Below are 56,411 nucleotides of genomic sequence, written 5' to 3' on the forward strand. Positions count from 1 at the left end.
AGACCACTATCAAGGATTCGTTATCATCGTTGCACTTGACTTGAAAATTGAGGAACAAAAACTCATTGAGCAGCGCCTTGCAAGCGGCTACAATGAAACCAAACCTAAGGAGGCTAACGCCATGACTCTACCGAATTTTGATCAATTGCTCGATAAATACGCCGCTTTGGCGGTCGACACTGGGGTGGGGGTCGGGCCTGGCGACACGGTGTATCTGCAAATCGCGACTGATCAGCTCCCCCTGGCCCACAAGATCATTGCCACTGCCTACGCGCGCGGTGCGGCCGAGGTCCAAGTCTGGTGGCAGGACGACTTTGCCAAGCGCCAGGACATGCTGCACCTGGCCCCAGACCGCCTGAATCACCAGGCGCCGCAAATGAAAGCCATGTTTGACTACTGGCTGGCGCATCAGGCCAAGCGCATCACCGTGACTTCCAGCGACCCCGACAACCTGGCTGGCGTCGATCAGGCCCGCGTTGCCGCCTATCAAACGGCCTTCCAGCGCAGCTACGCCGACCTGAGCACGGCCATTTCCAGCAACCAGATCGCCTGGACGATCATCGGCGCCGCATCGCCGAAATGGGCGGCCAAGGTCTTTCCAGGCGACACGCCTGAAGCGGCCACCGACAAGCTCTGGGACGCCATTTTCAAGACGGTGCGCATCTATGAAGCGGACCCCGAAGCCGCCTGGGCCAAGCACGAGGCTAAGCTGCGGGATAAAGCGGCCTGGCTGAACAGCGAGCAGTTCGATGCGCTGCATTACCGCGCGCCTGGCACCGACCTCACCGTGGGCCTGCCGGAAGATCACATCTGGAACGGCGGCAGCGGTGAAAACGCCCAGGGTGAAACCTTCACCGCCAACATGCCGACCGAGGAGGTCTTCACGGCGCCGGACAACCGCCGCATCGACGGCATGGTGGCCTCGACCAAGCCGCTTTCCTACTCCGGCAGCATTTTGCAGGACATGCATTTCACCTTTAAAAACGGCCGCGTCGTTGAAGCGCACGCCGGCCAGGGCAACGAGGTCCTGCAGCACCTGCTGGCCATTCCTGGGGCGCGCTCTTTGGGTGAGGTGTCACTGGTGCCGGACCCTTCGCCCATCAGCCAGTCCGGCCTGATTTTCTTCAGCACCCTGTACGACGAGAACGCCTCCGATCACATGGCCCTTGGCATGGCCTACCCGTTCTCCATTGAAGGCGGCACCAAGCTGACGCCTGAGGGCCTGACCGCCCGCGGCCTCAACGTGGCCGACACGCACGTCGACTTCATGATGGGCTCGGCCCAGATGGACATCGATGGCATCAAACAAGACGGCACCATCATCCCGATTTTCCGCGGTGGTGACTGGGCCTGACCTGCAGCCGTCCAAGCCAAAACCAGCGCGGTCCTCGAAAACGAGGGCTGCGCTGGTTTTTTTGGCCTCAGTTCTTGAAGCTGTGAATCGGCGCCGGGATCTGGCCGCCGCGGTTGATGAACACGCTAGGATCACCATCGTTCACTGCCATGATCGGCGCGCGGCCGAACAGCCCGCCGAACTCGATTGACTCCCCGACGTCCTTGCCGGGCACCGGGATCACCCGGACCGCTGTGGTCTTGTTGTTGACAATGCCGATGGCTGCCTCGTCCGCAATCATGCCGCTGATGGTGGCAGCGGTGGTTTTGCCCGGGATGGCAATCATGTCCAGGCCCACGGAGCAGACGGCGGTCATCGCCTCGAGCTTTTCGATGCTGATCTGCCCGGCTTCGGCCGCCGCGATCATGTTGGCGTCCTCCGAGACGGGAATGAACGCACCGGAAAGACCGCCCACTTTTTCCGCCGCCATGATGCCGCCTTTTTTGACCGCATCGTTCAGCAGTGCCAACGCCGCCGTGGTCCCCGGCGTACCAACATGGCTTAGCCCCAGCGTTTCCAGAATCTGGGCCACCGAATCGTTGCGGGCCGGCGTCGGCGCCAGCGACAGGTCGACAATGTTGAACGGTACCCCCAGCCGCTCGGCCGCGACTTTGCCCACGAACTGACCCATGCGCGAAACCTTGAACGCGGTCTGCTTGATTTTTTCACAGACTTGTTCGAACGACGCGTTCGGCGCATCCGCAATCGCGCGCTGCACCACCCCGGGGCCGGAAACGCCGGTGTTGATGGCCACGTCGCCTTCCGACACGCCCCAGAACGCACCGGCCATGAAGGGATTGTCCTCCACCGCGTTGGCGAAAATCACCAGCTTCATCGCGTTCACCGGGTCGATTGCGGCCACGTCCTTAACCACCTGGCCCATCAGCTTGACGGCGTCCATGTTCAGCCCACTGCGGGTCGCCCCCACGTTGACCGAGGCGCAAACCCGGTCGGTCGCGGCCAGCGCCTCGGGAATACTCTTCATCAGCGCCAGGTCGGCTGGCGTGCACCCTGCCTGCACGGTGGCAGAATAGCCCCCGATCAGATCGATGTTCACCGCCTTCGCCGCCCGGTCCATGGCCTGCGCGATGACCGGAAAAGCGGGCTGCGGATCGCTGCCGGCAAGCAGCGCAACGGGCGTCACGCTGATGCGCTTGTTGACAATGGGAATGCCGAACTCGTTCTCGATTGCATCGGCCACCGCGACCAGGTCGGCCGCCTTCTTGGTGATTTTGCCATAAATGCGCTTGGCCGTTTCGCGCGTGTCGCCGGCAATGCAGTCCAACAGCGAGATGCCCATAGTGATGGTGCGGATATCGAGATTTTCCTCGCTGATCATCTCGATGGTTTCTTTGATCTGATTGGTTTCCATCGTGGTCCTCCTTGACCGTTAAAGCTTGTGCATCGCGTCGAAAATCTCCTGCCGTGCGATTTTGACGTCAACACCGACGTCGGCCCCTAGCGCCTGCATCTGGTTCTTGACCGCGGTGAAATCAGCGGTTTCGGGCAGCTGGGCCAGCAGCATCATGGTAAAGGCGCCGCGCATGATGGTTTGGGACACGTCCAAAATATTCACGTCCAGCGCCGCCAACTTAGTCGTCACCGCCGCGATGATGCCCACTTTATCCGTTCCGATCACTGTGATGATCACTTGCATGAAACCGCCTCCGCAAAGTTATTTGTTCTCAGTTTAGCATACCGAAACTTTTTCGGGCTGATTTTTCGCAAGGCGCAAAAATGGCCCGCACCATGCGCGGGCCACTGTTGACCTAACCTCTGGCAATAAACTGGGACGTGATTTCGATCGTGCCGACTTTTTCGCCGGTCGCCAGGGCCAGCGCGGCTTGGCCGACAGACGCGAGGTGATGGTCGATGGTGGAAATGCCCATCAAGCGCCCGGTCGTCTGATTCTCCTGGCCCATCATCGCCGGCGGCTGCAGCCCGTGCTGAATGTAGTACTCCAGGACGCCGGCGGCAATGTCATCGCCGTTGGTGAAGATGAAATCCGGCTGCACCTTGGCGAAAAAAGCGCCGGCCGCCTTGCCGTCCTCGTTCGTCATCGACCCGATCCAGTTGGCCTTGGGGTCCGGCGCCGCCCCGAACGCGGCGGTGTAGGCCTCGACCATGGTCCGCGAGGTTGCAGACAGCTTGGGCTCGCGGGGCAGCATCAAGCTGATGCGCCGATAGCCGCGGGCTTTGATCCACTCAAAGGCCGCCCGGTAGCTATCCTTGCGGTCGGTGAACGCAGCGGCGATTTTAACGTCGCCGGGGTCTTCGCAGACCACCACCGGCCCGAACTGCTGGTACTTGGCCACTGCCGCCAGCGGCATTTCGTGCGAGGTGAAAATCAGCCCGTCAAACGAGCGCCGACGAAACTGCTCCAGAAACTGTTTTTCCAGCTTGGGCTGGTAGTTCGACGGCAGCAAGGTCACCTGATACCCGTGCGCAAACGCGGACTCGGTGATGCTCTGCATCAGCGCCGTGTAGTACGGGTGCACAAACACCGGCAGCACGACCCCAATTTTCATGGTCTTGCCGCGGCTCAGGTCGCGCGCGACTTCGCTGGGCGCGTAGTCCAGGTCGTCGATCACGGCCTGGACGCGCCGGCGCACGTCGTCGGAAACGTACTTCCGGTGGTTCAACACCCGAGACACGGTTGAAACCGAGTAACCGCTGATGCGCGCAATATCGTGAATATTTGTCATGATGACCCCTCCACCCCTTAGTCTACCAGAAGCGGTGGCCAAGCGCCGGCTCAGTCAGTCAACAAGGTGCGGGCAAACTTCTCGGCGTCCCGCGCCTGACTGGGCACACCACCGCTGAGTTTGCGCCGGATGGTCGCGATGACGGCCTGCTTTTCCTCATCGCTGTGGTCGCCGGGCATCGCCAGCACGACCAGCTGGCTCACCTGCCGGCCGCTGACCCCAGACCCCCAGGCCACCGGGTCGGCCAGCGTGAGCAGCAAGGCCTTCGGGGCGGTCAGCTCATCGCTGGAGGCGTAGACGATTGCCGCGTGGTCACCGGCAAATTGCGCACCCTGGGCCTCGCTGGCCAGCATGCTGGCGTGCAGTGCGGTTTCATTCAGCTTGAAAGCCTTGGCCGCCTCCTTGGCAGCCTCGTCAAGCGCGCCGAGCTCCGAGTGATCCGCCAGGTCCAGATTCAAAAGCGCTGTCTTGTGAAATAATGTGTCAAACATGATGATGACCTCCTGTAATTGCCATGCGCTTCGCCGCGGATCGAATCGCTGTTCCTATCAACAAGGTCACTGTAATTTGTGGGACGGGTTTCAGGTCAAGCGCTTTCAGCAAAAAAATTGAAAAAAGTTTGGGCAACACAAAAACCGCCCGCAAGTTGCGGACGGTTTCGATTGCTGAAGCGATGACTTTACTCGGACCGCAGCGCGATCGCCGCATCCTTCTTCGCCGCCATCCGGGCTGGCACATGACCACCCAGCAGCGTGAGCACCGTCGAGATGATCACCAGGATGACCGCGTGGACCGGATTGAGGACGGCCACACCGGCCAAGCCGGTCACATTCTCCAGCACGACGTTGATTGGGAAGGTCAGCGCCCAGGCGACCACGATGCCGAACAGGCCGGCCCCGATTCCCAGGATGAAGGTCTCCGCGTCAAACACGCGGGTAATGTCCTTCTTCCGGGCCCCCAGCGCCTTGAGCACCCCAATTTCCTTGGTGCGTTCAATGACCGAGGTGTAGGTCAAAATCGCAATCATGATCATCGAGGTAACCAGCGAGATCGCGGCAAAGGCAACCAGCACGTAGGTGATCGCATCCATCAGGCCGCCGGTCATGTCGGACACAGTGCCGGCCAAGTCGGTGTAAATCACCTTGTCGGCCTGCTTGTGGTCCTTGTTCCACTTGTCGAGGTAGCTGAGGACCTTGTCCTTAAGCTTGAACGTGGTCGGGTAGATCTGGATGGAAATCGGCGTGCTGGTGCCGCCCAGCGTGGTCAGCATGGCCGACCGCGTCGCCTGGTCCATCGGCTGACCGGTCATAACGTTGGTTTGACTGGCCTTTTGCGCGGCCACGATTGCGGAGTCCTTGTTGTCATTCAACACCTGCTTGGTCAGCGCCGAACTGTACGCGATCCCAGACGCCAGTAAGCCATCAGAGTTCTTCGACTTCACGCGGACGATGCCGGCAACGGTGAGGGTCTTAGTCGAAGGCGCCGCGGCGGCGCTGCTCAGGTCCTGGTTGGGGAGATAGGTCCCTGTCGGCAGCTTCATGTAATAGTTGTCGTTGGTGACCAGCTTCACCGTCGTGCCGATCAGGTCGTTGTAGTTAAACTTCTGGCCTTCCTTGACCGTGATGCCGAGGTTCTTCAGCGCGTTGATGTTGACGGTGTTCTTCTTGTCGACTACCAGCACAATGTCGGTACTCTTTTGCGGGTAGCGGCCAGCCAAAACCTTGTAGTAGGTCTGCAAGAAGGTCTTGCCCGAGCTGGTGCGGCGCACGGGGTAAACCGCGCCGCCAACGCCGGTGGACGCGGCCATCATCGAGCCATAATCGGCGCTGCCGCTGTCCGGATTGGCCGTGGAAAAGCTGACGGCCTTGTACTTGCCATTGACCTGGCGGATCAGGTTCATGCCCGTGCCGTAAGAAACCGCGATGTTGCGCGCATCCCCGGTCGGCATTTTGTCCAGGTAATCCAGGTAAGCCCGGCTCAGCTTGTTTGTGTGCTGCGCCTTGTCCGCGGCACTTTTTTCCGCGGTCACGTGATCAGCCTTCGAAAACGTCTTGGTGTCCGTCCCGGTCATCAGCGAGTTGGTATCCGTGCCGGTTTGCGAAATCGTCACCGGCATGGAGGCCATCGCCTCACTTTGCGTCTTGTCGATCTGCTTCTGGAAGCCGTTGGACAGCGCCAGGACCACCGCGATGCCGATAATCCCGATACTGGAGGCGAAAACCGTGAGGAACGTGCGCCCTTTTTTGGTGCGGATGTTGGTCCAGGACAGCTTCAGCGCAGTCAGGTAGCTCATCTTGGTGCGCTTCAGCTCAAAGGCCTCGGCCTTTGCCGCCTCAACATGCGGGTGCGAGTCGTGCATGATTTTGCCGTCAGCGAAGTTAATCACGCGGTCCGCGTACTTCTTGGCCAGATCCGGATTGTGCGTGACCATGATGACGAGGCGCTCGCGCGACAGGTCCTGGATCAGCTGCATGATTTCCTCGGAGGTCTCGGAATCCAGCGCCCCAGTCGGCTCATCGGCCAGCAGGATCTCGGGGTCATTGGCGATGGCGCGGGCAATCGCGACGCGCTGCATCTGGCCGCCGGACAGCTGGCTCGGCTGCTTGTGCATGTGGTCCTTGAGACCGACGCGGATCAAGGCGTCTTCGGCCCGCTTCTTCTTCTCCGCCGCGGGCACCCCGGACAGGGTCATCCCCATTTCGACGTTTTCCATGATGGACAGGTGAGTGATCAGGTTGTAAGACTGGAAAATAAAGCCGACCGAGTTGTTCCGGTAAGCGTCCCAGTCCGCGTCCTTGAAGTCCTTGGTCGAGCGTCCCTTGATCAAAAGGTCGCCTGAATCGTACCGGTCGAGCCCGCCGATGATGTTGAGCATGGTCGTTTTCCCCGAGCCGCTGGGGCCGAGAATGGCGACGAACTCCTGCTTGCGAAACGCGACGGAAACGTCATCCTGGGCCTTGGTCAGGGTGTCACCGACGTGGTAATACTTCTTAATGTGTTTGAGTTCCAGCACGATGTAGCCTCCTCGTTCTTGTTGATTCTAAGCATACGCGTTTACCGGGCGAGTCGTCACCTTTTTTCACCGCTTAGAATGCCAGAAGGTTATTATGACAGCCTGTCATGCCGAATGCCTCCGCCGCAAGACTGATTAATCGCCAAAAGAGTCGCGCAGGGGGCTGCACGACTCTTCGGGAGTGATTCAGAAAGGCTTAGGCCGGCTGCATGTCGCGGTCGTCGTCCTTCGTCATTGCGTCTTTGTTCTGCTTAGCTTTTTCCGCTTCGATCTCATCGTCGGTCAGCATGTCCTTGACCGTCATTTTCACTTCGGTCACGTCCATGCCGGTCATCTGCTTTACGTTCTTCACGATTTCGTCGGTCGCCTGTGCGAACACTTTGGGCGCTTCTTCGCCGTAGCGCATTGTCGCGTCCAGTTCGATCTTGACCTTCTGGTTGTCGTCCACGTTCACCGAAACACCCGCCTTCGGATCGTCATCCTTGCGCAGGAAGTCGGTCATGTCGTGGAACATGCCACCTTCAAGCCGCAGCAGCCCATCCACGTCGCTGGCGGTGATGCCGGCGATTTTTTCGATCACCGCGTCGTCAAAGCGCAGTTCCTTTTTCAGATCGTGAGGCGCGGTTGCGTCTTTCGGTTCTGCAGACGCAGCGTGCTCGTACGGATGATCATTAGCATACAGTTCGGTGGTGTCTTTGTCTAACCGGTTCAAGTTGTGCTTCATTTCTTCGTTAGTCATCGTGGCCTCCTTAGGCAGCGGCCGAACCAGTCGGCCAGCGTCACTGAGAGTACTTCCGGTGGCTTAGCTCTGGCGCTTCTGCCACTCGCTTCTGGTCAGCACATCCGACACGTGCAGGTTCAGCTCGACCAGCTGCAGGCCGGTCATGCGCATCACCGCTGTATCAACGTCCTGGATCAAGGCGTCGTGGATCTCGCGGGCATCGGCATCGAACGCCAGCAGCGCCGTCATGTCGATCGCGACTTGGTGCTCGCCGACCTCGGCCTTGATGCCCTTGGTGATTTTTTCGTCGCGGCCCAGACTTTCGGCCATCTTGTCGACCACGTTGCCGTCCATTGCCAGGATGCCTGGGATCTTCTGGGCGCAAACGCCCGCAATTTTTTCCAGGACATACGGGTCAAACGTCAATTTAGAGTTGGTTTTCAGAGTGGCAACACCGGGATCAGTCATGGTTTGCATCGGCAAATTACCTCACCTCCCGCCGGCGATTTTCAGCGCCGTTTTGGAAAAAGGCCATCAGGGCAGCACGGCGCGGCCATAAGTAGCGCTCGATCGCGTAACCTCCGGCCGCCGCCAGAATCACAAACAGCATGCCGAGAAAGCCGAAGCGCATCCAGGCCAGGGCTAACCCTGCGCCGATCAATGCGCCGATCATGTTGTTGGGCATGACGCCTCCTTTCTCGCTACAGCACCCGGGCGGCATTGCCCGGCGCCTTCGCGCCAGGGTGAAGGTTGACCTTGATCTTCTTCACCGGAACGCCAAGCAAGTGCTCAAGCTTGGTTTGGGCCGTTTTCTCGATACCCGCTGCCTGGGCTTTCAAGTCAGTCGGATCAAGACTGTAGGCATCGATGGTGGCCTGCTTCACGTGGCTCTTGTGCATCGTGGCCGCAACCGCCACCCCTTTGACCGGATGTTCAGCTGCAACCGCCTTGGCAACGGTGTTTTCAACCGCCCGCTTGGACACGGACAGGTCGCCTTGGTCGCTTGCCAGCGTCAACTTCGTGGTGGTAGCTGGCCGAAGCACCGCCACCAGCAGCATGATCAGGAACGTGATGCCGACAAACGCCGCCAGGCCGAACAGGACCCAGTGCGCAGGCTGCCAGTACACCAGCAGCCAGGCGCGAACGCCGGCCAGCGGCCAGGTCAGCGCCATGACCGCTAAGGCTTGGACGATGCCGATCACGGCGACCAGCCCGAGTAGTGCTTTGGTCAGTGGGCGCATCGTTTTCCCTCCTTTAGGAAATGGCGGTTAGGCGCGGTCACGCTTTTTCCCGGTCATTCCAATCAGCAGTGAAACGACGAACACCACGACCATCGCGCCGATAATGGCCGGAATGATCGCCATACCGGCAACGTTCGGGCCCCAGTTGCCGAGCAGACTACCGCCCACCCAGGCGCCAACCAGACCACCAACGATATTGCCGATCCAGCCACCAGGCATGTCGCGGCCAACGATCAGCGAACCGATCGCGCCAATCACGGCCCCAATAATGAGGACCCAGATCAGATGTAACATAGTTCCCACTCCCTTCAGTGGATTGTCGAGACGGCGCCGGCTTGGCACTGCCATACCGGGGCCATCCGTTGTCAACAATCGAGCGCAGCGCCGAGTGACCTAGGATACTCGGTGCCGCATAAGCTGGCAGCGTGCGCTTCCAGCGCCTCGGGGATACTGTGGCAGGACTCTCCTGCCTAATATCATCGTAACTAAATATTGCGATGATTAGCAATTAAAATGCTTATTGAAATGATTAACTAATAATAATAAAAAACGACTGTCCGAAGCAGCCGTCAGCGCCAAAGCAAATGGCTGATCAAATTCATCGCCAGTGCGATCACGATGAGCAGCCCACCAATCCAGGCCATCAGGACATTCAGCGCCGACCAGCTGGTCAAAGCGCTCGGCGCGACCAGCGTCAGCACGCCTGAAACTGCCAGCAGCATGACGGCAAACGCTGGCATGCCGCGCAGCGTCGTGTGCAGATCGGCGGCAGACAGACTGGCCCCAAAGCTCAGCGTCAGCGTGATCACCAACCACGCCAAGGCCCACGGCCAAGCCGGTAAAATGGTCCCCCAGCCGACTAGCGCCAGCGGCTGGCCAGGCCAAAACGCCCGCTTGCCGATCATCAAGACCACCGCGCCGAACACCCAAACAGGAGCCCCGCCGGCAAAAAACAGGCCCAGCCGCTGCCACAGCGAATGCTTCTTAAACCTGAACGTCACGTGCCCTGCCGAGCGGCGATCGGCGCTTTGGGAAACCGAGAACTCCTGGATGCGCAGCCCAAACAAGCGCCCGACCAGCGCATGCGCCGTTTCGTGGACCCACAGGCCGGGCTTCATCAGAGGCAGCTGTGCGTTTGACTTACCGGTGACGTTCACGATGTGCTGAATCGTTCGGCCGTTGATCCAGGATAGAATAATGGCCATCGCGAGCAAATTCCCCAGCGTGCCGCCGACCGTTTGAAGATAGATCACTGACTCTTTGCCCCCTTCTAGTACACACGTGGCCATTTTACCATGAAGCGCCTGCCGGCCGGGCCCGGTCATGGCTTAAATGCCGGCATTTCGGCTTTTTGGCTGTCAGTGAGTTGACAGCAATTCGGGTTTAGCGCAGAATTAAATTATTCGCGCTCTTAGCTCAGCAGGATAGAGCAACTGCCTCCTAAGCAGAAGATCATCGGTTCGATTCCGATAGAGCGCAGTGATCAACTACTATCCGTCCGGCAGTCCATGGCGACTACCGGGCTTTTTTCATGGCCAAACAGCCAAAATCATCCAGGCGCGTGCCATCAGCGCCGCCTGAGCACACAAACGCCTCTGCACCGCGATCCTAAAACCGAACCGCAATGCAGAGGCGCTGATGTTTTTGGCTAAAACCGGGTGATGTCTCAGTCGCCGACGCTACTCGCCGTCTTGGTAAGAGGCAGCCACGCTGTCCCACATTTTTTTCATGCGGCGCTTCTTACTCCAGCCGATCAGGACCATCATGATCATGTTATTGGTTTTCTTGATATCGTCGGCGTAATCCGCGTTTTCGTGGTAAACCACGTCGGTCTTATTGTCCTCCGTGCCGGTCAAATCGTAACGCGTGTGGTAAGTGTCACCACCGGCAATGGTATCGAACGCGTAGGTCTGGTTTTGCACCAGCTGCGCAATCTTAATGCGAATCGTGCCGCGGGCGCCCATGGACTTCTTGTATTCAAACCCAGACAACTGCGTAAAAGTCAGATCTTGGCCGGTTTCATGCTTAATGTCGTAAAGAACCGAATCGATCAGTTTTTGATAGAAAAAGTCGACTGGTGCATCGACCGTACTTGTTACTTTCATCTAAAAAGGCCTCCGAATATCTGCGCGCTTGGCGTAGTCTATACCACCCATTATCAGCTAATGCGCAGGCTGACGCAAGGGGGGGCTATTTTGGCCGCCGCTTGCCCTTGTTCTTCTGGTCCCGCAACCGCTTCTTGTGGTGTTTCTTCCTGAGCGGCGGCACCGCCTTGGCCGCCGGTTTCAGCACACTCGCTTGCGGCACTGCCGGTTGCTTGGCTGCTGCCGACTGCTCAGCTTGGGCGGGCTTAAGTGGCGCAACCGGCGCCTCCTTTGACGCTTCGGTGGTCATTTTGCCATCGGTCAAATAGCCGCGCACGATCTGGTACTGCGGCACCAGCTTGCGCAAGTCCCGCAGGTCGTGGTCGTCGCCCAGCGTCAGGACCATGCCCTTGGCGCCCATTCGCCCGGTGCGCCCGGCCCGGTGGATGTAAGCCTCGGCCCGCGTTGGCGTCTGGTAGTTGATGACCGCCGGCAGGTGCGGAATGTCCAGCCCGCGCCCAGCCAAGTCGGTGACCAAAAGCAGTGTCACCTTGTGCTTGCGAAAGGCGTTCAACGCGTTGGCGCGCGTTGTCGAACGATCGGTGCGATTCAGCACTGCAAACTTCACGCTCTGGTGGCTGAGGGTCCGCGCAACCTTCATCATCACGGCGTTTTGGTTAAAGAACACCAAGGCCTGGAACTTATCCAGGTGAGCCAGGTGCCGCAACCAGACCTCGCGGTGCGCATTATCGGTTTGGACAAAGTAGTGCACGACCGCCCCTTGCGTGTGGTCGAAGGCGCGCACGTCAATGATTTCTACGTCCTGGCCAAACTGCGCGGCCAGCTCCTTGAACATCGGACTGTCAGTCGCGCTGAAAAAGGCCAACTGCACTTCGGCCGGCGCCGCTTCCGCCAGTTCGCGGACCTGACCCAGCCCTGGGTCGCGCAGCATCTCATCTGCCTCATCGATCACCAAAGTCCGCAAACTGGCCAGCTTCAGGCGGCGCGATTGCACCAGCTCCAGCAGCCGGCCGGCCGTGGCGATGATCACCTCGGGTTTTTCCTTGAGCTGCTCCAGCTGGCGCTTCACGTTGGCGGAACCGGTCACGCCAACCAGGTGCAGCCCGGCGGCTTTGGCATAAGGCCGCAGCACGTCACGGGTCTGAATCGCCAGCTCCTGCGACGGGCTGACGACCAACAGCTGCAAGCCCGCGCCAACCGCCGTTTGCTCCAGCAGCGGCAGCGCAAAGGCCAGGGTCTTGCCCGACCCAGTAGGGGCCAGGCCGACCAGTGATTGGCCATCCTTCAGCGGCTGATAAACTTTTTCCTGAATGGGCGTTTCGGCCTTGAAGCCGGCCGCGTCCCACAGGGGTTTAAACATTGATGCAATTGGCATGTTGTCTCCTATTCCGGGTCTGTCCCGAAGTGAATGTCCGTGGTCGCGCGCAGCTGGCCCATCACCGTGTGCACCTGCTTGGCCAAGTTAAACGCTTTGGCAAACGCCGCGTGGTCGCCGGTCTCGATGGCGCGGCCAAAGTAGTCGGCCTCGTAAGCCAGGGGATTTTCGACTTGCGGCTTGGCCAAGTCTTGCGCATCGACGCCAAAGGTGTGCGCATGATCAAGCACGCCGGTCGCGCCGAAACTCAGCGTCGTTTTGCCAAAGTAGATTTCGCTTGGGGCCTGCGTGATGTAATTTTTCCCGATCAGCAAAGTCACGTTGCCAAAGTCGTAAGACAGGCTGGCCACCCCGCTGCCGTCGACCCCGCTGGACAGCACGTTGGGCAGGTAAACCACCTCGCTGGGCAGGCCAAACCAGCCGATGGCTGTGTACACGGAGTAAACGCCAAGGTCCATCAGGGCGCCGCCGCCAAAGCGTGGCGAAAAGATGTTGGGATCATCCCCGGCCAGATACGCATCATAACGCGAGGAGTACTTGGCATTCACCAGCGTTGCACCGCACAGCGCACCCTTGTGATTCTTCACGTAATCGGCGATCACTTGGTAATTCGGGTCATAAACGTGGCGCGCCGCCTCAAAGACTAGCTGGTCCGGATGGGCGGCCTGCGCCTCTTCAAGCGCCGCCAGCTGACTGCGGTCGGTCACCATCGGTTTTTCCACGATGACGTGCTTGCCCGCGTTCAGCGCCTGGATGGCCTGGCCCGCGTGCAAGCCGTTGGGACTGGCAATGTACACCACGTCGATTGGGCTGGCGAAAAACGCCGCCAAATCGGTGTAGATGGCCGCATCGTGGGTCTCGACGATAAACTGACGCGCCGTCTCCTCGTGGCGCGAGTACACCGCCGTGAGCTGAAAATGCCCGGTTCCTTCTGCCGCCTCCACAAACTGGACCGTAATGCCATTCGTGCCGATAATTCCTAATTTCAAAGTGGTCCCACCTTTCTCATTTTTCAAAGATGCTTTTAAAGATATTGTAACAGACCGATTTGATTCTGATACCTCAGCGTAACAACTGCATGCTATGATGAGGGTATCATAAATAGGGGGTCAAGGGATGCCATCATTCGTGCACAATCTCATTAAAGGCTTAAAAAACAGTGTGCCGCACCGGCATCACCGCCACGGCAACCCGGCGCCAACGCCGATGGAAACACTGGCCCAGCAGTACACGGGCCGTTATGCCTTTTTAGACGAGCTGACCAATAAAACCCACCAAATCGTGGTGTCAAAGGATCTGGCCATCAAAATTGACGGTCGGGTCCTGCCGGGCACAGTGACCGGCATTTCGACCGACCGCCTCACGTTCCTTGACCACTACGGCTACCAGCTCATCATCACCAACGGCGAAAGCGGCCCAACTAAGGTTTACGATGAGGCTGAAGACACCACTTACAACATTATCGCCCCGACGACCCCCACTGATGAGTCGTGACCATTCTGCGGGCGCACGCAAAAGCCGATCACTTCAATTGCGAAGTGGTCGGCTTTTTCTCATCTTCTAATTAATCCGGCTTAAGGCGCGCTGCGGGACGTCGACGCTGTCCACGGCTTCCCAGCGCGTAACGCCTTTTTTAGTGTTGTACACCAGCTTCAGGTAGGCGCCTTGCTTCAGCGGCCGAGCCTTGTTGGCGTTGAAGTCAAGCATTCGGCTATGCCCCTTTTCATCGTACCCAGTCAGGTGGTAGCGATAATCGGTGTAGTGGCGGCCTTTGTCGTCTTGCGGGGAAATCCGCTCGCCGCCGGTCGTGACCTTGGTATAGTAAGTCGTGCCGCCGTACGAAAGCACGGCCACTAATTGGTAGCCGCCAAACGCCAGCGCCAGCAGCAGGACCAGCCCGACCAATACTTTTTTCATCATCATCACCTCACCTGTTAGTATCGGCGCCAGTCAGTCTTTCCGCCATCGATTGACCTAACAGTTGGGTGACAATTTTGTTATTCGCCGGCCGCCTTCAGCGCCTGCTTACTGCCCATAAAGGCGACGGCGGTGTAGGCCGTACCGGCAGCGGTCAGCGTGCCGTCTTGCCAGAAAGCTGCGCCGTCAAACCGCGGCCTGCCGCCACTGATCACCCAGCGTTTGGCCGACCGGTCGAGGCCTTTCAACTCGCCCAGCGCGGTCGGGCTGCCCATCAGAACCAGCGGCCGCGTGGTGTAGCGGCGCAGCTCAACAATGAACGCCTGCACCTTGGCCTTCAGCACCGCAGGCTTGGGCGGGTGATCGGCGTAGCCACCGTAAAAAACCACGCGCAGCCCAATGGGCAGTGTGCCAATATTTTTGCCCACTTTCTCGGCAAAATAATCCGCCTGCGCGCCCGGGTCGCTGTCAAACGAGAAGTAGTGATACACCCCGACCTCAAGGCCGCTGCCGCTGGCCTGCTGATAGTTCGTGGCGAAACTGTCGTCAAAGAAGCTTGCGCCTTGCGTGCTTTTCAGGTAGACAAAGGCCACCCCGGAGCTTTGCAGCGCCTGAAAATCGGCGCTTCCATCGCTTTGCGACAGCACCACACCGCGCACGGGGTACTTGGCCACCCCGGTTTTGCGCTGAGTCCACAGCCAGCCACCAAGCGCTACCAAGGTGACGGCCAGCAGCACCCCAACGACCATCCAGATGCGGCGCCGCTTGATGTAAGTATTCGAGTAAATGGGCCGCTTGCGTCTGCGCCGCGCCATCCCTGTCGCCCCTTTCAGCAAATTACCACTATTATACCGATTTGCTGGCACGCCGTCAGAATTACTGTAGAATGAAGGTAGTTGATCGTTGTGACATCGCGTTCGCCGCCAACAAAATCAGCCCCAAGACCGATTTTGTCACCGGCAAACGGTCTATGATGTGGTCAGTTGCAAGGAGGCAGCACATGCTAGATGAACGCTTGATCGGCACGACATTCACCTTGACCCACCCGGGCAATGGCGAAGTGATCCTGTTTGGCATTCATTATCATTACCGGCTGCTCGACAGCGCGACCACTGGCGATCTTGTGGTCGTGGCTGAGGCTTCAGCACTCGGATTGGGGGTCCGGCTGGCCAAGCGGCAACTACAGTATTAGCACAGCTGAGCGCCGCGCTTGCGACAATCAAAGGAGGAGTTAACATGTTCGGAATTATCATTTGGGCAATCGTGATCATCGTTGCCATTTTTCTACTGATTATCTTGTTCTCCAGTATGGCCATTATTCATACCGGGGAAGTCGGCATCGTGGAACGGCTGGGGAAGTATGTCCAGACCCTGCAGCCCGGCTTCCATGTGGTCCCACCGTTTATCTACCGCATCACCGAGATCGTCAACATGAAGCAGATCCCGCTGAAGGTCGACGAGCAGGAAGTCATCACGAAGGATAACGTTGTGGTCCGCATTTCCGAAACGCTGAAGTACCACATCACCGACGTCAACGCCTACGTTTACCAAAACAAGGACTCCGTGCTGTCCATGGTCCAAGATACCCGCGCTAACCTGCGTGGCATCATCGGCAACATGGACCTGAACGACGTCCTGAACGGCACCGAAACCATCAACCAGACCCTGTTCCAGCAGATCGCCACCACCACTGCCGGCTACGGCCTGAACGTGGACCGCGTTAACATCGACTCGATCCAAGTGGACAAGACCATTCAGGAATCCATGAACAAGCTGCTTCGGGCTTCGCGTGAAAAGGAAGCCAACATCATGGAGGCGGAAGGCCTGAAGCAGGCCGCCATCGCCAAAGCCGAAGGGGAAAAGCAGTCTGACATTCTGCAAGCGGAAGCCAACAAGCAGACGCAGATCCTGGAAGCTCAAGGTAAGGCTGAGTCACAGCGCCTGATTGCCGAAGCCGTCCGCGACCAGATCAACTCGATCAACGAGGGACTCAAAAACAACGGCGACCTGTACCTGACCTACAAGAACGTTGAGGCCTTGGAAGCCCTGGCCAACGGCTCGTCCAACACCGTGGTCATGCCAAGTACCGCCATCGATTCACTGGGCCAGATTCCAGCCGTTGGCAAGGTCCTGGCCAGCGCCAAGCACGTCGAAAACTAACTGACCGTCCCGCAAACCGCCGGTATCCTCAGATGCCGGCGGTTTTTGATACCCAAGCCAATTATTTGTTTTCAGCCCTGCCCCGCGGATAATTACCTGTGGAGGTGAGTAACATGGCTGAATCATTGACGATCGTGATCCCGACATACCAGCTCGGCGCCTATTTTGAGCCGCTGCTGGCAGACCTGACGAACCAAACCGCCGACTTTATCCTGTGGCTCGTTGACGACGGCTCCACCGACGGCACCGCCGTCCGCGGCAGCGCCTTTGTTCGCGGCATCCCCAACTTTCACCACGAGGCGTTTGCCCACCACCGCGGCGTCTCCGCGGCCCGCAATTTTGGCCTGGCGCGGGTGACGACCGGCGCGGTGGCCTTCGTAGACGGCGACGACCGCATCGCCCCCACGTTTGCCGCCACGTTGCAGCAAGGCATGAGCACTGACGTCGCCGCAGTCACAATCGGCTACCGCTGGTTTCGGGCTGCACCGCAAAGACGCGAGCGCGAACTTCGCCTGGACCAGCGGGCCATGTTTGACCAGGTCGCTCATCACGGCACTGAAATTGGCGGCTATGTCTGGAACAAAGCCTTTCGCACCGCCGCGATTCGCCGCGCTGATCTACGCTTTGACGAACGCCTCCCCATCGCGGAGGACTACCTCTTTACCGCGAGCTTTGTCGCGGCCACGCCGGGCCCTTACGTCTATCGGCCCGCCATTTTGTACACGAAGCAAAACCGCCCCAACAGCACGATCCACACCGCCAACTGGGAAGCGCGACAGACCGAGGACCAAGTGTTTGACCGGATCCGCCAACTCGCTTGCCAGCTGCATTAAAAAAGGCGCCAGCCCACGGCCAGCGTCCTCTTAACGGCGTCTCATTAAGGCAAATCATTGCCTGCTGCAAAGTAGACATCGTACCACTCCTGGCGCGTCAGCTGCACGTCGGAGCCGGCTGCGGAATCCTTGATGTGCGCCGGATTCATCGTGCCAAGGATGACCTGGAACGGCACCGGCATACGCAAGATCCACGCCACCGCGATGCCATTTTTCGAGACGTGATACTTCTCGGCCAGCTCAGCGAGCTTGGCGTTCAGCTTGGGGAACTGATCATTGTCAATGTAGACACCGGCAAACGTCCCGTACTGGAACGGCGACCACGCCTGCAGCGTGACGTGCTTGCGCCGCGAAAAGGCCAGGACGCCGCCGTCGTGATCGACCGACCGCGTATCTTCCATGTTCACGTGCATGCCGACGTTGACCATGCCTGTGTGCATCACAGAGAACTGGACCTGATTAATGAGCAGCGGCTGGCGCACATTTTCCTGCAGGAATTCAAACTGCTGCGGATCAAAGTTGGACACGCCAAAGTGGCGCACCTTGCCGGCCTGCTGCAGCTCGTCAAACGCGGCAGCGACCTCTTCTGGCTCCATCAAGGGATCCGGGCGGTGCAGCAGGAAGGAATCCAGGTAGTCCACCCCCATGCGTGAAAGCTCGCCGTCCACGGCGTCGATCAGGTGCTGCTTGGAAAAGTCGTAGCGCTTGCCGAACACTAGACTGCCATGCGAGCGCGCCGGGTCGACGACGATGCCGCCCTTCGACTGAATGAACAGCTGGTCGCGGCGAATGCCGGACTGTTTCAGCGCAGCGCCAAAGACTTTCTCCGAGTCGCCTTGGCCGTAAATGTCTGCCGAGTCAATGAAGTTAATGCCGGCTGCCACCGCGGCGTTCAGGCTGGCCGCCGCCTCGTCTGTGGATAAGGCGTTCATGCGCATGATGCCCAGGGCCACGTTGGATGCTTCCCAGTTTGTGTTGCCAATTTTTACTGTTTTCATAATTTCACCTCACTTCGGTTTAACCACAGGCAAGTGCCGCCGTCAAGCCGGCTTCTGGTACAATAGCCTTATCGAGGTGTCGTGATGCCAAAAATTCAGCTCGCCAGCGGGATGCACATTGACGCCCGCAGTGCCAACTCCCAAGTTAAAATGCTCACTGCTTTGCAGCGCCTGCACGCTGAGGGCATCGCTTTTGAGTCCCTTAAGATCGGCAAATTTTGCCAGTATGCCGGCGTGTCCCGGGCCACCTTTTACCGGCATCACCAGGACCTGCAGGACATCCTGGCCGTTGAACTCCTGAAACAAATCGGCGCGTTTGAGCACCGCGTCGATCAGCGCACCATCATGGACTTTCAAAACGGCTCCGCGCTGATTGTCTCTGCGCTGCTGGACGCGCGGCGGCTGTGGCAGCTGATTGTCTGGGCCCACGCAGAGGACCGCGCCCGGTCACTCATGATCGGCGCCGTGCAGCGGGTGCTGATCACCCGCGATTACCCCAGCGCCGACCGCACGTTCATCAGCGAATGGCTGGGCACTGCCCTGCTCACGTTTGCGCTGCAAACTGCCCAGGTCGAGCCGGCCATGCCACCAGCCAAGGCGCTAAGCCTGTACCGCACGCTGATCCCGGATCTGCCGCCGATCGTCAATTAACCCCTACTCGCCGCGCGCCACGGTGCGTTTTTTGGCGAACGCAAAACGCCTTCACCCAGTTAGTCAATAACCGGGTGAAGGCGTGCTTTCGTTCAGTTCAGGCGAACTCAATGACCTTGTCGACTGGATAACGAGCAGACTTCATTTCGTCTTTCCCGTCCTTGGCCGGCTTGCCCAGCGCAATGGCCATGACCGGCACATAACGCTCCGGGTCCAACCCGAAGACCTTAGCTGCCTTGGTCGTGTCGTAGCCGCCGATTGGGTTGGATTCATACCCGTGCGCCCGCGCAATCAGCATCAGCTGAGTGGCCGCAATCGTACTGTCGACCGTGGAATCGTTCACGAGCATGGACTTTGGGGCCTTTTCGTACAGCGGCAGGAAGGTGTTCAGGACTTCGTCGCGCTTGGCCGGTGTGATGCGGCCATCCTCGCAAGCCTTGTTCCACAAGTCACGGTAGGACTTGAAGGCCAATGTGTCACCGAAAATCTGGATCATCGCGCTGCAGGTGTCCAGCTGCGGCTTGTTGAACTTCATGAAGTAAGAACGCAGCTTGTCCTTGCCTGCCTCGTCATCGACGATCACAAAGTGCCAAGCCTACAAATTGCAGGCAGATGGCGCGGTAATTGCCTCTGAGATCATCTGCTGAAGCTCTTCACGAGGGATCTTAACACTCGGATCAAAGTCCCGGACTGATTCACGGTGCAGCAATACGTCACCAAAATCGTTATTCACAAAAGCCATAAACGCTCATCCTTTCTGTTCATGAATTCGCTTACATGATTATTGTAAGCAACCCAATCGCAATAGAGAATGGTCAATTAGGACGGTTTGTCAGACATCTGACAAATCAGCCGCTTTGTTTGCTTTTTCCAGCACCTGCACGATGATCTGATCCATCGTGTCATGCAGCTGCTGCCGAATCGCTTCCGGCTTTTCCGGTAGCCCGGCGCGAAGCCAACGCACCAAAACGCTGACGAACCCACCGACAAAGAACTCGGCGACAAACTGCTGCGTCGCTTCGTCGACAGTCAGACGCCGCCCCTTGATCACGGCTTGAATGTACCCGTTCAGAATCTGCCGCATGGGGGTACAAAAAATCGCCTGGACCTCTTCCAGCGTGATATTCGCGTAAAAATTGGCGTACAGGTCGGCGTTGTCAGCCAGATAGCAGAGCAGCTGGTAAAGGTCCTCTTCCCAGTGGGTGTAGTCCGGATCTTTTGTTAGTAGGCTCAACGCCTCGTCGGCAAACGTCCACTGCAGCAGGCCAAAGAGATCATCAAAGTGGTAATAAAAGGTCGGCCGCGCCATGCCAGTGACCGCAAGCAAATCCTGAACCGTGATGTCTTCAAACGGCTTAGTCCGCAATACGGTTTTTAACGCCGCGGAAAAACGCCGCTTCGTTGCTAATGAAATCTCTGAATTCTTCATGGTTGCCTCCCCAGGCCAACGCTTGGCCCACTTGCCGGACTCCCGATGGCGTCATAGCAGCTGCACCATGTCATACCACACCTCACCGGCATGGACGGAAGCCGATTGGCCGTCGCTGACAAACCCATTGCGCTGATAAAATGGCACCAAGGCGGCCAAACAGGTCAAAGTCACGCCCACTCGGTGCTGCCGGCGACCAACTGCCGCCAGCTGCGCTAACAAAGCGGAACCGATCCCCTGCCCGCGAACAGTCGGCGCCACGGCCAAGCTCAGAATCGCCAGGTACGGCGCACTCGGTGAGTTGGGGTGGGCGGTCTCAAACAAATCATCCGTTAAGTGGCGCTGAGTGATGGCCGGACCGACAACATAGCCAACCAACCGGCCGCCTTGCCAGCCAGTGATAAAAGTCTCAGGATAGGCCGCGATTCGTGCCGCCATGCTGGTCTCTGTGGCGGCCTCAGCCGGGGTGAAACCGGCGTGTTCAATGCGCATAATGCCTGGCAGATCGGCAGGGCGCGCCAGTTGAAAAATCAGGCTCATCGCTGGGCCCCCAGAACATATTTTTCGACCGCGGCCGCCACACCGTCGTGGTCATTGTCCAGCGTGACATGCGTTGCGACCTGCTTCACGGCATCGATGCCGTTGGCCATCCCGATTGCGCACCCGGCCCACTTCAGCATCGGCAGGTCATTCGCTTCGTCGCCGCATGTCATGACCTCTTCAGCGGTCAGGCCCAGCTTGGTCGCCAGCGCCTGAAGCCCTTCGCCCTTGTTGGCCTTTGGATTCATGACCTCAAGGAAAAACGGGGTGGACCGCACGACGTAATACGCATCGCCAAACGCCTCCCGGGCGCTGGGCTCAATGGCATCCAGCACGGCCTTGGGCGCCGTCAGCATTCCCTTCACGTACCGGTAATCAGCCGGCGCCTGGGCGGGGCTGAGGCGCGTAATCCCGACACGGCTGTCGTAGGCCTGCCGCACCGCGTAGAAGCTAATATTGTCATTGGGCGAGATGACGGCGCCTTTGGCATCCCGCAAGTTGTACTTCAGCTGGTGCGCGTGCGCAAACTGATCGAGTGCGGCGAAGTCGGCCCGGCCCAGATCAAAATTGCTGAACTGCTCGCCAGCCAGCGACAGCGTCACCGCCCCGTTAAACGTGATGGCGTACTCGTTCGGTCCACTCAGCCCCAGCTGATCCAGCAGCGGCTGCACCGCCTGCACCGGGCGGCCCGTGCAAAGCACCACCTTGATGCCTTGATCATGGGCCTGCTTCAGCACAGTCACTGTGTGGGCAGTCAGTTGCCGCTTTGAATTCAGCAAGGTATCATCAATATCCGTCGCAATCAGTTTAATTGTCATAACTTTCCCCTTTGGTCGATTATGCCTCAATTATATCGCAGTTTCGAATTGCGCCTAGGCGCATAAAAAGCCGCCTGCAAGATAACAGACGGCCGTGGCGTTCCTAGAGAATCGACACGTTACCCTCGTCCAGATCAACATGGGGGAGGTAGGCGGTTTGGTTATAGACATCCACGTAGTACTGATCCGCCACCACACCAACAATTGACGTGGACAGATTTTTCAGTCCGAGCAGGTGATCGTTGCCGGTCAGGTGGCGCAACCCGAGCTGGGCGATGCCGCCGTGGGTCACGATCAGCGCGTTCCCGTCCGCCGGCAAAGCCTCAGCAATCTGTTTAAGCGCCGCAGCAAAGCGTTCGCCAGCTACATTAAAGTCCTCGACTCCCAGTGCGGTCAGCCCGGGATCATTTTCTCGGCGCGACAACTTTTTAAAAAGCGCAAGGTGGTCTTTCACCAGGTCGGCACGCTTTTGCCCCTCCCACTGGCCAAAGCCAATCTCGGTCAAACCAGTTACCGGCGTTAAGCGCAAGGCGTGGTGACGCGGCATGCGCGCCAGGATCAGGTTGCCAGACGTGACCGCCCGCGCCAAGGGGCTCGTGTACGCGGCCGCGAAGTCGTACTGATCCAGGTAGGCCGCCACCCGCTGGTAGGGCGTCAGATCGTCCTGCAAGACGGGACTGTCACCGCTGGCGCCCTGCAGCCGTTTTTCCACGTTCCACTGGGTCCGGCCGTGACGGACAATGAACAGCCGCTTCATTACAGCTGGCCCACGGTGTCGCCGCGCAGCCCGCGCCGCAAGGTCTCAAGCGCCGTGACTTCATTGCTGGCGATGTTGCCGAGGTTAATGCCGACGCCAAACTGGCGGATCAGCGCGACCTGCTGGCTCTTCAGCGGCGCCTCAAAAATCAGCCGGTCGGTGCCCCCTTTTGCTAATTCCTGCAGCTCGTTTTCAATGATATTGCCATCCGCATCGTAAATCCCAATGTTTTTGCCGGCCTCGCGCGCTTCGATGATGACGTAATTGGCGCCATTTCGAAGATCAGTTTGAATCTGCATCAACCGCTCGTGAATGCTGAGCTTGTGATCGAGCTTCGGGTCTTTCTTGCCGACTTCCGAAATGACGAACAGCCCCGCGTCCTTGGCCTGCTGGATTACCTGCTTGCGATTGCTGGCCGAAATGTTCGTCGAGCCGTCGCTGACCTCGACACCGCCAAACCCAAGTGCCTGCGTCTCTTTTAAAAATTCGGAGAACTGCCCATTCAGCAGTGCCACTTCAAGCAAGGTGCCGCCTGGGTAAGGAATCACGCCGGCTTCCCGATACATCGCCGTCTTTTTTTCGATCAACTCGCGGTCCATGGTCGCGGCCGTCCCCCAGCCGAACTTGGCGTAGTCGAGGTAATCCCCAGCGGTGGCCAGCAGGTCTTCGGTTTCGTTCAGCCCCAGCCCTTTGTCCAGCATCATTGTTTTGCCGCGCGGCGTCGTGGTCTTCGGCGTGTTCTTTAAGAATGCGTAGGCTTTCATCAATCAGTTGCCTCCTATGTGTTGATAACTCTCATTTTACCAGTTTAGTGAAAGCGTAATGTGACAAACATGTGAAACTTTCTCATACAAAAAGGCCGCCAGCCGGCAGCCTTCCTCACACTGAGTCAATTTTCTTACCGGTCCAGGACCGTGACGCTTTCGATACTGGTCGTTTGCGGAAACATGTCAACCGGCTGCGTCTGCTTAGCGTGGTAGCCAAACGCTGCCAGGGCCTTCAAATCGCGGGCCAGGGTCGCCGGATTACAGGACACGTAAACCATCTTCGGCGGCAGCAAAACGCCGACCGCGTCGATGAACTCCTTTGCCAGCCCCTTGCGCGGCGGGTCCACCATCAGCACATCGACCGGCAGTTTTTGGTCGCGCCAACTCTGCATGGCATCCTCGGCCTTGCCCACGGTAAAGGTCACATTGGTCAAGCCGTTAAGCTTGGCATTGTCGCGCGCGTCAGCAACGGCCTCCGGCACGATTTCCACCCCGTAGACCTGCTTGGCGTGCTTGGCCATGGCAAGCGAAATCGTTCCGATGCCGGAATACGCGTCAATCACCGTTTCCTGCCCAGTCAGACCCGCCGCCTCAATGGCCTGCGAGTACAGGACCTCAGTTTGCGTCGGGTTGACCTGGTAGAACGACACCGGCGAGATCTGGAACGTGTTCCCCAGCAGCTTGTCGGTCAGGTAGGAATGCCCGGCCAGCAGCCGCGTCTTTTTCCCCATGATGACGTTGGTGCGCTTGTCGTTGAGGTTCAGCATAATGCTGGTGACCTCAGGCAGCGCCTGCTGGATCCCTGCCACAATATCGTCCTGATGCGGCACGGCCCAAGAGGTGACCACCAGGACGATCATCATCTCGTGCGTATAAAAACCGCGTCGCACCATGATGTGGCGCACCAACCCGGTGTTGTGCGCCTCATCGTACCCGGTCAGCCCGTACTTGCGCAGCAAATCGCGCACCACGATGACGGCCGCATCGATTTTTGGATCCTGAATGTAAAAATCCTCCAGCGGCACCATGTCGTGGCTGCGGCGCTTGAAAAAGCCGGTCGTGGCCTGGCCGTTGATCTGCCGCACCGGGATCTGTGCCTTGTTACGGTAACCGGTGGGGTGGTCCATCCCCAGCGTTGGGCGCACCGGAATGTCCAGCCCCTGCTTCTTGAACAGTTCCTGGATCTGGTGCTGCTTGAACTTCAACTGCGCCGGGTACGCCAGGTGCTGCAGCGGGGCAATGCCGGTTTGGGTGTACGTGTGATCCACCGCATCGACGCGGTCCGGCGAAGTTCGTTCAAGCTTCTTGAGCTTGGCGAAGCCGTACTGCTTTTCGGTCTTCAACACATGGACCAGCGCCTTTTCCCCTGGCAGCGTGTCCTCGATGAACAGCGGGTAGCCGGCGACCTTAGCCACGCCCATGCCTTGGTACGTGAGATCTTCAATTTCGACTTCAAGTTCTTGATTCTTGACCACTGGGGTTTTCGCCACCATGGGCCTCCTTTCGCCGCAAAGCGGCAACGCAAAAATGACTCCACTCACTGTACCAGACCAACCGGCAACTCACAAGCGCCGCCGCGCAAAACAGGCGCCGGTCAAGGACACTGACCGACGCCTGCAGGCATTACTTGTCGTCACCAGACGCGATCTGCCCGTCGCCGTTCAGGTCCTGATGGGAAATGTTTTCCACTTCCTCAAGGTACCCCTGCTGGCGTACGAGGTCGATGTCCAGATTCTTCTTGGGGATCTCATCAACGTTGGCAAACATCTCGATGTGCTGCTTCAGGTTGACGAACGTCATCGGCGCGCTCCCACCGTAATCACCGTCGAGGTTGATCTTCATCTCGCCGCCGTCCTTGCGCGTCGCGACCAGCTTGGAAGTTTTCGTGTAGATGATGTTCGAGTCATCCACGTGGCGGCCGCCGTTCAGGACCTTGGCGATCAGCACCAGCATGTCCCCGAAATTGCCGGTTTTGACAACAATCAGCGAGAACTTGCCGTCACCCATGCTGGAATCCGGCACGATTTGCTCGAAGCCGCCGACGCTGTTCGTCATCGCCAGCAGAAACATCGAGGCGGGACCGTCGTACACCCCATCGTCGTACTCCAGGTGCATCGGCACGGACTGGATCGCCGGTAGCATTTCCGCCGCCTTCACCACGTATGCGAAGTAGCCAAAAATCGACTTAAACTCCGACGGTACTTGGTACGTCAGCTCTGTGAGCAGCCCGCCGGCCGCGATGTTCATGAAGTAGTGACTGTTGGCCTGGCCGATGTCCATCCGCAGGGTCTGCCCCTTCAGGATGACCTTGGCCGCGGCGACCGGGTCATCGCGCGGAATGCGCAGTGCCCGGGCGTAGTCGTTGGTCGTGCCGGCGGGAATCAGCGCCATCTTCGGTCGGTGCTTGTGCGGTGCGATGCCGTTCACGACCTCGTTGATGGTGCCGTCGCCCCCAGCGCCCACAATCAGCGCAAACCCGGCCTCAGTTGCCCGGCTGGCCTCTTTTTTCGCGGAAAAAGGTTCGGCGGTCGTCTGAAACGCCGAGGCTTCGTAGCCCGCCTGCTCCAACACGTCAAGGATGTCCGCGACGTACCGCCGCATGCCTTCATTACCCGAAGTTGGGTTATAGATCAAACGTGCGCGTGGGCGCATCGCGATCACCTCCTGTTACCGCTTTTTGATTTCAGTCATTAAGATCTTGTTGGCGACTTTTGGATTGGCTTTGCCGTGGGTCTGCTTCATCAGTTGCCCAATCAAAAAGCCAATGGCGCGTGACTTGCCGTTCTTGAAGTCGTCGATACTTTGCGCGTTATTATCCAAAATATCGTTGACGATCGGCGTCAGCTTGGCCGGGTCGGACAGCTGGACCATGCCCTTTTCCTCGACCCACGCCTTCGGATCGGTATCGTGCTGGATGATTTCCTGGAAGACCTTCTTGGCAATCTTGCTGGAAATCGTGCCGTCGGCGATCAGGTTGATCATCGCGGCCAGGTGCTCAGGCGTCAGCGCAACGTCCTTCAGCTCCAGATGCTCGGCGTTCAGGTAGCCAGAGACCTCACCCATCAGCCAGTTGGACGCCTGCTTCGGGTCGGCACCAGCGGCCACGGTGGCCTCAAAGAAGTTGGCCATTTCCATGGTCAGAGTCAAGACCCCGGCGTCGTATTCCGGAATGCCCCAGTCCTGGACGTAGCGTGCACGCCGCTTGGCCGGTGCCTCCGGCAATTTGGCCTGGACCTCATCGATCCATTGCTGCGACACAAACACCGGTGGCAGGTCTGGTTCCGGGAAGTAGCGGTAATCATCCGCGCCTTCCTTGACCCGCATCAGGATGGTTTCCTTCTTGGCCGGATCCCAGCGCCGCGTTTCCTGGCGCACTTCACCGCCTGCCATCAGCAGCTGGATCTGACGCTTTTGCTCGTAGGCCAAACCGTCACGCACGTGGTTGAAGGAGTTCAGGTTCTTGATTTCGGTCTTGGTGCCGAAGCCATCCTGGCCGATCGGGCGCACAGACAAGTTAGTGTCCACCCGCATCGAGCCTTCTTCCATTTTCACGTCGGAAGCGCCGGTGAACTGCACGATTTGCCGCAGCTGTTCAAGGTACTGGTAGGCCTCTTCCGGCGAGGCAATGTCAGGCTCGGAAACGATTTCGACCAACGGCGTGCCCTGCCGGTTCAAATCGACATAGGAGTACCCGTCGTCTTCATGGGTGTTTTTCCCGGCGTCTTCCTCGACATGCAGCTCGTGGACGCCGATTTTCTTCTTCTTGCCGCCGACCTCGATCTCGACGTAACCATTGGTGCCCAGCGGCGTCTCGCTTTGCGTGATCTGGTAGGCCTTCGGATTATCCGGGTAAAAGTAGTTCTTGCGGTCAAAGTGCGTGTGGCGCGTGATATCGGCGTGCAGCGCAAGGGCCACCATGATGCCGTAGGAGTATGCCCCGCGGTTGATGGTCGGCAGCGTGCCCGGGAAGCCCCAGTCGATCACGTTGGTGTTGACGTTTGGCTCAGCGCCGTAAGACACCGGGGTCGGCGAATACATCTTCGACTTTGTTTTCAGCTCAACATGGACTTCGAGTCCAATCGTGGTTTCAAAATTCATCTTAGTTCGCACCTCCCGGAATCGCGTCGAGGTAGTCATTCTTGCTTTCAAAGGCATCGGCTGCCTGCAGCAGCGTCTGCTCGTCAAACTGCTTGCCGATCAGCTGCAGGCCAACGGGCATGCCGTCGACAAAGCCGGCCGGGATCGACAGCGCCGGCAGGCCGGCCAAGTTGACCGGAATCGTCAGAATGTCGTTCATGTACATGGTCAACGGGTCGGTGACCTTGGAGCCGATCTTGAACGCAGTGGTTGGCGTGGTCGGCCCAATGATGAAGTCATAGTCTTCAAAGACCTTGTCGAAATCACGCGAGATCAGCGTGCGCACCTGCGCTGCCTTTTTGAAGTAGGCGTCATAAAAACCGGCGGACAGACTGAAAGTCCCCAGCATAATGCGGCGCTTGACCTCGCGCCCAAACCCTTCGGAGCGCGAGCGCACGTAAACATCGTCCAGGTTTTTGACGTCCTTGGCGCGGAAGCCGTAACGAATCCCATCAAAGCGCTGCAGGTTCGAGGAGGCCTCAGAGCTGGCGATGATGTAGTATGCCGGCACCGCGTACTTGGTGTGCGGCAATGAAACCGTGTCGACAGTCGCACCCAGCGCGCGGAACTGCTCGGCGGCCTTCTTGACCTGGTCGGCCACGGCGGCATCGACCCCTTCACCCAGGTATTCCTCGGGCAAGGCGATCTTCATGCCCCGAATCGACTGGCCCAGCTTGGCCGTGTAATCCGGCACGTCAAGGTCCGCCGTGGTGGCATCCTTGTCATCATGGCCGGCGATGACGTTCAAGGTCAGCGCCGCGTCACGCACGGTGCGCGTCAGTGACCCCACAACGTCCAGGCTGGAGGCAAAGGCGATGACGCCCCAGCGCGATACCCGGCCGTAAGTCGGCTTCAGGCCGACAATGCCGTTGAACGCTGCGGGCTGGCGGATCGAGCCGCCGGTATCGGTGCCCAGCGCCATCGGGAGCTGGCCTGAGGCAACCGCCGCCGCAGAGCCGCCTGACGAACCGCCTGGCACCTTGGTGTGATCCCAGGCGTTTTTGGTGGTCTTGAAAGCCGAGTTTTCGGTCGACGAACCCATCGCAAACTCGTCCAGATTCAGCTTGCCAGCAATGATGGCGCCAGCCGCCTGGAGCTTTTCGACCACGGTCGCATCGTAAATCGGCACAAAATTACCCAGGATCTTCGAGGCCGCGGTAGTCTTCAAGCCCTTGGTGACGATGTTGTCCTTGATGCCCACCGGCACACCGGCAAAGGGCTTGTCCGCCGCGATGCCCGCGACGTCCTGAGCCGCGGCAGCCTGTTTGGCACCGTCCTCATTCAGGGTCAAAAACGCGTCGATTTCAGGGTCGATCCGCTTGATCTCGGCAAAGGTCTGCTCGGTGAGGTCAGCCGCGGTGAGTTTGCCCGCCTGGAGCTGCTCGTGAAGCTTGGTAATATCCAGATTGAAGTAACTCACGGCTTAATCGTCCTCCTTATCGATGATCGACGGCACTTGAATCAGCGTGCCCTTCTTGGTCGGCACGTTCGAAAGCAGCGCCTTCACGTCGGTGTCGTTCTGCGCCACGTCCTCGCGCATCACATTTTCAAGGTGAATACTCTGGGTGGTCACAGGCACGTCCGTGGTATCGACGGTCTCAAGTTGTGCGACCATGTTCAAGATCTCATCGAGTTGGGCCGTGTACTGCTGCAGCTCGTCTTCCGAAAAGGCCAATTTCGCCAATCCGGCAACATGCGCCACACTGTCTTTTGAAATCATGTTCTCTACCTTCTTCGCTTTTGCTTGGGGATTTAATCACTTTAGTTTACCATACGAACACTGCAGGCCCGCGCGCAGGCCGCATTTTTTCACAAAAACAGCCCAGGTTGCCCTGGACTGCCGCCGCTTAGTAACTATCGAACACGTGGGTCGTGAAGTCCTTCTGTCCGCTGTCGCGTGCCAGGAAGGCCTGCGGACCCGAAGTCGCCTGCACCGTGATTTGAATCTTGACACCGCTTGGCAGATACTTGGACGCCATTGAGCTGACGTACTGCGTGAAGCTTTGAATCTCGGTCAGCCCGTAGAACTGCGTGTTGATGGTGACATTCAGGCCGGCCAGCTGGTTATCCTCGTAGTGCGCCTGCGCCGTGACCCCGGCCAGCGTCGGGAAGAAGTTCTCAACGTTGCTCTGGAAATTATTAAAATCATCCGACACAGTCTGGTTGATCGGCTTCTTGTTGTCGACTGTCGGCAGCACTTCATTCTGCTGATTGACCGGCTTCCAGCTCTGAAGCGAGTCGCCGGACGTGGAGACCACGTAATCAAAGTAGGTCCCGCCGACCAGCGAGTCGCGCGCCGCCAGCTTGTACAGTGCGATCACGATCGGGGTATCTTGGCTGACGCCTTTCATCTTGCGGACCCGCGCCACGACCTCTTTGGCCATGCGCCGGCCTTGCTGCGTCATGGCGGCGTCGGTGATGTGCGTGGTGTAAGTGGCGCCATACTGCTGCTTTTCGTAGTAATCGTACTCGTTCATCCCCAGCGCGATCGAGACCCCGCCCAGACTCATTGACGAGCCGCTTTGGGTCATGTAGTCCTGCTCCAAAATGGTTTGCAGGTACGTCGGCACGCGCTTGTTGGGGTCAGTGCTGCTGTTACTCTTCGGGTTCAGGCCATCCTGATCCGAGCTAGAGCGGTGCGCCAACCACTTCTTCGTGGTCGCCGTCGAGAGCAGTTGCCCTTCTTCGAACACATACTTAGAGGTGGCAAACTGCTTCTTGGAAATTTCCTGCAGGCCGGCCTCCATGCTCTTGATGTTGAACGCATTGCCGTCCTGCTGATTCTGCGTCAGCTGCAGCCCGCGGGCGCTCGAGGTCTGATAGCGGCCGTCCTTGATGACCCCTTCGTAGGTCCCGGAGTCCGAGGTGCCGGTGGTCGTGTACTTGCTCGTGCTGCTTGAGCCGGTGGTCCCGCTGGTGCCCGAATTAAAGTTCAGGTTGCCGCAGGCCGCAAGCAGCACTGCCGTTGCGACCAATGCCGCAGTCAGAATTTTCTTCATCAACCAATGCCTCACTTATAGTTTCGTCTGTAATTCTTTTTCATCCATCACCGGCACGTTCAGGGTCTGGGCCTTGGTCAATTTCGACCCGGCCTTCTCCCCGGCGACCACCAAATCCGTCCGCTTGGAAACCGACCCTGTGACCTTCGCCCCCAGCGCCTGCAGTTTCGCCGTCAGTTCCGGCCGCGTGAACGCGGCAAAGGAGCCTGTAATCACGACGGTCTTGCCGGAGAAGAAGGAATCCGTTGCCACCGGTGCGCCGCCCTTGTAGGTCAGGTTGACGCCTGCTTCGCGAAAGTCCTCAATCAACGCCTGCGCGGTGTCACGCTGAAAGTACTGCACCACACTTGCCGCGATGGTTGGCCCGATGTTGGCCACGTCGGCGATGGTTGCCTCATCCGCGCCCATCAGCGTCTCGATATCGCCAAAGTGTTCGGCGAGCAAGCGGGCCGCCTTCGCGCCGACGTGGCGAATGCCTAAGCCAAATAGTAGGCGTTCCACGGAGTTCTGCCGACTATTGTCGATGGCCTTTAACAAATTATTAATGGACTTTTCCTTAAATTTATCCAGCGTGCTCAGGTCATCCGCGGTCAAATGGTACAGGTCGGCAACGTCCTTGACCAGCCCCTTGGCCTGCAGTTGCGCGATGATTTTGGGACCGAGGCCGTCGATGTTCATCGCCAGCCGGCTGGCAAAGTGCGTCAGCTGCTCTTGGACCTGCGCCGGACACATCGGGTTGATGCACCGCAGCGCGACCTCACCATCGATGTGGACCAAAGGCTGGCCGCAGGAGGGACACGCGGTCGGGATCACGGCCGGCACCGCACCTTCTGGCCGCTTGCTCAGCACCACGGCTGAAACCTCGGGAATGATGTCGCCGGCCTTATGCAAAAGCACGGTGTCGCCGATACGAATGTCCTTTTCAGCGATCAAGTCCGCGTTGTGCAAAGTGGCGCGAGCAACTGTGGTGCCGGCCAGCGGCACCGGATCCATCACAGCGGTCGGGGTCACGACCCCTGTGCGGCCAATGGTCCAGTCAATGTCTCGGACCACGGTTTCCGCCTGCTCCGGCGGAAACTTGTACGCGATCTCCCAGCGCGGTACCTTGACCGTATTGCCCAGCTCCTGCTGCAAAGCCAGGCTGTTGACCTTGACCACAATGCCGTCAATGCCGTAAGCCAAGCCGTCGCGGTCCGCGGTTTGGTCCGCGATGTAAGTGTCCATCTGCTTTAAATCGCCTGTCGTGATCGAGCTCGGATTGGTGACAAAGCCCAGGTCCTGCATGAACGCGATCGCGTCGTGTTGCGTCGTGACGTTGAAGCGTTCAGGATCGATCAGCGTGTAGATAAACGTCGCCAGCTCACGCGCCTTGGTGACCTTGGGGTCGAGCTGCCGCAAGCTCCCTGCCGCGGCGTTACGCGGGTTGGCAAACGTGGTCAGCCCCTGGGCCTCGCGGGCCGCGTTGAGTTTAGCAAACGCCTTTTTGGGCATGTAGCACTCCCCGCGCACCTCGATGTTCAACGGCTGTTTCAGCTGGTGCGGGATGTCCTTGATGGTCATCACGTTGGCCGTGACGTCCTCGCCGACATTCCCATCGCCGCGCGTCGAGCCCTGCACCAGCTTGCCGTTTTCGTAAACCAAGGAAAGCGATAGCCCGTCGATTTTGAGTTCGACGTTGTAGTCGACCTTTTCCTCGACGCCGCCTTCGAGCCGCTCCGCCCACTCCTGCAGCTCCTCAAGGGAAAAGACATCCCCCATGGACAGCATCGGGATCGGGTGGGGCACCTTGGCAAAGTCGGTGTCCACACTGCCGCCAACCGCCTGGCTCGGCGAATCCGGCAGCACTAAATCGGGAAACTTGGCCTCCAAGGCCAGCAGCTTCTGGTAGGCCATGTCGTACTGGTGATCATCGACAGTCGGGGCGTCCTGGTCATAGTACTCGCGGCGCCACTGGTTGAGCTGATCGACCAGCGGCTGAACCGCCGTGGCCGCGTCGCTGTGCGTCATTGCTGCAATGTCCTGCTCTGCCATCTCGCTGCCTCCTGTCTAATCGACGTGCTTGGTGATCGGGGCGAAAGCCGCCAGCAGTCGCTTGACCCCCATGTCCGGAAAGGCGATGTCCAGCTCCTGGTCGTCGCCTTTGCCAGACACTTTGACGATGGTGCCGATGCCCCACTTGCGGTGCTCAGCCTTGTCGCCGACGGTCCAGGTCACCTTGCCGGCCGTGCTGGTCGGCGCCCCGGCATTGTCCACCACCTTGGCCCGCGTGCCTTGCGGGTGCCGCGAGTAGGTTGGCGTCACGGCCCGCGCCGTGCGATTGGCCTCGCGGTCGAACGGATAACTCGACTTTGGCGCCTGCTGCCCAACGGTTTCCAGCAGCTCCGGCTCAATCTCATCGATGAAGCGGCTTTGCGGGTTGTTCTGCCGCTGGCCATACAGCATCCGGGCATAAGCGTTGCTCAGGTACAGCTTCGACTTGGCCCGCGTGATGCCAACGTACGCCAGTCGCCGCTCCTCTTCCATTTCCTTCTCGTCCATGGCTGAGCGCGAAAGCGGGAACAGGCCCTCCTCCATGCCCACCAGGAACACGACTGGAAACTCCAGGCCCTTGGCGGCGTGCAGCGTCATCAGCGTGACCTCCTGGGCGTCTTCTTCGACCTCGTCTTGGTCCGACACCAGCGCTAAGTCGGCGATGAAGTCGACAAAAATGTCACTGTTTTCGTCTTCCGGTTCGTAGCGCTCGTCAAACTGCTGGGTGACGGAAAGCAGTTCCTGCAAGTTCTCAATGCGCGTATCCGCCTCGACCGTGCCGGCGTTTTTCAGCGTCGGCAGGTAGCCGGTATCATCCAGAATGGCCTGCATCAGGTCCGTGACCGTGCCCTTGTCCTTTTTGGCCTGAATTTGCTTGATGGTGCTGCCAAATTTGGCCAGTGCGCCGCGCGCCTTGCCCGAAACATCAGACAGCTCGGCGTTTTGCGCCGCTTCCAGCAGCGACCAGCCGTTTTGCGTGGCAAAGGCCTGCAGCTTCTCCATCGACGTGTCCCCGATGCCGCGCTTAGGCTCGTTGACGATCCGGTTGAAGCTCATGTCGTCATCCGGGTTGATCACCAGCCGAAAATAAGCCAACGCGTCCCTAATTTCCTTACGGTCGTAGAACTTGTGACCGCCGACCATCTTGTAGGGAATGTTGCTTTTGACAAAGGCCTCTTCAATCGCGCGGGACTGAGCGTTGGTGCGGTACAGCACGGCAAAATCACCATACTTGCGCTTGCCAACGCGGATGTCCTGCTCAATCGTTTTGATGACAAAATAGGCCTCGTCCAACTCGCTTTGCGCCCGGTAGTAGGTGATCTTGTCACCGGTTTTGTTCTCGGTCCACAGCGTCTTGACCTGACGCTTCTTGTTGTTCTTGATCACATCGTTGGCCGCTTGCAGGATGTTCTTGGTCGAGCGGTAGTTCTGCTCGAGCAGCACGACCTGGGCATCGGGGTAATCCTTCTTGAAGTCCAAAATGTTCTGCATGTTGGCCCCGCGCCAGCCGTAAATGCTCTGGTCGGCATCCCCAACCACGCACAGGTTGCGGTACCCGTCGGCTAACATGTGCACCAGCTGGTACTGGGCCTCATTAGTGTCCTGGTACTCATCAACGTGAATGTACTGGAATTTGTTCTGATAAAACTTCAGCGTCTCCGGATCCTTTTGAAACAGGATGATGGTCTGCATGATCAGGTCGTCAAAATCCAGCGCCTGGTCGGAACGCATGCGCTTCTGGTACTCGGCGTACACGGTCGCGGTCGTCTGCTCAAACGGGGTGCCGGCAGACTTCGCATACTGCTCAGGCGTTTTCAAGTCGTTCTTGGCGTTGGAAATGGCCGCCAGCAGCGCCTTGGGATCGTAGCGCTTGGGGTCGATGTTCAAGTCGGCCAGAATGTGCTTCACCAGCGTTTTCTGCTCGGCCGGGTCGGCGATGGTGAACGCCCGGTTCATGCCCAGCTTCTGAATGTCGCGCCGAAGAATGCGCACGCACAGCGCATGGAAGGTCGAGACCCAGACGTCCTTAGCAAGCTCCGGGTCAAGCATTTTGGCGATGCGCTCCTTCATTTCGCGCGCTGCCTTGTTGGTGAAAGTGATGGCCAGGATGCGCCACGGGTTAATCCCTTTTTCCTCGATCAGGTACGCGACGCGGTGGGTCAAGACGCGGGTCTTGCCCGAGCCGGCGCCGGCCATGATCAAAAGTGGCCCCTCGGTGGCCAGCACCGCCTCGGATTGTTTGTCGTTCATGCCTTTCAGTAGTGCATTCGCCATGATATCGTCCTTCCTGCTATGTCTTTGCTTTTCCCATTGTACCAAAAAATCCGCCCTCAATACAGCGGCGGTAGCACGCGAAAACGGCTTCACAACGGGCTTTAACAGGGTTTAGGCACGCATGGGCCCCAGGCGCGCGACCCGCGAAAATTTTACCGGCGGGCTTTCCTAGTTGCCCTGATCAGTCGCCCAGCACGCCAGGCTTTAGGCTGGTGGCTTTAAACACCTGGTCGAATTCCGCGACCAGCGCAGCGGGGTCGCGCGCCGAGTCTTGCAGGTAAGCGTAAAGCGCGTAAGTGGTGACGGCGTCGTACAAGGCGCCATGGGCGAGCAGGCTCAGGCCCAGGTAATGGCGATAGGTCGTCAGGCTGACTTCGGGGTTGCCCGGCATCGGCCCGGACTGCTTGGCCAGCAGCGCCACATCGATCAGGCGGTAGGGCTGCGGATACAGGTTAAACTGGCGGCGCAGGACTGGCAGATCGCCGCCGTGCATGGAAAAGCCCAGCAGACTGTCCGTGCCGATAAAGTCGACAAACTGACGAATTGCTTCATTGGCGGGCAACCCGTACTGCTTCAGCGTGTCTTCGTGGATCCCGGTGACGCGCTGGGAGTACATATTCAAATGCCGCCGGGCCGGCACCTGAACGAAGACGTTGAACGTGTCCACAATGTGGTTGGCCTTGACCTTCACCGCCCCAATTTCGGTGATGAACATGCCTTCCCGCGCATTGCCGCTGGAAAATTCCAAGTCAAACGCCGTGAAGTCGGTCACGGCCGTCTTGCCGTAAAGCACCTCACGCTCGCCGGGGCTTAAGGCCGCCGAGCGCGTGCGGGGGAACTGCCGGTGAACCAGGTTTTGCGCGCGCACGAGGACCTCCTGCTGCTGGCCGACACCGGCCCGGCCGCCTTGGCTGCGCACCCCCACGATGATCGCAGGCATCGGCAAAGTCCCCAGAAACCCGTGCAGCCACGGCTTGGCCAGCTTGGCCTGCGTGACTTTGACACCCGCCTGTTGCGCGGCCTTTAGCGTGCCGCCGGCAACCGGCCCGTACAGGGTCGCGCGGACCGCAGGCGCGTCCTCATCCAGCCGCCACTGGTGCAAAATCGCCTGCAGCGCCAGCAGCTGGTTTTGAATCTGCCGAATATCGCGCCAGCGCGGATAAAGCGTCTTGGGCAGTTGCGTGAGATCCCGCAGCGCCAACACGTAACTGTTCAGGATCCCCCGCAGCAGCCGGTCCGCCGCCTGCCCTGGCTTGGGGCCGCGAGGCTGGATCACTTGCGAAACGAGTGGCATCGGGACGCCTTGCGCAATGGCGCGCGGCCAGAGGCCCTGCAGCGACAGCACCAACGCGCCATCCTCATTCAAACTGCTGGTGATCTGCTCTGGGTCCCCGCCAGCAAAGGCCGCCAGCAGCCGCACGGCAGCGGTCAGCTGCTTTGGCCACAGGTCTTCAGCCAGTGGCTTTTGTACTAGTTGTTTAACTTCCTCGACGTCCATTTGTCCCACTCCATTCGCATTCAGCCTACCGAAAAGCAACTGGCTTTGCAAGCGCTCACGTCACACAAAAACCGCTGACGATCGCCAGCGGCCTTGTGTGAGCCCAAGTGCTCAGCTTCTAGTCGTCACCCAGCCCAATGCGCTCAAAAATCTCATCCACGTGGCGCAGGTGGTAGTGGTAATCAAAGGCGTCATCCAGCGCCGAGGGATCCAGGCGGCTGGTGACCTTCGGATCGGCTTCCAGCAGCTGCCGAAAGTCGCGGTGCTCATCCCAGGCCTGCGCGGTCTTAGGCTGGACCAAATCATAGGCCGCTTCACGGCTCATGCCGGTTTCGATCAGCTTCAGCATCACGCGCTGGCTGAAGATCAGACCGTGCGTCTTTTGCATGTTCGCCTTCATCGTTTCCGGGAAGACGTCAAGATTCGTGATGATCCCCGTGAAGCGGTGCAGGATGTAATCAAGCAGCCCGGTGGCATCCGGCAGCATGATCCGCTCAGCCGAGCTGTGCGAAATGTCGCGCTCATGCCACAGCGGAACGTCCTCAAGCGCCGGTGTCGCGTAGCCGCGAATGATGCGCGCCAAGCCGGTGACGTTTTCGGAACTGATTGGGTTGCGCTTGTGTGGCATCGCCGAGCTGCCTTTTTGGCCGGGATTAAAGTGCTCCTCGACCTCATGGACCTCGGTGCGCTGCAGGTGACGGATCTCCAGCGCAAAGCGCTCGATCGACGTCGCAATTAGACCCAAAGTCTGGATGTAGTGCGCGTGCAGGTCGCGCGGCAGGACCTGTGTGGAGATCTCCTGAGCGCGAATGCCCAAGTGCTCGCAGACGTAAGCCTCAACGGCTGGCGGCGTGTTTGCAAACGTCCCGACCGCGCCCGAGATCTTGCCAGCCTCGACATCGGCCGCCGCATCGTCAAAGCGCTTCAGATCGCGCTTGAGTTCGGAGTACCAAGTGGCCAGCACCAGCCCAAACGTGGTGGGCTCGGCGTGGACCCCGTGGGTGCGGCCCATCATCACCGTGTGCTTGAACTCCTTGGCGCGCCGGCCGACGACGTCCATTAACGCGACCAGGTCGGCCCGCAAAATCACGTCCGCCTGCTTCAGCACGGCGCCCTGTGCCGTGTCGACCACGTCGGTGCTGGTCAGGCCGAAGTGCACCCACTTTTTCTCGGGCCCGAGCGACTCCGAAACAGTGCGCGTGAAGGCCACCACATCGTGGCGCGTGACCGCTTCGATTTCGTGAATGCGCTCAACCGTGAAGCTGGCGTTTTTGCGCAAGGCCTTCACATCGGCCGCTGGAATCTCTCCCAGCTGACTCCAGGCTTCAGCAGCCAGAATCTCAACCTCGAGCCAGGCCTGGTAACGATTCTTTTCTGTCCACACGGCGGCCATTTCGGGCCGGCTGTACCGATCGATCATGTTAGTCCTCCTCTGTCAGGTTCAAGTGAAAGTGATCCGTTGCATCCAGCAGTTGGTCAGCCTCGACCAGCGGCTTGTAAATCGTCATCATCCCAATCAGCTCATCGCCACTGGGGTAAAACTCAAATTGCCACTCCGGCTTGATCCGCACTTGGGTCATTGCCGCTGCCGCATCTTCTGCCCGCAGCGGAATCATCACGCCTGGCCGCAGCAACTTTAACTGAGGCAGCGGCCAGCCAAGCAGTGCGCGCATGTGCATCGCCACCGGGCTGAAGCCGGTGGTGCTGGCCAGAACGTGGTTGGTGAGTTGTGGGGCCGGATACAGCCGCTTGACATACAGCGACTGGTTAGGCGTCATGAACAGCTCAATGCCAAACGCGCCGGTGTAGTTCAGGTGCGCGGCAATCAGTTTGGCCACGCGGGTGATCTCTTGGTGCACGGCATCGCCGCCAGTAGCCGGTACGAACGCCGCCTGCAGCTGATGATGCGCGAAGACCGTTTGCACCACCGGCATAACCTTGATGTCGTCCCCGTTTTTGACCACGGTGACCGCGTACTCGGTCGGGTGATCCAGCCACGCCTCAAGAATGTACGGCCGCTGCTGAAGCAACTGCTGAGCGTGGGCAACATCATCGGGACTCGTCAGCCGCAGCTGCTGATCCGCCCCCATGTCCTTTTGAATGGGCTTGAGGATCGCCGGCAGCCCAACTGACTCGATGGCCTTGGCAATGTCACTGGGGCCAACAACTTGAGCGTAAGGCAGTATATTGACGTTGAGATCATCCAGAAATACCATTTCCAAATAGCGGTCCTGCGTGACCGACAAAATGTCGACACCGGAGGGCAGCTGGTGCTTCGTCGTCAGCTGCTGCAAGGCGTTGCCGTCGACGTTTTCGTTGGCAAACGTCACCACCGTGGCCACTTCGGCGAGCCGCGCCAAAGCCGCCGGATCCGTGGCCTTGCCAACCAACGGGATATCCGCCAGCGACAGCGCAATGTCGCTTTCACTGGGGGCAAGGATGATGGTGTTCATCCCCATTGCCTTGGCCGCGCCTGCCATGCTGTAGGCTAACGGGCCACCCCCGATAATGCCGATCCCAGCACCGGGTTGAATAAAATCAGTCATGTTTGTCGCCCTTTCGTGCCTGTGCCCCAGCCTGCTCATTCAGGCCGTCAGATTCTGGCAGCTCGGCCGGTGGGGTTTTAGCGTTAAACAACAGATTCAAGCCAACGGCAGAAACGCTCGCCAGCAGAATCCCAGAGGAGAACAACAGCTGCAGGGTCTTCGGCAGGGCCTGAACGATCTGGGGCTGCACGGTCACGCCGAGTCCCAGCCCGATGGAAATCGCGGCGACCAAAAGGTTCTTGTCGTCGTGAAAATCGACCTCCTGCAGCATTCGAATTCCCTGCACGGCCACCATGCCGAACATCACTAGCATGGCCCCGCCCAGCACGGGGTTCGGGATGATCGTGGCCAGCGCCCCGATTTTGGGCAACAGGCCCAGCAGGACCAAGAACATGGCGGAAAACATCACCGGCTTGCGCGTCTTAATGCCCGAAAGCTGCACCAGCCCCACGTTCTGGGAAAACGTGGTATATGGGAAGGTGTTGAAAATGCCGCCCAGCATCACGGCCAGCCCCTCAGCACGGTAGCCTTTTTTCAAATCGGCGCTTTCGATCTTGCGGTCGACCACGTCCCCCAGCGCGAAAAACACCCCGGTCGACTCGACCATGGAGGTCAAGGAGATCAGGATCATCGTTAAAATGGAGCTCCACTCAAAGTGCGGCACCCCGAAGTAAAACGGCGTAGGCACGTGGAACCAACTGGCTTCAATCACCGGCCGAAAAGACACCATGCCCATCAGCCCGCCGAGGACCGAGCCCCCGATCAGGCCAATAAGGATCGCGATTGAACGCACAAACCCCTTGCCCCAGACATTGAACGCTAAAATCAGGAGCACCGTGAACATCCCGACGATCAAATTCGCGCCTGAGCCAAAACTTTTGGCTGCGACGTTGCCGCCGCCCAGGTTCTGAAACGCCACCGGGATTAGTGACAGACCGATTACCGTGATCAAACTGCCAGTCACCAGCGGCGGAAACAGTCGGCGCAGCTTGGCGAACGGCCCGGCGATCAGAAAAACAAAAACGCCGGCCGCAATGATGGCCCCGTACATCGTCTGAATGTCGAATTTCTGCCCAATCATGATGAGTGGCGCCACGGCCTGCACCGCGCACCCTAAGACGACCGGCAACCGAATGCCGAAGAACTTGTTGCCAAATACCTGCAGCGCCGTGGCGATCCCACACATGAAAATGTCGATCGACACCAGGTAGGTCATCTGCTCGCTGGAAAAATGCAGGGCCGACCCAATCAAAATCGGAACCAAGACGGATCCCGAGTACATGGCCAACAGGTGCTGAATGCCCAGTACTGCGGCTTTGGGCGCGGATAACTCAGACTGTTTCATCGCGTCCTCCTAGTCTTCTTTGAAAATCACTTGACCATTTTCAAATGCCGCGATGCGGGCGAGCGCCTCGACGTGAATGTGACGCTGGTCCAGCAGCGCGCGGCCTTTTTGGAAGCTCTTTTCAATGACGACGCCGACCCCTTCCAGGTGCGCCTGGGCCTGGGCGATGATGTCGATTAGGCCTTCGACCGCCTGGCCGTTGGCAAGGAAGTCATCGATGATCAGCACGTGGTCATCTGGGCCGAGGAACTTGGTTGCGATGGCGATCGTGTTGGCCGTCTTCTTCGTAAAGGAATAGACCTCAGCAGTGTAAAGGTGATCCTTCAGCGTCAGGCTCTTGTGCTTGCGCGCAAACACGACCGGCTTGTGAAACGCCATGCCAGCCGCGAGCGCTGGCGCGATGCCGGAGCTTTCGACGGTCAGGATCTTCGTAATCGGGACGTCCTTGAACCGCTGGTAAAACTCGGTGCCAAGCGCTGCCATTAAATCCGGATCGATCTGGTGATTCAAAAAGCTGTCTACCTTAAGGACATCCGCGCCCAATACCTGTCCGTCCTGCCTGATCCGATCCTCTAGTAATTTCACTGCTACTCCCCATCCTTCTTCGCGGTTTGCCGCACTTAGTTGCACAAATTCTAACATAGTTCAGGGTCCTTCACAATTTGCGCCGGGGCGAATGTGTGACTTTTTGCTTGCCTAATTTGCTGACAAAATTACCGTTCGGCCTTGCGGCACAATGAATACGGGATAATCTCGGGTCAGAACGGCCCCTTTAAAAAAATCCCGATAATTCGTCTTTTAGCGAAATTATCGGGAATATTTTGAAAGAGGCACAAGAACTTAGCAAAAACGCGAATCACTGGTCGTATTTGCTCAAATCGTAGGTGTCGATCAGGCGAATCAGCTTATCCGCGTACGTCGGATCCGTGGCGTACCCCGCACGTTGCAAGGCCTTCGCCGCAGCCTGGTAGTCCGTCGCCTGCCGGACGCCGTCATAAAGATGCGGGTTCCACTGAGGGCCGTTGACCAGCAGCTCAGCATGGGCCTTCATCGACGCCTGGTCGCTGGGATACACCCGAAACCGCGCCTCAACCGTCACCCACTTGCCGTCTTGGTACTCCTGAGTCTTGAGCAATTGGGAATGCGCCGGATCATCATCCTTGATGCCAAACAGATTATGGTAGTCCTTCGCAAGGGTGGAAGTCCCCCAGTCCGACTCCAAAATGGCCTGGGCCAGCGTGATACTCGGCAGCACTTGGTACTGCCCCTGCAGCGTCTGGGCGTATGGCGCAAGCCGTTTAATAAACGCGGCGTGCGCATCGGCCTGCGGCGAAGGCGCTGACGGCTTGGGCCGCAAGCTCAGCGTGGCGCCCAAAGCAACAATGATCAATGCGCCGGCCAGCAGCAGCCACAGCGGCCTTGGCAACCCTTTACGGCGTTTGGCCATCAGTCAGACTCACTCGGCGCCGGCAGCTGTTTTTTGGTCCATTCAAGCAGAGTCAGTTGCTTGGTTTCAAGCTTCTGTAGGTCCTTGGCCGGCACAATGAAGTCCAGCAGGTCAACAAGCCCGTGGCTGCCGTAGTCCATGCGAATCTGCAGATGGGCCGCACTGCCGGCCTCGTCTTGCACCTGCTTGACCACCGTTTTGACGCCGGCTTGCCGCAGCCATGCCTGCGCAATCGTGGCTTTAGCCTCCTGGAAGCGCCAGGCCACCCCTTCCTCGCTCGGCGTTGTCGCGTTTAGCACCACGATTTTTTGGGCGAGCATCCATTCGTAGTCAGTGAACAGGTACCGCAGGCCATCGCGCTGCTTGGCCGTCAGCGCAGCATCCCCTGACGCCACGGCGGCGATCGGGATGTGCAGCTTGGCAGCCAAAATGGCCTCACCTTTATCCCGGCGGGTCTGCAGCGTCATGGCAGCTAGTTCCAATAACGTTTGATCGTCCATCGTATCACCTCGACTCTATTTTACCAGACTGCAACGGCTAGCGAACATGGGCCGGTATGATCGCGCTAGTATTTGAGCGGCAAATCGATTAACATTGGACCCATAGGGGGTGGGCACGTGAAAAAAATTGGCATTTTCTTACTGGGACTGGTGTTTCTCGCCGGCTGCTCTGGCGTTGGGTTCAACCAAAAAGCCCAATTGCAGTCAGCCGCGCGGACGCTGAACAGCCAGGTCACCGTCCAAAGCAAGCAGCTCACCGTCATCGACGGCGATGCCGCCGCCTTCCCCTCCACGTTCCAAAAGGCCTACGCGCAAGATCACAGCCAGGACTTCGCTCACGAAGGGGCGGTCAGCGATCTGATCGCTCGCCGCAGCAAGGCGTACAAGAAACTGGAAAGCGCGCAAACCGACATCGAAACGGCGACGACCACGCTGACCAAAGCGAACTCGCAGCAAAACGCCAATCTTCCGACCACGGCACTGAGCGACACGCTGAGCAGCCTGAAGCTGGCCAAACTCGACCACCGCACCTTTGATACCTATTACAAGGAAATGACTGCCGCGGAAACCACCTTTTTTGAAACCGTGGCAAAAGCGCCAGATGACACTGCGACCATCAACGAGGCGCTGGGTCGGCTCAATGAGTACACCAGCTCGCTGAGTCAGCAGGCAGAAATTGTCCAAGCCAACCTGCAGACGGTCAGTCAGAATGTCGCCGCACTGCAAACTGCCGTCCGGAAAATGAAATAGCTGCACCTGACGAACAAACCAGCAATGGCATAATGGCCCGTGCGAGCACCTCGGCATCGCGATTCTAAAACCGAATCGTGGTGACGAAGTGTTTTTTTTGAATTTAATCTGTGTCCTAGGGCACCAGGATTATTTGGCTCGGCGCCGTTTTTGGACCGCCAGCAGCGCCTGACCGAGCACTGGGACAACGACCGCCGCCATCGCCGCCTCAGCAATCGCGTTGATGGCAAATGTGCCCATCAGGACGAACGCCAAATTGCCCGCGTTTGCGCCGGGGACGACACTGCTGGCGCGTTGGGCGAAGAAGACCCACGTGAAGAAAATGACCAAACCCGTGTTAGTCAAAGCCCCGCAAATCCCAGCCAAACTGAGTTTCATTGTCGCCCCGCGGCCGCTGCGCACGGTTTTGAACAAGTCATTAAAGACCAGACCCGCCACGATGCCGACCGCGACCCGCGGCACAATGGCGATGACGGGATTTTGAAACAGCAGCAGGGTCATCGGGTCGCCGGGCGCGGTGAAGGCCTTAAACAAGCTCACCCCACCCCACAGCAGGCCCATCGCGGCGCCGCCAGGGACGCCGAGTAACACCCCGGCCAGGATCACCGTCAGATGGATCGTCGAAATGGCCGGCCACGCCGGAAACAGCCGAATGTAACCCACCATCGGCACATAGGCCTGCAGGATAATGAGCGCGCCGAAAATGCCGAGTAGCGTGATTGTGTTGGTTGAGTGATTAGAGCGCATTGACTGCACCTCCCAAATCTTGTTGCCACTAGTTTACCCCGTAAACAGATAAAAGCATACAAAAAAACGGCTCAACGCCGTTTTAAACTGTCAAAAAGAGTCAGGCCTCGCGGGAGACTAGCGGCTGCTCTGGCTCGTTTGCGGCCGCGAATCTGACGCTGGCCACAGGGCAAGGGGCAGCGGCGGTCTCGAGCCGCTCGAGCAACGGGACCAGGTAAGTCCGCTCGGCTTGGTGACGCGCCGCAACCGCCTCGGCAAAGGACACAAAGCTGCGATTCAACACCAAGTGGCCCTTGAAGAACAGCCGCGCGTTCCACTTGCCCGCCTGCTTATCGAAGGAGACCCCGGTCACCCCGCTTTGGTTAGACGAGCGCAGGTTGAGCGTGGCAGTCAGGTTGACCCCTTCCGTCGCCGCAAACTGATCCTTTTGCCCGATCTTGGCGGCAGTTTTCGGATTACTGCGGATCGCCTGGCGCATGACTTCGCGCCGGTAGCAGCCGCAGGACGTCGTGGTCCCCTTGCGCAGCCGATAACCATCCACCACAGTTTTATTGCCGCAGGTACACTGGCACAGCCACATGGCATTGCCATTCTTGGCGGCGCCGGCAAACGTCAACACAGTTAGCCGGCCAAACTGAAGGCCGGTTAAGTCTTTTCTCCTCATTACAAACACTCCTTGCAGTATTAAAAAGTTTCCCCGTCAATCATTTTGACTGCTGATGGGTAGGACGTCAAGAGAAAAGAAAAGTTTATAAATAAATTCGTAACGCCCGATGATGATCAAAAGTTTGCGCCAATGACCAATCAAAACGGCTTCATATCAATGATCAATTACCCTTCAGGCTATTTGACACCTCATTGCAACAGGTCAAATAAGCGCGGCAAAAATGTTAAAAAGCCATTGTTTAATGAGTACTAGCGTTATTTTTTATTGTCGTCTGTTACAGTCTAGGCCAGTTTCATCGAGCGGCGGTCGCGCATTTGTTATTCGCCACTACCCCAACAACAGGACTAGTGTACATGCAAAAATGCACGATTACCAGGATTGACACTTTCCCAGTTGGCTTGGGCGGCGAACCTGATCTGGGGCGCGACTGTTGAGTCATATTAAGGCCGAAACGTCAAAAAAAGCCCGGCATCGCGATACGCGATACCGGACTCGTGCGGCGTTCAATGATGCGGGTGAAAAGACTCGAACTTTCATGATCGATAATGATCACAAGATCCTTAATCTTGCGCGTCTACCAATTCCGCCACACCCGCATGACGCTAAGAAGCACAAGAAATAGTATATGGGACCGCTGGCTCATTGTCAACGGCAAAACCGATTTTCACTGCCATACTTAGCCAATCGCTCAGGCAGGTGTGACGGCCACAAGGCGATGACCGCACCGGCCGCACGCATATCGGCGCAGGTTCAGCCGGCGCTGCCGCGGATACAGCTGACCGCATCCCGAGCACTGGTAAAGATACTTGGGCGGCTTAGTCGGCCCCAGGCGCGGCGCCGTACCGCAGCCCGCCGACCGCGGCAAGCAGGTGCTTAAAGTCGGCATCACGATGGCGATAACCGCGGTGTGCCCGATACAAGTGGTAATGGCACAGCTCGTGCTTGATGATGCCCAGCTGGACTTGCGAATCGGCTGCATCAAACAACCTGAGGTTAAAGTCCAAGTTCTCATCCGGCAGGTGAAAGCGGCCGCCGGTGGTCCGCAAACGCCCATTAAATCGCGCCTGATGCACAAACGGGCGGTGAAAATCCTTCAGGCTGACTTGTTCAACTAACGCTTGAAGTTCTTGGTTCGACATTTTTCCTCCCGGTCAGGCAAAGTACTGCAGCAGATCCTCCCGCGTCAGTGCCGCCTTTTTAGCCCCGGCGTAATCGGCGACCAGCCGGCCATCTTGCAGCACTACCAGCCGATTGCCATACTTCAGCGCCTCTTCGAGCTGATGGGTGATCATCAGGCAGGTCAGTTTTTCCTGCCGCACGATTGAATCCGTCAAGGTCATGATTTCGGCACTGGTATGCGGATCCAGCGCCGCGGTGTGCTCGTCCAAAAGCAAGAGTGCCGGTTCTTTCATCGTGGCCATCAACAGGCTGAGCGCCTGACGCTGCCCGCCCGACAGCTCCTCGGTCGGCTTGTCCAGTGCCTGATCGAGCCCGTTGGTGGTTTTCTTGGCAAGGGCTAAAAACTCGGCCATGCGGCCCTTTAGCCCCCGTAACTTCAGCGTCAGGTGCTGGCCGCGGCGACTTGCCAGCAGCAAATTTTCCGCAACAGTCATGCGCGGCGCCGTGCCCATCTTCGGGTCCTGAAACACCCGCGCGATCAGTCGTGCGCGGTGCTCCGGACGCGCGGTGGTGATGTTTTCGCCGGCCAGCGTAATGGTGCCGCCGGACACCGGTTTATCCCCAGTAATGGCGTTAAACAGCGTGGACTTGCCGGCCCCGTTCGCGCCCAGCACCGTGACGAAATCCCCCGGTGCGACGGTCAAGTTGATATCTGAGAGCAGCGCCCGGGAGGTCTCACCCACCGCGACGTTGACGCCCACGTGACTCAATGTTAATTGTGCTTCAGCCATTTGTCTTCACCCCATTTTTCAGTACGCGCCGAATCTTGAACCGATGCTCAAAGGCCGGGATCATGATTAGAATTGCCAGGACGATCGCCGAGATCAGCTGCAAGTCGTTTGGCGAAAAGCCCAGGCGCAGCACCAGCAGCAGCACGAACCGGTACAAGATACTCCCCAGTACCGTGGCGACCATGCGCTGGCTCAAAGTCAGCTCGCCGAACAGTACCTCGCCGATGATGATCGAGGCTAGCGCAATGACGATGACCCCGATGCCCATGTTGACGTCCGCGTACCCGTTGTTTTGCGCGATCAGCGAACCAGACAGCGCCACCAGGCCGTTGCCGACAATCAGACCCAGCACTTCCTGGCGCGCCGGCGCGATGCCCAGGCTGCGCGCCATGGTGGGATTATCCCCGGCAGCAATGAAGCCTTGGCCCAACTGCGTGTTCAAAAACAGGATCAGCAGGGTGACCACCACCACGGCGACGATCAACCCCACGACCACGCTGTCGAAATATGGCGGCAGTGCTTTCAGAAACTTGGCACCGAATAAATTCGGCTTGTTCAGCAGCGACAGATTCGACCGCCCCATGATCCGCAGGTTGACCGAGTAAGCCCCGGTCATGACCAGAATGCCGGCGAGCAGCACCGGCACCTTGCCGACTGTGGTGAGAAACCCGGTGATCGCCCCGGCCGCCATACCGGCCAGCATCCCCAGTAGGGTCGCCAGCAGCGGCGTCACCCCGTGAGAGATTGCGGCCACAGTGACCGCTGCGCCTAACGGGAACGTGCCTTCAACCGTCATATCCGGAAAATCCAGAATGCGGAAGGTCAAAAACAGCCCGACGCCCATTAAACCGTACAACAAGCCTTGCCCAATGGCGGAAACTCCTAAGCCCATCATTATTCAATCACCGTCCCATTCTTACGTGCGTCTTCGATCACCGACTGCGGGATCGTCATGCCCAGGACCTTGGCCTGCTTAAGGTTGACAATCAGCTCACCCTTCTTGGCGAAGTGAATCGGCGTGGTGGCCGGATCCTTGCCCTTAAGAATCGCAGCGGTCATCTTGCCGGTTTCCACCCCAAGGTCAAACTGGTTCAAGCCTAACGTTGCGACCCCGCCCTGCCTGACCATAGTGTCAACAGTTGGGAACACCGGAATTTTCTGGGTGTTGGCCACCTGGACCAGCGTCGGCATCGCAGAGGCGATCGTGTTATCGGTCGGGACGAAAATCGCGTCGACCTGCGTCACCATTTGCGCGGCCACCTGATGCAGATCGTTGGTTGAGGCAATCGTGAAGTTCTTGACCGTAAAGCCTTCGTTGGGCGCCTCTTTCGTGACCATCTTCGCCTGCACCTGGGCAGAGGAATCACTTGATGTGGAGATCACCCCAAGGACCTTCGCTTGCGGCATGATCTGCCGCACCAACTTCAGCTGCGCCTTGATGGGCGCCTGATCCGAAACCCCGGTGATGTTGTTGCCCGGCCGAGCGTTGTTCTTGACCAGGCCAGCCCCTTTGGGATCCGTGATCGCCCCCAGCACGATGGGAATCTTCGTTGAAGCATCCGCCAGAGCCTGCGCGGAAGGTGTTGCGATGCCGACCATTGCAGCCGCTTTTTCGTTGACGAAGCGCTCAGACATCGTCTTCATGTTGCTCTGGTCATTCTGAGCGTTTTGAAAATCAATTTTCACGTTCTTGCCCACGGTGTAGCCCTCATCATCGAGGCCTTTAATAATGCCCTTATGGATCGCATCCAGCGCCGGGTGGCTCATGAGCTGCAGGATGCCAACAGTTGGCACCTCCGCCTTCGTTTCGGCCTGCGGTTTCCCGGTTGTGACGAACGCGAAGCCGAGAAAGCCGAGCAGGACGACGATCAATCCAATCATACGTTTCATATCTGAATTCCCCCTAAGTAATCAAAAAGGCAGATCCAACCGCGCAGGCTGCGGAGATCTGCCGAAACAAAAATCCGCACAAACTCAAAAGTTCAGAGTCTATGCGGACACACGTGCTGAACGCCAACATAGACACAACCTGCGTCTGGCAGGTCGTGTCAGCGACCTACCTAGTGTTGGCTTTGCCAGCGAACATTAATCTGGGTAGTGAAGTTAGTCATATGGCGTTCCTCCTTAAATGATTAATTTGAGAATACGTTTCTCGCCGGACCGTGTCAAGGCTTTGGCGAATTTTTTTTTGCTAGGCGATCCGCGTGATCTTGCTCAGCTGCGTCATGATGCGCTCAGTCGCCGCGTCTTGGGCTTTTTCGGCGGCATTAAACGCCTCGACGTCAAGGCTTTGCGGCCCATCTTTCAGACTCGCTGTCATCGCCTGGCAGCCGGCGACGAAATCGCGATAGGCCGCCACCAGCAATTTGTGCGTGCCGATGAACCGGGCTGGCGGTGTGGTATTCGCCAAGGTGGTCAGCAGCTCCCCGTACTTCTCGGTGCCGTCTTCAAACAGCTGCTGGGTGGCACCGTAAGTTTGCGGGTCAAAATCGGCGATAGTGCCGGCGTCGATGGCCTCGCGAAGCGCCGTGAACTTGGGGTTGAGCAGATTCTGTTCCTCCTCAGTGCCGCCCATGACCTGCTGCATGACGTTGCTGAAGTGGACCATTTTTTGCTGGTTTTTATTCATTTGAAAATCCTCCTGAAAACCAGTTTACCCCTTTTTGAGGTGGCGTTGGCAAAACTTCACGACTTCGACGATCACAATCATCGCGACCCCCGCGCCAAGCACGGTCGCCCACTGGAAACCGTCGAGCTCGGTCACGTGGAACAAGCCGTTGAAGCCCGGCACCAGGATGGTAACCGCCAGCAGCAAGCCGCTGAGCAAAATGGCCCAGTTGAAGGTCCGATTGCGGAAGAAGCCAACGGTGAAAAGACTCTGATGAACCGACTTCACATTGAAAGCGTGGAACAGCTGAATCAGCCCCAGTGTGGCGTAGGCCATCGTGAGCGCATCGGCGTGAATCGCCGCGTTCGTGGTGTGGATCGGCCAGGTAATGGCGATGAAGTACACACCTAAAGTCAGCAGGCCTTCCAAAATGCCCTGCCAAATCACGGCCTGACCGACGCCGCCGGTGAAGAAGTTCGACTTGCGGCCGCGCGGCTTTTGTTTCATGATCCCGGGCTCGGTGGGTTCAACGCCCAGCGCGATGGCCGGGAAAGTATCGGTGACTAGGTTGATCCACAGGATGTGAACCGGCGCCAGCAGGTCCCAGCCCAGCATTGTCATCATAAACAGGGTCAGGACCTCACCCAGGTTGGCGGACAGCAGGTACTGGATGGCTTTCTGAATGTTGGAAAAGACCTTGCGCCCTTCCTCGACGGCAATCACGATGGTGGAAAAGTTGTCATCGGCCAGCACCATGTCGGAAGCGCCTTTGGACACTTCCGTCCCGGTGATGCCCATGCCGATGCCGATGTCGGCCGCCTTAAGGGCCGGCGCGTCGTTCACGCCGTCCCCGGTCATCGCGACCACCTTGCCGCGCTTCTGCCAGGCGTTCACGATCCGCACCTTGTGTTCCGGCGCCACCCGCGCGTACACCGAATACTTGTCGACATTCTTCTCAAATTCCTCATCGCTTTGCTTGTCCAGCTCAGCGCCGGTGATCACGGCCGCGTCATCCCCAGGCGCGATGATGCCTAAGCGCCCAGCAATGGCCTCGGCGGTATCCTGATGGTCACCGGTGATTATCAGCGGTCGAATGCCTGCCGCCTTCGCGTCCGCTACCGCCTTAGCGGCTTCCGGCCGTTCCGGATCGATCATGCCGACCAGGCCAGCAAAGATCAGGTCCTGCTCAATCGTGTCGGAGTTGACCGAATCTGGCAGCGTGTCCAGGTACTTATACGCGGCCCCCAGCACTCGCAGAGCCTGCTTGGCCATGCCCGTGTTTTCGCGCAGAATCGTCGCCTCATCCGCCGCGTTCATCTCGTGCACCTCGCCGCCGACCGCCAGCTGGGTGGTGCGCTTCAGCAGCTGGTCTGGCGCCCCCTTGGTCGCCACCAGGTAGCGGCCATCCGGGAGTTGGTGAATGGTGGACATCAGCTTGCGTTCGGAATCGAACGGCACCTCGGCAACTCGCGGCTCGGCCTTCAGTTCCGCCTTCAAATCAAAATTCTGTGTCTGCCCGTATGCCACCAGCGCCGTTTCGGTCGGGTCGCCAAGCAACTGCCCGTCATCTTGCATCTTGGTGTCGTTGGAAAAATTCATGATGCGCAGTAGTGGGTTTGCCGACTGCACGCCTTCTTTGGCATCGTGCAACTGACCGTCGTAGTAAACCTTTTCCACGGTCATCTTGTTTTGGGTCAGCGTGCCTGTTTTATCCGAGGCGATGATTTCCGTGGAACCCAGGGTCTCAACGGCAGGCAGCTTGCGAACCAGCGAATTCCGCTTGGCCAGCTTCTGGGTCCCCAGGGCCAAAATTACCGTGACAATGGCCGGCAGCCCTTCCGGAATCGCGGCCACGGCTAAGGAAATCGCGGTCAAGAACATTTCCGGCAGGGTCTCCGCGCCGCGCCAAACGCCCACGGCAAACACAAACGCCGCGATCACCAGGATCATGATGGTGAGGGTTTTGCCCAGTGCCTTCAGGTTTTCGGACAGCGGCGTCGTCGTTTCCTGCGCCGCGTTCAGCATGCCGGCAATGCGGCCAACTTCGGTTTGCATCCCCGTGGCGGCCACGACGCCAACGCCGCGCCCGTACGTGATGTTGGAGTTCATGAAGGCCATGTTGGTGCGGTCCCCAATGCCGATGTCATCGCCAACCAAAGGCGCTGTCTGCTTTTCTACCGGCACCGATTCGCCGGTCAAAGCCGACTCCTCGCTCTTGAGGTTGGCAGACTCCAGCAAGCGCAAATCTGCCGGCACCACGTCGCCGGCCTCCAGGAGGACAATGTCGCCGACCACCAGCTCCGAGCTGGGGATCGTCACGACCTGACCGCCGCGGCGCACGTGCGCGTTCGGCGTCGACATTTTCTGCAGCGCGTCGATGGCTTCTTCGGCCTTGCTTTCCTGGAACACCCCGAACGCGGCGTTCAAAATGACCACGGCCAAGATGATCAGGGCATCGGCCCATTCGTGGACAATGAAGCCAGAAATCAGGGCTGCAACCAGCAGCACAATGATCATGAAATCTTTGAATTGATCCAAAAAGCGCTGCAACAGCGTTTTCTTCTCGCCTTGGGCCAGAGCATTCGGCCCGTTTTGCGCCAGGCGGGTCTGCGCCTCTTGTGCGCTGAGACCTGCCTCCTCATTTGTCTGGAGCCGCTTTAGTGCTTCATCGTTCGTGATGGCGTAGAACGCCTTTTGCTCTGCCAATTAATTTTCCTCCTTTAGCGACCAACTAATTTAAGCTTACCATGTTAAGTAAAAAAATAGACTTACACTGCCTCATGGCAGCATAAGTCTCACAGTTTCAGGTCACACCAGAATTTTGCCTAGCTGATGACATGACCACGGCAAGCGCCGTTAGTTACTCCCTTATGTGTAATATAAGTATAACTAATTAACTACTTTTGAGCAAGCACTATTTCCAAAAGTCGTCGAATACGGTGATCGGCAGGTGCCGCTTGTGAGCAGACCGCTGGTACCAGCTTTCGATGGTTTCGGCGGCCTGATCGGACACGGCCTTGCCTTCCAGGTAGTCGTCGATGTCACGGTAGGAAACGCCCAACGCCACTTCGTCAGGCAGTGCCGGCCGATTCTCTTCCAGATCGGCAGTCGGCGCCTTTTCATAAAGGTGCGCCGGGGCGTCCAGCAGCTTCAAAATGCCGGCGCCTTGGCGCTTGTTCAGCCGCCACAGCGGGGTCACGTCGGCCCCGCCGTCGCCGAACTTGGTGTAGAACCCGGTGACCGCCTCAGCCGCGTGGTCAGTGCCCACCACGGCCCCACTGCGGGCACCGGCGATGGCGTACTGCGCGATCATGCGGGCGCGGGCCTTCATGTTGCCCTTGTTGAAGTCGGAAACGGTCAGCCCGTTCGCAGCCACGGCCTGTTCCATGGCGTCGACCGAATCCTTGATGTTGACGCGCATGGTTTCGTCGGCGTGCATAAAGGCGATTGCCGCCATGGCATCGGCCTCGTCGGCCTGTTCACCGTAAGGCAGGCGCACCGCAATAAACTTGTAGTCCTGGTCGCCGGTTTCCTGGCGCAGCTCGGTCATCGCCCGTTCCGCCATGGCGCCGGCAAGCGTCGAGTCCTGGCCACCGGAAATCCCTAACACATAGGTTTTCAGCGCCGGAAAGTGACTGATGTACTGCTTGAGAAAGTCGACTGAGCGCCGCAGTTCGGTTTCCGGATCAATGGTGGGCTGCACGTGAAGCGCGGCAATAATTTCTTTTTGTAATGGACGCATAATATTCTCCTTCAAAGTTGGGCCGGTATGCGGTCGCAATTTGGTTACAACTGCTGTTTTTGCACCTTGACCTTGACGTGCTTGATCAAATCCATCTTGTCATCCCACAACTGCTGAGACAAGTCAACCGGGTACTCTTGCGGGTTCAGCACTCGCGTGTACTCATCCCACAGCGAGTCGACACTTTGCAGACAGAAGGCACGGATCGCGTCGAGCGTCGGCAGCTGGTAAACCAGCTCGCCATGGTCAAAAATGGTTTGCAGCACCGGCCGGGCGTTGAAGTCCTTGACGGTTTTGTTGATGTACGGGTAGCTGGGATGGAACATGTAGAGCTCGTCTTGGCCGGCCACCTCTTCTTCGTCGCGCGCGATGAAGTCCCCTTCCGACTTGCCGTTGGAGCGCCGGGTGATCCGCCAGACCTGTTTTTTACCCGGCGTGGAAACTTTTTCGGCGTTGGAAGAAAGCTTAATGGTATCCACCATCTTGCCGCTTTCGTCTTCGATCGATACTAACTTGTACACCGCCCCGAGCGCCGGGTGGTCGTAAGCCGTGATCAGCTTGGTCCCGATGCCCCAAATATCGATTTTGGCGCCTTGCATCTTGAGGTTCTGAATCGTGTTCTCATCCAAGTCATTGGAGGCCACGATTTTGGTTTGGGTGAACCCGGCCTCGTCAAGCTGCTGGCGGACGCGCTTGGAAATGTAGGCCATGTCGCCGGAGTCGATGCGCACGCCCTGAAAATCGATCTTGTCGCCCATTTCCTTGGCCACCTTAATGGCCGCCGGCACCCCGGACCGCAGCGTGTCGTAGGTATCGACCAAAAAGGTGACGTCGTGGTTAACTTCTGCGTAGGCCTTGAAGGCCTCGTAATCGTCGCGGTAGGCCTGCACCAGCGCATGCGCGTGCGTGCCGGCAATCGGAATGCCGAACAGCTTGCCGGCGCGCACGTTGGACGTGGAATTGAACCCGCCGATGTACGCGGCGCGGGTGCCCCAAATCGCCGCAGAAGTTTCCTGCGCACGCCGGGTGCCGAACTCCATCAATGGATCATCGCCCACCACGGCCCGAATCCGCGCCGCCTTGGTCGCAACCAGCGTCTGGTAATTCAAAATGTTCAGCAGTGCCGTTTCGACGAGCTGGGCCTGAGCCAGCGGACCTTCCACCTGCATCATCGGCTCGTTGTTGAACACGAGGTCTCCTTCAACGGCTGAGCGCACCGTGCACGTGAACTTCAAATCCCGCAGATAGTCCAAAAAGCCCTGCGGATAGGGGGTGGATTCCTTCAGGTAGGCCAGGTCGGAATCGGTGAACCGCAGATGCTGTAGGTAATCGACCGCGTGCTCAAGGCCAGCAAAGACGGCAAAGCCGCTGCCGAACGGCAAGTCGCGGAAGTAGCATTCAAACACGGCGTTACGCTCCGAAATTCCTTGCTGCCAGTACGTGTACATCATGTTCAGTTCGTAAAAGTCTGTATGCAAGACTAAACTGTCGTCCGCATAATCCATTGTCTGCTCCTTTGCGCGCGGGGCTGCCGTGCGACTGTCTTGGGTAAGAATGATTTTTATTATAACAAAAAAGCGAGGCCGCTGCTTTTACGCTTGGCCTTCGCTAATCAGTCTTAACATTCAGTACCTTAGCGCTCCAGGTAGAACTCAAAGCGCTCGCCTACGTACTGGGTGCGCACGTACTCAAACGGCTTGCCATCCTGCAGGAATGAGGTCTGCCGCAGCCGCAAGATCGCATCCCCGCGCTTGATCGCCAGGTACTCCGCAATCCGCTCGGAGGCGGTCATCGCACTGACGGTTTGCTGCGCGCCGCCGAGGACGTAGCCGCCTTTTTTCTCCAGCGTGTGGTAGAAGGACTTGGTGACTTCGCTCTTGGAAAAATCCTTGACCAGATCGTACGGCACTGTGGCCACCTCAAAACTGATCGGGACATCATCCGCGAATCGGATCCGCTCCATCCGCAGCACCTGGTCCCCGTCCTTAAGCTTTAGTTTTTCACTTTCAGAAAGGGAGGGCTTGGCGACGTGATAAGAGATGGTCTTGCTCGAGGGGCGCTTGCCTTGGGCAATCATGATGTCGGTGAAGCTGGTCACACCGGACACGCGCTCTTGGACCTTTTGGTTGGCCACAAACGTGCCGGCCCCAATGCGCCGCTCCAGGATCCCCTCGTCCACCAGCGTCTGGATCGCCTGCCGCAGGGTCATCCGCGACACGTTGAAGGTAACGGCCAAATCGCGTTCACTCGGAATGCGGTCACCGATCTGCCACTTGCCAGCTTCGATTTCTTTCTTGATTTGATTGTGGATCTGAATGTATACCGGTGCTTCCATAATCTTCATCCTCCCCTGGTCTGCTAGGCCACGTCCCAATGATACCTATATTTTAACTGGTATAGACCTAAATTACAAGGGGGCGGAAAAATTGCGCCTTCAGGCCGGCGCCAGAAGTTACTCTCGGTCCTTGGCAATCGTGGCGTCGACCCCAGCGACCACTGCTGGCATAAAGCCCGCAGCCTCCATCACCAGCATCCCCGCCACCGTCGTGCCGCCGGGGCTGGCAACTTTATCGGCCAGGTCCAGCGGACTGTCCCGACTGCTGAGCACCATCTGCGCGGAACCGCTGACCGCCTGGGCCGCGATTTTGGTGGCAGCCGCCTTGGTCAGACCGTACTTCACGCCTGCGCGACTGAGCGCATCGATGAACATGTAAACAAAAGCAGGCGAGCTGCCGGCCAACGCAACAAACGTGGAAAAATCTTTTTCCGGGAGCGCGATGGTTTCGCCCAGCCGGCTCAGGAGGGCCACCACGTCAGGCAGCACTTGAGCCGCCGCCTCGTTGGCCACATACGCTGTCATGCCGGCGTTCAGCGCCACGTTGAGGTTCGGCATCACCCGCACCAACGGGACCGGCGTGTTGGCCCAAGCCGCCAGGGTCTTCAGATCAACCCCTGTCAGCAAGGACAGCACCGGAATCGGCCGCTTCACTAAAGTGTCGTGCACCTCGGCGAAGACCGGTTGGCCCAACGCCGGTGCGACCGCCAGCACCACCCAGTCGGCCGCCTCAGCCACCGCGGTGTTGCTGGCGACGGCAGTCACGCCAGTGCGCGCCGCGTAGGGCTCAAAATTTTCGGGGTGGCCGCCGTGAATGATAATATCTGAAGGCGCCAGCGCCTTCGCCTTCAGCAACCCTGCAATGATTGCCTGGGCCATGTTACCGGCCCCGATAAAACCAAGTTTCATGTGTGTTCCTCCTTCGACTGTCTTGATGCAAAAAAAGCCGCCAACCTGGCGGCCCCAAATGGAGGATCTAGGATTCGAACCTAGGAACCCGAAGGAACGGATTTACAGTCCGTCGCGTTTAGCCTCTTCGCTAATCCTCCAAGAATCTCGACACTTAGCATACAAAAAATTGCCACGCCGCGCAACGCCTTTTTGTTTTTCGTCAGGCCTGCAGCGTCACAAGCGTGCTTTGCCACTCCGCAAACCAATCGTCGCTGCGCCACTCCGTTAGCCGCCGCAGTCCGTACCCCATCGGCTGGTGGTGATACGTCGTGTGATTGGCGACCACCGGCCGATCGCGGTGATGCAGATGGCCAAACACCACATCGGCCACTTCAAACCGCTCGAGCAGCTCGCCAAGGTGGCGCGACCCCATCAGGCCAGTGGCCATCTGCCAGCGCGGATGCGCAGGGCTGTACGCCATCAACAGTGGGGTCGGCACAAAATGGGTCACGTAAATGACCCGCCGCCCTGCCGCGGCACCCAGTGCCTGCTGGGTGGTCG

Annotated in this window: 56 protein-coding genes, 3 tRNA genes and 2 pseudogenes (1 of these 61 running past the window's edge); 8 read left to right on the forward strand and 53 right to left on the reverse strand. The window is 58.5% G+C overall.

From position 1 onward, the window contains the following. Positions 1–121: 121 nt before the first annotated feature. Positions 122–1,354 (forward strand): aminopeptidase, encoded by a 1,233-nt coding sequence (locus FC75_RS05075; RefSeq protein ID WP_056989333.1) that lies wholly within the window; start codon positions 122–124, stop codon positions 1,352–1,354. A gap of 67 nt (positions 1,355–1,421) precedes the next feature. Here the strand turns inward: FC75_RS05075 and FC75_RS05080 are convergent, their stop codons facing one another. The 11 genes from FC75_RS05080 to FC75_RS05130 form a co-directional block, all read right to left on the reverse strand. After that, positions 1,422–2,765 carry a PFL family protein gene (locus FC75_RS05080; RefSeq protein ID WP_056989304.1) on the reverse strand — a complete coding sequence of 448 codons (1,344 nt, stop codon included), beginning with the start codon at positions 2,763–2,765 and terminating at the stop codon, positions 1,422–1,424. Between the two features lie 18 nt (positions 2,766–2,783). Beyond that, positions 2,784–3,050 (reverse strand): ACT domain-containing protein, encoded by a 267-nt coding sequence (locus FC75_RS05085; RefSeq protein ID WP_054663741.1) that lies wholly within the window; start codon positions 3,048–3,050, stop codon positions 2,784–2,786. 112 nt (positions 3,051–3,162) lie between these two features. After that, positions 3,163–4,098: a LacI family DNA-binding transcriptional regulator gene (locus FC75_RS05090; protein ID WP_056989305.1), complete on the reverse strand. Its 936-nt coding sequence runs from the start codon at positions 4,096–4,098 to the stop codon at positions 3,163–3,165. 50 nt (positions 4,099–4,148) lie between these two features. Next, entirely contained in the window at positions 4,149–4,589 is a 441-nt protein-coding gene (locus tag FC75_RS05095; protein ID WP_056989306.1) for a PTS sugar transporter subunit IIA, read from the reverse strand. Between the two features lie 188 nt (positions 4,590–4,777). Beyond that, positions 4,778–7,111 (reverse strand): ABC transporter ATP-binding protein/permease, encoded by a 2,334-nt coding sequence (locus FC75_RS05100; protein ID WP_056989307.1) that lies wholly within the window; start codon positions 7,109–7,111, stop codon positions 4,778–4,780. A 196-nt stretch (positions 7,112–7,307) separates the two neighbouring features. Next, positions 7,308–7,850, reverse strand: coding sequence for an Asp23/Gls24 family envelope stress response protein (locus tag FC75_RS05105; protein ID WP_225350762.1), 543 nt, complete (start codon positions 7,848–7,850; stop codon positions 7,308–7,310). Between the two features lie 63 nt (positions 7,851–7,913). Beyond that, positions 7,914–8,309, reverse strand: a complete 396-nt coding sequence (locus tag FC75_RS05110) for an Asp23/Gls24 family envelope stress response protein (RefSeq protein ID WP_082623112.1) — start codon at positions 8,307–8,309, stop codon at positions 7,914–7,916. A gap of 7 nt (positions 8,310–8,316) precedes the next feature. After that, a complete protein-coding gene (locus FC75_RS05115) occupies positions 8,317–8,517 on the reverse strand; it encodes a DUF2273 domain-containing protein (protein ID WP_054663735.1) in 201 nt (66 codons plus the stop codon). 16 nt (positions 8,518–8,533) lie between these two features. Further along, positions 8,534–9,073: an alkaline shock response membrane anchor protein AmaP gene (gene amaP / locus FC75_RS05120; RefSeq protein WP_056989308.1), complete on the reverse strand. Its 540-nt coding sequence runs from the start codon at positions 9,071–9,073 to the stop codon at positions 8,534–8,536. Between the two features lie 27 nt (positions 9,074–9,100). Further along, a complete protein-coding gene (locus FC75_RS05125; protein WP_054663728.1) occupies positions 9,101–9,367 on the reverse strand; it encodes a GlsB/YeaQ/YmgE family stress response membrane protein in 267 nt (88 codons plus the stop codon). Positions 9,368–9,642: 275 nt separating this feature from the next. Then, a complete protein-coding gene (locus tag FC75_RS05130; protein WP_054663725.1) occupies positions 9,643–10,326 on the reverse strand; it encodes a zinc metalloprotease in 684 nt (227 codons plus the stop codon). 152 nt (positions 10,327–10,478) lie between these two features. Here FC75_RS05130 and FC75_RS05135 point away from each other — a divergent pair. After that, positions 10,479–10,552: transfer RNA gene (locus tag FC75_RS05135), tRNA-Arg, on the forward strand. Positions 10,553–10,752: 200 nt separating this feature from the next. On the opposite strand, the gene FC75_RS05140 is transcribed toward FC75_RS05135, so the two are convergent. The 3 genes from FC75_RS05140 to FC75_RS05150 all read right to left on the reverse strand — a co-directional run bounded on the left by FC75_RS05140 (position 10,753) and on the right by FC75_RS05150 (position 13,542). Then, positions 10,753–11,178: a DUF3284 domain-containing protein gene (locus tag FC75_RS05140; RefSeq protein WP_054663723.1), complete on the reverse strand. Its 426-nt coding sequence runs from the start codon at positions 11,176–11,178 to the stop codon at positions 10,753–10,755. 85 nt (positions 11,179–11,263) lie between these two features. After that, positions 11,264–12,553: a DEAD/DEAH box helicase gene (locus FC75_RS05145; RefSeq protein ID WP_054663720.1), complete on the reverse strand. Its 1,290-nt coding sequence runs from the start codon at positions 12,551–12,553 to the stop codon at positions 11,264–11,266. Between the two features lie 8 nt (positions 12,554–12,561). Further along, positions 12,562–13,542, reverse strand: coding sequence for a Gfo/Idh/MocA family protein (locus tag FC75_RS05150; protein WP_054663717.1), 981 nt, complete (start codon positions 13,540–13,542; stop codon positions 12,562–12,564). A gap of 127 nt (positions 13,543–13,669) precedes the next feature. On the opposite strand from FC75_RS05150, the gene FC75_RS05155 reads away from it, so the two are divergent. Continuing rightward, complete coding sequence (locus FC75_RS05155; RefSeq protein WP_235808704.1) at positions 13,670–14,047, forward strand: DUF4828 domain-containing protein; 378 nt, start codon at positions 13,670–13,672, stop codon at positions 14,045–14,047. A gap of 66 nt (positions 14,048–14,113) precedes the next feature. Here the strand turns inward: FC75_RS05155 and FC75_RS05160 are convergent, their stop codons facing one another. Both FC75_RS05160 and FC75_RS05165 read right to left on the reverse strand, forming a co-directional pair. Next, positions 14,114–14,470 carry a YxeA family protein gene (locus tag FC75_RS05160; RefSeq protein WP_056989336.1) on the reverse strand — a complete coding sequence of 119 codons (357 nt, stop codon included), beginning with the start codon at positions 14,468–14,470 and terminating at the stop codon, positions 14,114–14,116. An 80-nt stretch (positions 14,471–14,550) separates the two neighbouring features. Beyond that, a complete protein-coding gene (locus FC75_RS05165; RefSeq protein WP_056989309.1) occupies positions 14,551–15,285 on the reverse strand; it encodes a GH25 family lysozyme in 735 nt (244 codons plus the stop codon). A 185-nt stretch (positions 15,286–15,470) separates the two neighbouring features. On the opposite strand from FC75_RS05165, the gene FC75_RS05170 reads away from it, so the two are divergent. From FC75_RS05170 to FC75_RS05180, 3 genes are all read left to right on the forward strand, one after another. After that, positions 15,471–15,662 carry a hypothetical protein gene (locus tag FC75_RS05170; protein WP_054663709.1) on the forward strand — a complete coding sequence of 64 codons (192 nt, stop codon included), beginning with the start codon at positions 15,471–15,473 and terminating at the stop codon, positions 15,660–15,662. A gap of 44 nt (positions 15,663–15,706) precedes the next feature. Continuing rightward, positions 15,707–16,630: an SPFH domain-containing protein gene (locus FC75_RS05175; protein WP_056989310.1), complete on the forward strand. Its 924-nt coding sequence runs from the start codon at positions 15,707–15,709 to the stop codon at positions 16,628–16,630. Positions 16,631–16,734: 104 nt separating this feature from the next. Next, positions 16,735–17,463 (forward strand): glycosyltransferase family 2 protein, encoded by a 729-nt coding sequence (locus FC75_RS05180; RefSeq protein ID WP_082397747.1) that lies wholly within the window; start codon positions 16,735–16,737, stop codon positions 17,461–17,463. Positions 17,464–17,507: 44 nt separating this feature from the next. On the opposite strand, the gene FC75_RS05185 is transcribed toward FC75_RS05180, so the two are convergent. Beyond that, complete coding sequence (locus FC75_RS05185) at positions 17,508–18,461, reverse strand: aldo/keto reductase (protein WP_054663703.1); 954 nt, start codon at positions 18,459–18,461, stop codon at positions 17,508–17,510. A gap of 84 nt (positions 18,462–18,545) precedes the next feature. On the opposite strand from FC75_RS05185, the gene FC75_RS05190 reads away from it, so the two are divergent. Beyond that, a complete protein-coding gene (locus FC75_RS05190) occupies positions 18,546–19,112 on the forward strand; it encodes a hypothetical protein (RefSeq protein ID WP_054663700.1) in 567 nt (188 codons plus the stop codon). 97 nt (positions 19,113–19,209) lie between these two features. Here the strand turns inward: FC75_RS05190 and FC75_RS05195 are convergent. The 21 genes and pseudogenes from FC75_RS05195 to FC75_RS05295 all read right to left on the reverse strand — a co-directional run bounded on the left by FC75_RS05195 (position 19,210) and on the right by FC75_RS05295 (position 42,200). Beyond that, positions 19,210–19,854: pseudogene (locus tag FC75_RS05195) on the reverse strand (nitroreductase family protein). A gap of 90 nt (positions 19,855–19,944) precedes the next feature. Then, entirely contained in the window at positions 19,945–20,541 is a 597-nt protein-coding gene (locus FC75_RS05200; RefSeq protein WP_056989311.1) for a TetR/AcrR family transcriptional regulator C-terminal domain-containing protein, read from the reverse strand. 51 nt (positions 20,542–20,592) lie between these two features. Continuing rightward, a complete protein-coding gene (locus FC75_RS05205; protein WP_054663691.1) occupies positions 20,593–21,081 on the reverse strand; it encodes a GNAT family N-acetyltransferase in 489 nt (162 codons plus the stop codon). Beyond that, entirely contained in the window at positions 21,078–21,899 is an 822-nt protein-coding gene (locus FC75_RS05210; RefSeq protein WP_056989312.1) for a Cof-type HAD-IIB family hydrolase, read from the reverse strand. The genes FC75_RS05205 and FC75_RS05210 overlap by 4 nt, the downstream gene beginning before the upstream one ends. A gap of 103 nt (positions 21,900–22,002) precedes the next feature. Continuing rightward, positions 22,003–22,656, reverse strand: coding sequence for a histidine phosphatase family protein (locus tag FC75_RS05215; RefSeq protein WP_056989313.1), 654 nt, complete (start codon positions 22,654–22,656; stop codon positions 22,003–22,005). Beyond that, positions 22,656–23,420 (reverse strand): phosphosulfolactate synthase, encoded by a 765-nt coding sequence (gene comA / locus FC75_RS05220; protein ID WP_056989314.1) that lies wholly within the window; start codon positions 23,418–23,420, stop codon positions 22,656–22,658. The genes FC75_RS05215 and comA overlap by 1 nt, the downstream gene beginning before the upstream one ends. Positions 23,421–23,554: 134 nt before the next feature. Next, the gene (gene rlmD, locus FC75_RS05225) at positions 23,555–24,913 is read right to left on the reverse strand and encodes a 23S rRNA (uracil(1939)-C(5))-methyltransferase RlmD (protein ID WP_056989337.1); all 1,359 of its coding nucleotides are present in this window, start codon (positions 24,911–24,913) and stop codon (positions 23,555–23,557) included. A 133-nt stretch (positions 24,914–25,046) separates the two neighbouring features. After that, on the reverse strand, positions 25,047–26,075 hold the full coding sequence (locus FC75_RS05230) for a diacylglycerol kinase family lipid kinase (RefSeq protein WP_056989315.1): 1,029 nt from the start codon (positions 26,073–26,075) through the stop codon (positions 25,047–25,049). Positions 26,076–26,090: 15 nt separating this feature from the next. Beyond that, positions 26,091–27,521, reverse strand: a complete 1,431-nt coding sequence (gene gatB / locus FC75_RS05235; protein WP_054663679.1) for an Asp-tRNA(Asn)/Glu-tRNA(Gln) amidotransferase subunit GatB — start codon at positions 27,519–27,521, stop codon at positions 26,091–26,093. A gap of 1 nt (position 27,522) precedes the next feature. Next, positions 27,523–28,980, reverse strand: coding sequence for an Asp-tRNA(Asn)/Glu-tRNA(Gln) amidotransferase subunit GatA (gene gatA, locus FC75_RS05240; protein ID WP_056989316.1), 1,458 nt, complete (start codon positions 28,978–28,980; stop codon positions 27,523–27,525). 3 nt (positions 28,981–28,983) lie between these two features. Next, positions 28,984–29,280, reverse strand: coding sequence for an Asp-tRNA(Asn)/Glu-tRNA(Gln) amidotransferase subunit GatC (gene gatC / locus FC75_RS05245; protein ID WP_054663381.1), 297 nt, complete (start codon positions 29,278–29,280; stop codon positions 28,984–28,986). 127 nt (positions 29,281–29,407) lie between these two features. Then, positions 29,408–30,559: a CamS family sex pheromone protein gene (locus FC75_RS05250; RefSeq protein ID WP_056989317.1), complete on the reverse strand. Its 1,152-nt coding sequence runs from the start codon at positions 30,557–30,559 to the stop codon at positions 29,408–29,410. Positions 30,560–30,574: 15 nt separating this feature from the next. Next, positions 30,575–32,590 (reverse strand): NAD-dependent DNA ligase LigA, encoded by a 2,016-nt coding sequence (ligA, locus tag FC75_RS05255; RefSeq protein ID WP_056989318.1) that lies wholly within the window; start codon positions 32,588–32,590, stop codon positions 30,575–30,577. A gap of 15 nt (positions 32,591–32,605) precedes the next feature. Continuing rightward, the gene (gene pcrA / locus FC75_RS05260) at positions 32,606–34,864 is read right to left on the reverse strand and encodes a DNA helicase PcrA (RefSeq protein ID WP_056989319.1); all 2,259 of its coding nucleotides are present in this window, start codon (positions 34,862–34,864) and stop codon (positions 32,606–32,608) included. 181 nt (positions 34,865–35,045) lie between these two features. Then, entirely contained in the window at positions 35,046–36,362 is a 1,317-nt protein-coding gene (locus FC75_RS05265) for a 3'-5' exonuclease (protein ID WP_056989320.1), read from the reverse strand. Positions 36,363–36,480: 118 nt separating this feature from the next. After that, a complete protein-coding gene (gene purB, locus FC75_RS05270; RefSeq protein ID WP_056989321.1) occupies positions 36,481–37,782 on the reverse strand; it encodes an adenylosuccinate lyase in 1,302 nt (433 codons plus the stop codon). Position 37,783: 1 nt separating this feature from the next. Then, a complete protein-coding gene (locus FC75_RS05275) occupies positions 37,784–38,908 on the reverse strand; it encodes an ATP-grasp domain-containing protein (protein WP_056989322.1) in 1,125 nt (374 codons plus the stop codon). Then, entirely contained in the window at positions 38,901–40,253 is a 1,353-nt protein-coding gene (locus tag FC75_RS05280) for a nucleobase:cation symporter-2 family protein (RefSeq protein WP_054663392.1), read from the reverse strand. Before FC75_RS05280 ends, FC75_RS05275 begins: the two co-directional genes overlap by 8 nt. A 9-nt stretch (positions 40,254–40,262) precedes the next feature. Then, the gene (locus FC75_RS05285; RefSeq protein WP_054663395.1) at positions 40,263–40,838 is read right to left on the reverse strand and encodes a xanthine phosphoribosyltransferase; all 576 of its coding nucleotides are present in this window, start codon (positions 40,836–40,838) and stop codon (positions 40,263–40,265) included. A gap of 271 nt (positions 40,839–41,109) precedes the next feature. Continuing rightward, positions 41,110–41,700, reverse strand: a complete 591-nt coding sequence (locus FC75_RS05290) for a glycoside hydrolase family 73 protein (protein WP_054663398.1) — start codon at positions 41,698–41,700, stop codon at positions 41,110–41,112. Next, positions 41,700–42,200, reverse strand: coding sequence for a hypothetical protein (locus tag FC75_RS05295; RefSeq protein WP_056989323.1), 501 nt, complete (start codon positions 42,198–42,200; stop codon positions 41,700–41,702). The genes FC75_RS05290 and FC75_RS05295 overlap by 1 nt, the downstream gene beginning before the upstream one ends. A 117-nt stretch (positions 42,201–42,317) precedes the next feature. Between FC75_RS05295 and FC75_RS05300 the strand changes: the two genes are divergently transcribed. Beyond that, positions 42,318–42,950: a putative periplasmic lipoprotein gene (locus FC75_RS05300; protein WP_054663407.1), complete on the forward strand. Its 633-nt coding sequence runs from the start codon at positions 42,318–42,320 to the stop codon at positions 42,948–42,950. Between the two features lie 129 nt (positions 42,951–43,079). On the opposite strand, the gene FC75_RS05305 is transcribed toward FC75_RS05300, so the two are convergent. From FC75_RS05305 to FC75_RS05375, 15 genes and pseudogenes are all read right to left on the reverse strand, one after another. Further along, entirely contained in the window at positions 43,080–43,697 is a 618-nt protein-coding gene (locus FC75_RS05305; protein ID WP_054663410.1) for an ECF transporter S component, read from the reverse strand. Between the two features lie 100 nt (positions 43,698–43,797). Next, complete coding sequence (locus FC75_RS05310; protein WP_225350736.1) at positions 43,798–44,361, reverse strand: alcohol dehydrogenase; 564 nt, start codon at positions 44,359–44,361, stop codon at positions 43,798–43,800. A 513-nt stretch (positions 44,362–44,874) separates the two neighbouring features. Beyond that, positions 44,875–44,960, reverse strand: a tRNA-Leu gene (locus FC75_RS05315). A 92-nt stretch (positions 44,961–45,052) separates the two neighbouring features. Then, positions 45,053–45,503 (reverse strand): annotated as a pseudogene (locus FC75_RS05320) (SprT family protein). A 12-nt stretch (positions 45,504–45,515) separates the two neighbouring features. Next, a complete protein-coding gene (locus tag FC75_RS05325; protein WP_054663413.1) occupies positions 45,516–46,274 on the reverse strand; it encodes an ABC transporter ATP-binding protein in 759 nt (252 codons plus the stop codon). Further along, positions 46,267–47,166 (reverse strand): ABC transporter permease, encoded by a 900-nt coding sequence (locus FC75_RS05330; RefSeq protein ID WP_054663430.1) that lies wholly within the window; start codon positions 47,164–47,166, stop codon positions 46,267–46,269. The genes FC75_RS05325 and FC75_RS05330 overlap by 8 nt, the downstream gene beginning before the upstream one ends. 2 nt (positions 47,167–47,168) lie before the next feature. Further along, positions 47,169–48,164, reverse strand: a complete 996-nt coding sequence (gene trpX, locus FC75_RS05335; RefSeq protein ID WP_056989324.1) for a tryptophan ABC transporter substrate-binding protein — start codon at positions 48,162–48,164, stop codon at positions 47,169–47,171. A gap of 301 nt (positions 48,165–48,465) precedes the next feature. Further along, positions 48,466–48,903 (reverse strand): hypothetical protein, encoded by a 438-nt coding sequence (locus FC75_RS05340; protein WP_054663416.1) that lies wholly within the window; start codon positions 48,901–48,903, stop codon positions 48,466–48,468. A 24-nt stretch (positions 48,904–48,927) separates the two neighbouring features. Beyond that, positions 48,928–51,561 (reverse strand): cation-translocating P-type ATPase, encoded by a 2,634-nt coding sequence (locus FC75_RS05345; protein ID WP_420843310.1) that lies wholly within the window; start codon positions 51,559–51,561, stop codon positions 48,928–48,930. 235 nt (positions 51,562–51,796) lie between these two features. Further along, a complete protein-coding gene (gene nadE / locus FC75_RS05350; protein WP_056989326.1) occupies positions 51,797–52,624 on the reverse strand; it encodes an ammonia-dependent NAD(+) synthetase in 828 nt (275 codons plus the stop codon). A gap of 44 nt (positions 52,625–52,668) precedes the next feature. After that, a complete protein-coding gene (locus tag FC75_RS05355) occupies positions 52,669–54,129 on the reverse strand; it encodes a nicotinate phosphoribosyltransferase (RefSeq protein WP_056989327.1) in 1,461 nt (486 codons plus the stop codon). A gap of 128 nt (positions 54,130–54,257) precedes the next feature. Beyond that, positions 54,258–54,959, reverse strand: coding sequence for a GntR family transcriptional regulator (locus FC75_RS05360; protein WP_056989328.1), 702 nt, complete (start codon positions 54,957–54,959; stop codon positions 54,258–54,260). Positions 54,960–55,076: 117 nt separating this feature from the next. After that, positions 55,077–55,868 carry a pyrroline-5-carboxylate reductase gene (proC, locus tag FC75_RS05365; RefSeq protein WP_056989329.1) on the reverse strand — a complete coding sequence of 264 codons (792 nt, stop codon included), beginning with the start codon at positions 55,866–55,868 and terminating at the stop codon, positions 55,077–55,079. Between the two features lie 59 nt (positions 55,869–55,927). Further along, a tRNA-Tyr gene (locus FC75_RS05370) sits at positions 55,928–56,008 on the reverse strand. A 62-nt stretch (positions 56,009–56,070) separates the two neighbouring features. Next, positions 56,071–56,411, reverse strand: the end of a protein-coding gene (locus FC75_RS05375; RefSeq protein ID WP_056989330.1) for a metallophosphoesterase. It continues 478 nt past the right edge of the window; only the last 341 of its 819 coding nucleotides appear in the window; the start codon falls outside the window, past its right edge; it ends in the stop codon at positions 56,071–56,073.

The organism is Lacticaseibacillus camelliae DSM 22697 = JCM 13995 (assembly GCF_001436615.1).
GTDB classification, from domain to species: domain Bacteria; phylum Bacillota; class Bacilli; order Lactobacillales; family Lactobacillaceae; genus Lacticaseibacillus; species Lacticaseibacillus camelliae.

Bases quoted from the DNA above. Each gene is read 5' to 3' on its own strand.
- FC75_RS05075 (WP_056989333.1), top strand. From the start codon at position 122: ATGACTCTACCGAATTTTGATCAATTGCTCGATAAATACGCCGCTTTG.
- FC75_RS05080 (WP_056989304.1), bottom strand. From the start codon at position 2,765: ATGGAAACCAATCAGATCAAAGAAACCATCGAGATGATCAGCGAGGAA.
- FC75_RS05085 (WP_054663741.1), bottom strand. From the start codon at position 3,050: ATGCAAGTGATCATCACAGTGATCGGAACGGATAAAGTGGGCATCATC.
- FC75_RS05090 (WP_056989305.1), bottom strand. From the start codon at position 4,098: ATGACAAATATTCACGATATTGCGCGCATCAGCGGTTACTCGGTTTCA.
- FC75_RS05095 (WP_056989306.1), bottom strand. From the start codon at position 4,589: ATGTTTGACACATTATTTCACAAGACAGCGCTTTTGAATCTGGACCTG.
- FC75_RS05105 (WP_225350762.1), bottom strand. From the start codon at position 7,850: ATGACTAACGAAGAAATGAAGCACAACTTGAACCGGTTAGACAAAGAC.
- FC75_RS05110 (WP_082623112.1), bottom strand. From the start codon at position 8,309: ATGCAAACCATGACTGATCCCGGTGTTGCCACTCTGAAAACCAACTCT.
- FC75_RS05115 (WP_054663735.1), bottom strand. From the start codon at position 8,517: ATGCCCAACAACATGATCGGCGCATTGATCGGCGCAGGGTTAGCCCTG.
- amaP (WP_056989308.1), bottom strand. From the start codon at position 9,073: ATGCGCCCACTGACCAAAGCACTACTCGGGCTGGTCGCCGTGATCGGC.
- FC75_RS05125 (WP_054663728.1), bottom strand. From the start codon at position 9,367: ATGTTACATCTGATCTGGGTCCTCATTATTGGGGCCGTGATTGGCGCG.
- FC75_RS05140 (WP_054663723.1), bottom strand. From the start codon at position 11,178: ATGAAAGTAACAAGTACGGTCGATGCACCAGTCGACTTTTTCTATCAA.
- FC75_RS05145 (WP_054663720.1), bottom strand. From the start codon at position 12,553: ATGCCAATTGCATCAATGTTTAAACCCCTGTGGGACGCGGCCGGCTTC.
- FC75_RS05155 (WP_235808704.1), top strand. From the start codon at position 13,670: ATGCCATCATTCGTGCACAATCTCATTAAAGGCTTAAAAAACAGTGTG.
- FC75_RS05160 (WP_056989336.1), bottom strand. From the start codon at position 14,470: ATGAAAAAAGTATTGGTCGGGCTGGTCCTGCTGCTGGCGCTGGCGTTT.
- FC75_RS05165 (WP_056989309.1), bottom strand. From the start codon at position 15,285: ATGGCGCGGCGCAGACGCAAGCGGCCCATTTACTCGAATACTTACATC.
- FC75_RS05170 (WP_054663709.1), top strand. From the start codon at position 15,471: ATGCTAGATGAACGCTTGATCGGCACGACATTCACCTTGACCCACCCG.
- FC75_RS05175 (WP_056989310.1), top strand. From the start codon at position 15,707: ATGTTCGGAATTATCATTTGGGCAATCGTGATCATCGTTGCCATTTTT.
- FC75_RS05185 (WP_054663703.1), bottom strand. From the start codon at position 18,461: ATGAAAACAGTAAAAATTGGCAACACAAACTGGGAAGCATCCAACGTG.
- FC75_RS05190 (WP_054663700.1), top strand. From the start codon at position 18,546: ATGCCAAAAATTCAGCTCGCCAGCGGGATGCACATTGACGCCCGCAGT.
- FC75_RS05200 (WP_056989311.1), bottom strand. From the start codon at position 20,541: ATGAAGAATTCAGAGATTTCATTAGCAACGAAGCGGCGTTTTTCCGCG.
- FC75_RS05205 (WP_054663691.1), bottom strand. From the start codon at position 21,081: ATGAGCCTGATTTTTCAACTGGCGCGCCCTGCCGATCTGCCAGGCATT.
- FC75_RS05210 (WP_056989312.1), bottom strand. From the start codon at position 21,899: ATGACAATTAAACTGATTGCGACGGATATTGATGATACCTTGCTGAAT.
- FC75_RS05215 (WP_056989313.1), bottom strand. From the start codon at position 22,656: ATGAAGCGGCTGTTCATTGTCCGTCACGGCCGGACCCAGTGGAACGTG.
- comA (WP_056989314.1), bottom strand. From the start codon at position 23,420: ATGAAAGCCTACGCATTCTTAAAGAACACGCCGAAGACCACGACGCCG.
- FC75_RS05230 (WP_056989315.1), bottom strand. From the start codon at position 26,075: ATGCGCCCACGCGCACGTTTGATCTATAACCCAACTTCGGGTAATGAA.
- gatB (WP_054663679.1), bottom strand. From the start codon at position 27,521: ATGAATTTTGAAACCACGATTGGACTCGAAGTCCATGTTGAGCTGAAA.
- gatC (WP_054663381.1), bottom strand. From the start codon at position 29,280: ATGATTTCAAAAGACAGTGTGGCGCATGTTGCCGGATTGGCGAAATTG.
- FC75_RS05250 (WP_056989317.1), bottom strand. From the start codon at position 30,559: ATGAAGAAAATTCTGACTGCGGCATTGGTCGCAACGGCAGTGCTGCTT.
- ligA (WP_056989318.1), bottom strand. From the start codon at position 32,590: ATGGCAGAGCAGGACATTGCAGCAATGACGCACAGCGACGCGGCCACG.
- pcrA (WP_056989319.1), bottom strand. From the start codon at position 34,864: ATGGCGAATGCACTACTGAAAGGCATGAACGACAAACAATCCGAGGCG.
- FC75_RS05265 (WP_056989320.1), bottom strand. From the start codon at position 36,362: ATGGACGTCGAGGAAGTTAAACAACTAGTACAAAAGCCACTGGCTGAA.
- purB (WP_056989321.1), bottom strand. From the start codon at position 37,782: ATGATCGATCGGTACAGCCGGCCCGAAATGGCCGCCGTGTGGACAGAA.
- FC75_RS05275 (WP_056989322.1), bottom strand. From the start codon at position 38,908: ATGACTGATTTTATTCAACCCGGTGCTGGGATCGGCATTATCGGGGGT.
- FC75_RS05280 (WP_054663392.1), bottom strand. From the start codon at position 40,253: ATGAAACAGTCTGAGTTATCCGCGCCCAAAGCCGCAGTACTGGGCATT.
- FC75_RS05290 (WP_054663398.1), bottom strand. From the start codon at position 41,700: ATGGCCAAACGCCGTAAAGGGTTGCCAAGGCCGCTGTGGCTGCTGCTG.
- FC75_RS05295 (WP_056989323.1), bottom strand. From the start codon at position 42,200: ATGGACGATCAAACGTTATTGGAACTAGCTGCCATGACGCTGCAGACC.
- FC75_RS05305 (WP_054663410.1), bottom strand. From the start codon at position 43,697: ATGCGCTCTAATCACTCAACCAACACAATCACGCTACTCGGCATTTTC.
- FC75_RS05310 (WP_225350736.1), bottom strand. From the start codon at position 44,361: ATGAGGAGAAAAGACTTAACCGGCCTTCAGTTTGGCCGGCTAACTGTG.
- FC75_RS05325 (WP_054663413.1), bottom strand. From the start codon at position 46,274: ATGGCTGAAGCACAATTAACATTGAGTCACGTGGGCGTCAACGTCGCG.
- FC75_RS05330 (WP_054663430.1), bottom strand. From the start codon at position 47,166: ATGGGCTTAGGAGTTTCCGCCATTGGGCAAGGCTTGTTGTACGGTTTA.
- trpX (WP_056989324.1), bottom strand. From the start codon at position 48,164: ATGAAACGTATGATTGGATTGATCGTCGTCCTGCTCGGCTTTCTCGGC.
- FC75_RS05340 (WP_054663416.1), bottom strand. From the start codon at position 48,903: ATGAATAAAAACCAGCAAAAAATGGTCCACTTCAGCAACGTCATGCAG.
- nadE (WP_056989326.1), bottom strand. From the start codon at position 52,624: ATGCGTCCATTACAAAAAGAAATTATTGCCGCGCTTCACGTGCAGCCC.
- FC75_RS05355 (WP_056989327.1), bottom strand. From the start codon at position 54,129: ATGGATTATGCGGACGACAGTTTAGTCTTGCATACAGACTTTTACGAA.
- FC75_RS05360 (WP_056989328.1), bottom strand. From the start codon at position 54,959: ATGGAAGCACCGGTATACATTCAGATCCACAATCAAATCAAGAAAGAA.
- proC (WP_056989329.1), bottom strand. From the start codon at position 55,868: ATGAAACTTGGTTTTATCGGGGCCGGTAACATGGCCCAGGCAATCATT.